We start from the raw sequence: 57,671 nt of genomic DNA on the forward strand, positions 1-57,671 counted from the left end.
TCGTTTTCTAAAACTGAACTAAGTGACTCTATTGCTGTTGATTCTGCAGTTAATGAACAATCAATTCGTGCAGAACAAAAAACAGATAAAGGAACTTTATTGATGGTTTCAAATGGTCGAGAAGAGAAAGGTCATTTACTTGTATCAAGCGTATGGGGACAAGAAGGAGATTACACCTCCCAAAGCAATTATTCAGTTGTATACAGACAAGAAGAAAAAGAGAAGGTTTTATTAGTTCTTCCAGCCTTTCAATATGTTCAACCAACGCAAAAAAATCTTACATTTAAGCATATAAGCTTTCATTCTGCTGATATTTACATTCTTACTCCGCAATACCAAACAGGATATGGAGCAGAAAGTTATTTATTTGCTATTGATAAACAGAGCGGAGATGCATTTCATTTAGAGATTAATAAAAATGGAATAGTTTCTAAAACCCTTATCTATTCTGACACTACATCGCTACCAGCTGTTGAGAAAGAAACACTTGTCATTCATCCATCTGTTAGAGCAGGTACATCAGAACAAGATGCTAAGGATATTCATTACAGACTCGATTTGAAAAATGAGCAATTAATTGCTGAATAAACAGTACTTTGTTATGACAATACCATATTGCATATTGATTTCAGTGAGGGCGATACATAAAATCGGATTTTCTCGAAAACATCCATGCTGACAAAAACAGTACAAGTGCAACTAATATGCCCGACTCACCTGTCCATAAATAGGCATTTTCGCCTTTGGTAGCTGTATCAAATGAATCTTGAATCACAGCGTTCCATGAAGCATGAAGCAAGATCGCTGGCCAGATGCTTCCAGTACTTAAGCGGAGATGGCTAATAATAAAATTGAATGAACTAATCGTAATCATAAACAAGATGATAGATAATACTAATGAAGGGCCAGAGTAATAACTGCCTAATAAAATAGCAGGAAGATGCCAAACGCCCCAAATCAGCCCTCCTGTTAAAATTGGCTTCGGCACGCCTGCTGTTATTAATCGGTTGAGCATATAACCTCTCCAGCCTAACTCTTCACCTGCACTGCTGATCACACCGAGTAATGTCCCTACAAACATCTGATAAACAATACTTACCACCAAAGGCCACATGTATGAGCTGTCAGTATGTACGAAATCAACCAAGCCTGTTATCCATGCCAAACCATACGCTAATGTTCCAATAATCACTGGAAAAAGCAATACAAATGGGATTGATTTAAAAGCTAATTTTCCTCGAAAGCGAAATGAAATATCTGCAAATCCTTCACGTAACAAAAGACGAGTCAAGAAAGAGGACAATCCTGGTGACCACATAAGTAGAAGTCCAAATATAGGTGATACATGAATCGCAAGTACATAGCTAAGGAATGTGAGAGGAACCAGCCATGCGAAAAAAACAAGTAGTCCTTTTCTAGATTTCTGAACGATGCTCGGGTCTTTCTTGTTCGTTACTCTGTCATTGATTCCATAAGATTCCAAACGATTTCACTCCTTTAAAGGATCAGTGTATTTTAATAAAAGTATAGCAGTGGATGGAATTAGGAGGAATAAACCTAAGCCTAGACTCTACTTGGGGCTTTAGGCTAGTACAGAATAGAACCGAAGACCGATTACATCACCTAATGAAGTTTTAAAACAAGTTCATACCGTTCAGGGTAAATTTTTTCTATCATTGGTTAGATTTATTTCTGATTAGAAGTCGTAGGGAGGAAGAGTAAGAAAGTTATTGTACCTTCTTTGAATGAAATGGGGTTTATGTTCGCTTTCTAGGAAGTACCATTGACAGCTTAAAAACGACTATGATATATTTAGCGTGCTAAATATATTTGGCTAGGAGGTTTATCTATGAAGGTTAATATTGACTGTGAAATCCGTGGATCTTTGGATAAGGTTTCCTCCCAGACGCGTCGGGATTATAGTGAAAGTCTTAGAGAACTTAATTTATACGTAGGTCAAGATAATCTACTTGCGCGTTTGTGGTTGGGTGATGGAATAACACAAATGCAACTATGTGAACATTTAAGATGCGAACCGCCTACAGTTACAAATATGGTTAAAACGCTAGAGCAAAATGGTGTCATATACCGTAAACGTGATGAAGAAGACGCGAGAGTTATGCGAATATATCTAACGAGCAAAGGTAAAGAATTAGAAGAGCCAGTTAGATTAAAATGGAAAAGACAACAAGATAAATTACTTCAGTCCATATCAGATGAAGAACGTCTCATACTACGGGATTTATTAAAACGCATGGAAAATAACTTGCACTAAGTTATTTTCTTCGATTTATAAAATGAAAACCTCCTATTTTAGAAGCATGCTGGAATTATTGCTCTTATAGGAGGTTTTATTATGATTTTAGGTGAACTTTAGAAACAATGTGAAGCAGATAAAAAAATTCAACGGTTTAGACCAAATATATTGCGTGAGCCAAAAACAAATAGGTAAGTACCTAAATTAAAAATACTCGCCTCAACTATAAGCAAAGTGGCTGACCGTTTTCCGAAAATCAAAACGAAAACGGTCGGCTCTTGTTACTGTTTATCGTCTAAATCTCTAGTGAATACGCAAGCGCTTGTGACCGTGTCATTGTTGCACCTTTACTCCACAATTGATGCAATTCCTGATCAGAAAAAACATGCTTAAGATCAACAATTACCTTTTCGTGCTCTGCGGGAAAATTAGGTGTATCCTCCCCGCCAGAGTTTTGACGCCCTTTCTCAGCAGCTCCGAGAAGCATTGCAGCTTCGGTAAAAGCTTTCTTGTTACATACCGCAATGGCTAATCCTTCAATACCGCGTGATAAAATCCAAGACCCTCTGTAGATCTGGCTTACAGCGATACATTTTTTAAAATATTCAATAGAAGTCGTAAGCTGCTCAAGCTTTAGAGCGGAATACCCTAGACTTTCGTACGGACCAGATACTTCCCATTGATCCTGAACCACTTCGAAGAAATGTATACTCTCATTCAGAAGTTTAGACGCCTCAAGGTAATTATTTTGTTCTAATCGGAGCTTCCCGTAAGCATGCAATGAAGAAGCTAAATTCCACAAATCATCTGTTTTTCTAGCGATATCAATGCTCATCTGTACCAATGGTTCGGCTTCTTCAAAGTTTTTCTGTTTGATGTGAAGAAATGCGAGCAAACGAAGAGAGGAGGAAAGAAGAGAACGTTCTCCCAAATCACGAGCGAGTTCCACGCTTCTGATTGTCGAATCCATCGCACCTTTAATATCTCCACGAATAAATTGAATGACACCACTTCCATGTAAGGCCTTTGCGAAATCAGTGCTAGACTGTAGTTCTTGTGTTTCGTTATGCAAAAAGCGATCCAGCCAGAACAACCCTTCCTTTAACCTGCCTTCGTGCAACCAGAACCAGTAGAGGTTCGAGACCATATGAAGTCCAAATGAATAGGCGTGGGGATTGGAGTAAGACCATTCCAGAGCAGAACGCAGATTCGCATATTCACGCCGTACTTCTTCAATACACACTTCGCGTTCGTTAGTCCTAAATTTGGGTTCCGCGCGAACCAAATATTGACTATAATAACGTGCATGTCGTTCAAAAAGCGGGTTGCTTGGATGCTTATCAGTGTCATTCTTCAACTTCTCGCCTGCGTATTCTTTGATAGCTTCCAGTAAAAAGTAGCGGATAAAACGATAATCCTCACCGATCTCGATAGATACCAGAGATTTATTCGCCAGACCTGACAACAGGTCGAGCATATCTTTGCTAGTGATGCAATTTTCCCCCTCAGGTATTCTAGAATCATCAATGCAGATTTCTTCTGCTGCCTCCAAAGTAAACCCACCTGTAAATACACTAAGCCGTCTTAATAGTAGACGTTCCTTGCTAGTCAGTAATTCATAACTCCAATCAATTGTAGATTTGAGCGTTTGATGTCGGTTCGCAGCTGTTCGTTTGCCTACTGTCAGCAACGTCAATAGATTTCCCAGACGTTCCTTGATCTGTTCCAGTGTCAGCATATTCATTCGGGCAACGGCTAGCTCAATAGCTAATGGTATTCCTTCCAGCTTCTTGCAAATAGTTCCGACAAGCCTGAGGTTCGGCAATGTATGTGGAAACTGAGGTGCAATCATAAGCGCCCGTTCCAAAAAGAGTTGTACAGCTTCAAAGGCCATAATCTCCTTTTCAGATAGTTGCTCAAGCGAATGCTCATCTGTAGGAAAAGATAACGGAGGCAACCGATAGACAGATTCCCCAGAAATATTGAGTGGTTCTCGACTGGTAACAAGGATCGTCAGTCCCGGAGCGGATGCAAGAAGTGATTCAGCCAAAGATGCACTTGCATCAATAACATGTTCGCAATTATCAAAAATAAAGAGCATTTTCTGATCGGATATGGTCTCTAGTATCGTTTGAAGCTCCGTTCTATTCTCTTGGTTCTGTAGATTTAGTGTGGATAATAGCAACTGACCCAAGTCTTGTGGATCTTTGAGAGAGCCGAATTCAAACATCCATATTCCTTGCAAATCCGGCTCCTCAAGCATCGAAGCCACCTGAACAGCAAGAGATGTTTTGCCTATTCCTCCGGGGCCCACGACAGAGACTAGAGAATGAGTATTCAGTTGTTCTTTCAAATCAGCTATAGCTAAACTTCGTCCAACGAAGAGTGTAGGGATCTTTGGCAGTCGTTGTGCTGCCGCAATTGAAGACCGTGACGCAGCCATTTGGGATTTCGGTGTGATCGCTTCTATATTAGCCAATGTGTCGAACCAGACACTATCGAAATCTGGAAACTCTCTTGAGGTCGCTGATCGTGCTTCCGAGAAGCGTTTTATAGTATTCCAAAGCTCTTCCGCCTCTTGACGCGGATCTGCTTCTAAGAGAATTCCTTCTTCGTAAAACGCTTGGATTATTCGCTTGAGACTGCCTACACTAGGAAGTCGGTCTCCATTTTCCCATTGCTGCACAGTTCGCGGATCCACACCGACCCGCTGTGCCAAGTCCACTTGCCGCATTCGCTTGGACAAACCGTACTTGGAAGGTCTAGAACGAATTTTTTTAATCCATTCATGAGGCCAATCTTTTGACAATTTCTCGTCTTCCATCCTATCACCTGAATTCCATAGTTTCCGTTTCTTTAAACGAACAAACACGAACTTATGTACATTCGTGTTCTGGATTCTAACAGATATAATTAGCCATATCAACAATAAAAGGAGATAACACACATGCCATTAACTCGTATTACCACATTAAAAGGGCGCTTCAGTGAAGAAAAAGCACTTATTGTCGAGGTTGTCTTACAGACGATTGTAGACAAGCTTCACGTTCCCCAGAACGATCGCTTTCTGATTATGGAAGAACTTGATCATGAGAATTTCAACTTTGATCGGAATTTTCTGGATATGGATAGAAGTGATGGTTTTCTTATCGTCCAGATCACTCTAAATGCCGGCCGTTCAGCTGAAGTGAAGAAAGAGTTCTATGAAGCTTTAGCTCAGCAACTACATCAGCAGTGCGATATTAGAATGGAAGATGTATTCATCAATCTGGTTGAAGTCAATAAAGAAAACTGGTCTTATGGTAACGGATTCGCTCCGTTTATTGTATAAAAAATATATTCAATTAAAGGGGAAATTTTAATTATGTCAACTCTACTTTATATTACGGCACATCCTGGTCACCTTAACGCATCTTACAGCCTTTCTGTCGGAGAACAATTCATACAAGCATACAAAGAAACCAATCCAGAAGATGAAGTAGTTCATGTAGACCTGTATCAACGCGATATTCCACAAATTGATGTTGACGTATGGGAAGCATGGGGAATCATTCAGAATGGTGGTTTATTCGATCAATTGTCTGCCGCACAACAACAAAAATTAACTCAGCTCAGTACTTTGCTGGATGAATTCATTGCTGCAGACAAGTATGTGTTTGTAACACCGATGTGAAATTTCTCTTATCCTCCTATAATGAAGGCGTATATTGATTCTTTCTGTGTTAGAGCCCAAACTTTTAAATATACAGAGAATGGTCCAGTGGGTCTGCTTAAAAATAAAAAAGCGTTCCACATCCAAGCTACTGGCGGTATTTACTCGGAAGGACCTGTAGCAGATCGGGAGAATGGTAGCCGTCATTTGAAAACCGTATTGAACTTCGTAGGTATCACCGACTTCGATAATTTGTTTATAGAAGGAGTATCCACTGCAGGAGACCGCGCTTTACAGATTAAAGCTGATGGAGTGGAGAAAGCACGCATAGCCGCCAAAACCTTTTAAGATTACATTGGACAAATTATGGGTAGCTATCCAGCAAAGTAAATGGGTATACCTTAACAGATTTTCCTCTCGCTATGCAGAAATAGCCAATTAATTAAAGGAGAAATACAAATGAAAGTATCCTATCATGGACATTCCGTTGTAAAAATTGAAACAAATGGAATTACTATTCTGATCGATCCATTTATTACAGGCAACACTACTACAGATCTGGATGCAACCACCATACAAGCAGACATCATCTTGTTAACTCACGGTCACGGTGATCATGTAGGCGATACTGTAGATATTGCGAAACGCAACAACGCATTGGTTGTTGCCTCGGCAGAGCTGGCAGATGTGATCGGCTGGGAAGGCGTGAGAACCCATGCTATGAGTATTGGTGGAGCGCACACCTTCGACTTTGGACGAGTAAAACTGACTCAGGCTTTTCATAGTTCTAGTTATATTAACCCGGAGACCCGAACCATCACCTACACAGGAATGCCTACCGGAATTCTGTTCACAGCTGAAGATAAAACGATATACCATGCAGGTGATACAGGCCTTTTCTACGATATGAAAGTGATCGGGGAACGCAACGATATTGATCTAGCTTTTCTCCCGATTGGAGACAACCATACCATGGGACCAGAAGACGCCGCTGTAGCCACAGATTGGCTTCAAGCCAAACAAGTTGTGCCGATTCACTTCAATACATTCCCATTTATTGAACAAGATCCGCAGTGCTTCGCTTCTCTGCTTAAAGAAGGAGTAGGCCTTGTACTTAAACCTGGAGAAATGATCAACCTTTAAGCCAGACATCAATAATCTATCAGCAGAAAGAAATAACGAAAATTGAATCGAGTGGATGGAGACGTTCGACAAAATTGACGTGCCAAAGTTATATTCAGTGGTTACTAGATATAAGAAACCTGAAGATGAAGATACACTCAGAATTATTAACAAGAAATAAAATTACCTCCAAGATTTCAAACGATTTAATGAGATAATGAAAACAGCACAGTAACTCTACCCAAATAAAGTTAATCGAAGTGTACTTTGAAGAGTAGCAAAATAGAGGAATTTAAAAAAAGATATATAATAGAATTCTGTTAATAAAACGTCGAGAGGAGTTACCAAATGATTACAGTTTACAATGATAGATATAAAGAAGAAGTCATTACATTAATATTGCATGTACAAAATGTCGAATATGGAGTGGGTATTAGTGTTGAAGAACAACCAGATATTCTAGATATTCATTCAAATTATATAAATGACGGCGGTAATTTTTGGATAGCCTTAAATGATAAAGAAGAGGTTATCGGTTCAATTGGTTTGCAAAAGAAAAATAAAGAGATTGCTGTATTAAAGAAATTTTTCGTTTATAAAGACTATCGAGGCAAAGAATTTGGGACAGGCAAAAAGCTCTTTGAAGCTTTAATTGATTTTGCTAAAAAACAAGGTTTTTCTAAGATCATTTTAGATACTCCATCTAAAGCGACTAGGTCGCACAGTTTCTATAAAAAGGTGGGCTTTAAAGAGACTGATAAACAGAACTTACCAATTAAATATGATTATCCTGACCGCGATTCAATTATATTTCTATTAGAACTATGACATAAAGAAAGAGAATCTCATTTTTATATCATTTAGCAGTTGGTTTATCTTAGAGGTATTTAATTATGCATTGGCAGGTTAGTTAATCGGCTTTCTAATTTTATTTCTTTGGATAGTAAAGTAATAGTTAACAATAGTGTGAGTTGCAGGATTATTTTATATATTGGTCAATACTTATAACGATTCTAGGATTGAACCAATATATAAAATAATTGCTCACTATTATATACTATCAAAAAGAGTAAGCGATCTAGCCACAATAAGGAGTGTAAATCATCTAAGAAAAAATTACTCAACATAATAGTTTACTCCAATTAATTTATCTAGTAAAAAAACCTGTTACTTTTTTTATTTTGTGGTGCAAATATGAAAGGAGAAGAATATTATATCAAATAACAACACTAATAGATAAAAAAACAGGATCATCTCAATCCTGTATACATATGTACAAAATACGAGTTTTGTGATTATGTATATACTTTTTAAGTATAAATACTAATAAATCAATATCAATCTTAGAATATATTTATCTAATTATGCTAATATTATTATTTGAATGCATACTATTATTTATAATTATTATACAGCATTTGTTAAATACTTTCGGTTCGATGATATGATTCATGCTTAATACATATTTTTTATAATATTTAGTAATTTAATTGATTTTGAATTGAAAAATTACTTTCTTTTATATTCGCTATAAAATTAATGCAATTTAATCATTTTACTAACTGATCTTATATTACACCTCATGATTCGATTAATAATCAATTTATATGTCTGAATTTACAAATTAAACGGATAAAGAATATTTTGTAGTTCTTTTAGAATGTATATTTGAGTCAATGACATGGATATCAACCTCTACTCTTTAAAAAAATGAACCTTTCATCCCTAAGCTAGATGAAAGGTTCATTTTTATATATTCAACTTTGATTTAACCAAAGTTGAATATATTCCACAAATTTTTTAGTGGCTGGTGAATGATTTTTAAAAGAAACAGCAGCGATACCGATAGATCGAAAAAAATCACCTTTTAAGCTACGAATCTGAATCTGCTCAGGTAAACGATATAAAGCCAGTTCAGGCAGAATACTAATCCCTAGTCCATTTTTTACCATAGAAAAGATAGCTTGATCGTCGATTAATTCGAATTTGATATTTGGAACCCTATTATTTTCTTTAAATATTCTTCGGATATCGCTATCACAACCTACCCTAGGCATAATAATTTGTTCTTTTTCAATATGTTCAAAGTCAATTTCATCATACTGAGTAAGAATGTGACTATTCGAAAGAACACAAAACATTGGGTCCTTTTTTAATAAGATGACTTCAAGCGATTTCAACGTGGGTAAAGATAAAAAACCAAAATCCACAACTCCACTTACTATCCATTGAGTAATCTCATTATAATTACCTTCAAATAATTTAATTTCTATAGAAGGATGCTGTTGATGAAAAGAATTCATTATTTCAGGAAGCCATTGAATAGATACACTTGAAAATGTCCCAATACGGATAGTTCCAGTTTCTAATCCATTAATATTAGCAATTTGTTGCATCATTTGCTCATTAGACTTTAACATTTCTCGAATATATTGTAGAGCTAATTCTCCGTTACTTGTTAAATGAACACCCGAACGTCCTCTTGCTAATATAGAAAACCCCCATTCATTTTCAAGACTAGTAAGAGCATGACTTACTGCTGAAGGAGTTAATCCTAATTTTAAAGAAGCTTCGTTTAAACTACCTAGTTCTACAACTGTATTAAAAATTTCAAATTTAGCCAGTGACATATAAATTCTCCTAATATGAATTTTTTTCAGTTTAACAATGAAAAATTATCATTTTTTTAATCTGAAGTTTACATTTATACTAAAGGGAGAGTCATTTTATCTCAAGAAAAAAGATTTAATTAGGAGGACATTTTTGAATAGAAAATTGATATATATTTACACATACTATTAAGCATTATTTGTTCATGCAATGGAGTACCGATATTTGGCAATGATATTATAACTTCTCATAAATCTAGAAAAGCTTTATTCACTTGAAATTTTAGATTTTAGGAACCGAAAGGAATACATGGGTATGAATCATTTAAGTAAAATAGAGAAAAAAAATAAAATTATTCAAACATATCTAAATTCTCCGAAACAGCAAAAAACCTTATATCGGCGAACCCTAATTACCGTCATATTCTCGCAAATTTTTGGGGGTGCAGGTCTTGCAGCAGGAGTCACCGTTGGAGCTTTATTAGCTCAAGATATGATGGGAACTGATAGATTTAGCGGGATACCTACTGCTTTATTCACATTGGGTTCTGCTATTGCTGCTTTATTGGTAGGGCGTTTTTCACAAAAGCTAGGCCGCCGCATAGGTTTGGGAATGGGCTTTATAACAGGTGGTTTAGGAGCTCTAGGTGTAGTAGCAGCAGCTTTTTTTGATAACCTTGTACTGCTTCTCATTTCATTGCTGGTATATGGAGCAGGAACTGCAACAAATCTACAAGCTCGTTACGCAGGTACTGATCTGGCACGTCCTGGACAAAGAGCAACAGCAGCTAGCATGGCTATGGTTTTCACTACTTTAGGTGCTGTTGCAGGTCCTAATTTAGTCAATGTTACAGGAAATATTGCTCTTTCTATAGGTATACCTAGTTTAGCAGGTCCTTTCCTTTTAGCTACTGTAGCCTATCTATTAGCAGGTAGTATACTTTTAATCTTTCTTAATCCAGATCCTTTACTAGTAGCAAATGCTATTGCTGAAAATAATAAAGGATTAACTGACTTTTCAAATGAAACTTTAGGAGAAGTAGCAAAGAAAGGGATTACTCTAGGAGCAATTATTATGATATTGACACAAATCGTAATGGTTGCCATTATGACCATGACACCTGTGCATATGAAGCATCATGGCCATGGTTTAGGTCAAGTAGGCTTAGTCATCGGTTTTCATATCGGTGCTATGTATCTTCCTTCCTTGATTACAGGAATATTAGTCGATAAAATAGGTCGAACAGTAATGGCTATAGTTGCAGGAATAACCTTACTTCTGGCAGGAATAACAGCTGCATTAGCACCAGCTGATTCTATGGTTATGCTCATTATAGCTCTTTGTTTGTTAGGAATAGGTTGGAACTTTGGATTAATTAGTGGAACTGCATTAATTGTAGATTCAACAACTCCAACGAATCGAGCCAAAGTCCAAGGATCTGTAGATGTATTAATTGCTTTAGCGGGTGCTTCAGGTGGAGCTCTTTCCGGTATGATTGTAGCTGGTACAAGTTATGCTACGCTTTCTTATACTGGAGGCTTTCTTGCTTTGCTTCTTATTCCAATCCTGTTTTGGCTAAAGCCAAAAAAATAACTTATTATTCACCCTTAGATTACTTATTATAATGAGCAATCTAAGGGCTTTTTGTTATGGATGTATACATATACTGCTATATATGAATCAAATTAAAATATTCATAATTCTTTGAATTATTCATTTGATTGTATTTGTCATTTCTACAACAAAAGGATAGACGAATGTCTATCCTCTCAACTATTATTGTTTCATACTAATATTTAAAATATTAATTTTCGTCGTATGCGTTAAGAGCATTTACTCCATGAGCCATAGCAGATCCAGCTTTCAATGCTGTTGCTACCATAATAGCTTCTGCCATTTCTTCCTTACTTGCGTCCGCTTTTTTAGCTGCTTTAACGTGTGCTTCAATACAGTACGGACATCCTGTAACATGTGCGATAGCAATAGCGATAAGTTCTTTTTCTTTGACAGAAAGTAACCCTTTTTTCATAGCTTGTATATCAAAAGCAACAAAGGCTTTAAAAGAATCGCTAGCGCTTGCTAAAGTAGAATATTCTTTAAGGCGATTCAAATAAGAAGCTTTATAAAGTTCATCATCTTCAAGCGTTCCATCATAAGCATTTAGAGCGTTAACACCATGAGCCATAGCAGAACCAGCTTTTAATGCTGTTGCTACCATAATGGCTTCTGCCATTTCTTCTTTTGTTATTTCTTTTTTCACTTTATTGACATGGATCTCAATGCAATAAGGACAACCTGTAACATGCGCTACCGCAATAGCAATTAATTCTTTTAATTTACTTGATAATACACCGGCGGCTAAAGCTTTTTGATCAAAAGCAATAAAGGCTTTAAATGCATCACTGGACAATTTTCCATATTCCCCTAAGCGATTGATATTTGATTTTTTATACAAACTACTGTTGTTCATTGGTCAAATCTCCTTTGTATTGTTTTAATAATAAATAGATGATAACAATATTTATAGAATACATTTTTAAATAAACTTATAATGCTTTAAGAATGTGCTTGATTACCAAGATTAATCGAATCTTGCAAAAATTGTTCGATTTCACTGCGTGATTTGCGCATTTTATTTACATAACGGTTCACTTCTAGCCCATTTGAAAAAGCAACAAAACTTGGAATTCCCATAATCTTCTGCTCTTCACTGACTGTACCTACATGATCGACATCCACTTCAATCAAAGTTAAGTTAGATGCAAATTCTTTCTCCACTTCGGGCATGAATGGATCAATAAATTTGCAATCCCCACACCAGTCAGCTTTAAAAAAGGCTACTGTTAATTTCGAAGAATGAATAGCTGTATCAAAGTCAGCTTTTGATGTAATTTTTCTCATTGTATATGCTCCTTATTAATTTTTTATATAGTCTAGGAAATCATCTAAGATTGATTTTTTATATCAATTTGTTCACAGGACTGTTAAAAATATATAATTTGTTAAAACCTCGACGTTTTAAAATTCTGGCTGCCTTCTTACTTTGCAAACAACCATCTGATAAAATAACTACTTCATCATCTGGAATTAACTCTTTTTGCCAAACAAATGGTAGTCTTCCTAATGAAATGTTGATTGAACCTTGAATGTGTGCTTCATTAAAATAAGCCATATCTCGAACATCCAATATTTTTACGTTAGATGGTAAAGTATCCAAACTCTCTGAAAGATTTTGTTTAACACAATTTAAAAAATGGATTGAAGTCCAGTTACGCCATTTCCATAATCCAAGTACTAACAAAATAGCTATAGATGTCCCCCATATCATACATGTACACGCTGGAGAGATTCTATAAATTTTTCACTATCCATTGCAGCCATTGCTCCACTACCAGCAGCTGTAATGGCTTGACGATATATACTATCTTGAACATCGCCACTAGCAAATACACCTGGAATGCTCGTTTCAGTCGAACCCGGTTTGGTAACAATGTAACCATGGTCATCTAACAGTAGTTGATTTTCCAAAAATGTTGTATTCGGACGATGACCAATCGCTACAAAAATACCATGTGCAGACATCCATTCTTGTTCACCAGTGGAAGAGTTATATACGTTAAGCCCTGTTACACCATGTTCATCAGCCATTACTTCTAAAGGACTACGATTTAACGCCCATTCAATTTTGGGATTACTTCGTGCACGATCTTGCATAATTTTAGAAGCCCGAAGTTCATCACGACGATGCACAATAGTAACTTTAGAAGCAAACTTTGTTAGAAACTGTGCTTCTTCCATTGCTGTATCTCCTCCGCCAACTACAATCAGTTCACGATTTTTGAAAAAAAAGCCATCACATGTCGCACATGCACTTACACCACGACCAATATTTTCTTGTTCATTGGGAATTCCAAGATATTTTGCACTGGCACCTGTAGAAATAATAAGTGTCTCAGTTGTCATTTTTCCTTTTCCCTCTATATCTAATATAAAAGGTCGTTTAGATAGATCTACTTTATTAACCCAACCTGTATAGAATTCAGCTCCAAATCGTTCTGCTTGTATTTTTAGCTTATCCATGAGTTCAGGTCCTTGTATGCCTTCTGGAAAACCAGGATAATTTTCAATTTCTGTTGTTGTTGTTAATTGCCCGCCAGGTTCCGGTCCTTCAATGACTAAAGGATTCAGGTTTGCCCGAGCTAAATAAATAGCAGCTGTAAGTCCTGCAGGACCTGTACCGATAATAATAGATTTATTATGCATGATTACGACTCCTTAACATTATATTTCTTAATTTATATATTAATAACGTTACTGATTAGAGATTAGACGAGATACTACTTGATCAGCTGCTCGAAGAGCACCTTCTAAATGTCCGCCATAACTACTATCAGTTTCTGTACCTGTAAATAAAATAGGTAATGTTGTATCTTGTTTAGCAAGGATTGAACCATACATTGGATAATCCCGAAGAGGGGCAGCATCTTCTAATGTAGCTGTCTCAGGGTCAGTAGACCAATCTTTATAAAGTAAAGCAATATTATGTTTTGCAAGAGGACCGAAAAGTCGGATTAATTGTTGTTGTACTGATTCTAGTAAGTTTTCTTTACCAATATCAGATCGCTCTTGTGCAGATATTCCAAAAAATCCAAAAAGTGCACCTGCTCCATTTATAGAAGAAGCATCATGAATTTCCTGTAGCGGTCCTACCCAACTTGTCGCTAATCCGGAAAGTCCTTGGTTTCTCCAAAATGGCGTCTCATATACAGCTACTACTTTTGCCTGTCCAGCCATCCAGGTGGGTTTAGACATTAAGCTATCTGTCACATCTGGTGATAACTCTGGAGAAAAGGTGATTCGACGGGCAGCAACTCTAGGCGGCAAAGCAATAACAACAGCCCCTGCATATATCTGATCTTCTTTACCTTCAATAGTAATCACAAAATGGTCTTTTTGTTGAGATATAGCAGTTACCCGATGTTGAAGTTTGATTTTATTTGTCGGGAGTTGAGCTGCTAGTGCATTTGTTAAAGCCTCTACTCCTCCTGCAAATCGCATCGATAACTCCATTGAATTTCCCTTCAATGTATGTCGCTGAGGCTGTTGGTTTTTGACTTGTTCAAATACCATATCTCCGCTATTAAATTGTGGAAAAGTCTCTAGTTCAAGATCTTTAGCTAGCTTTGTAATATAAGGTTCTGAACGAGGCCAAAACCATGTAGGTCCTACATCAAATGTACCTAACTCTGGATGATCTGATACCTGTTTACTGAATACTCTTCCGCCAATGCGATCTCTTGCTTCTAATATCTGACAAGGAATATGTTGAGCTGAAAGTAGTGCAGCAGTGTGTAATCCGCTTACCCCTGCACCTATGATCACTACCGGCTTTTCTTTAGTTATTGTAAATGTCATCGTTATTCTCCCTGTCATTAAACGCTTTTGGTAGCTTTATATCTTATTGTATATATGAACGATAAACGATTGATTGCACTAGAATAAAAGAAGAATCTAAATTTTTAGATAAATTTATAATTAAATCATACGGATACGTATTTCATGATTTATGGGTACTCAAAAAAGTTCGAATATTCAATAGTTGATACCTAATGTACTTTAAAATAATTTTTTATTTAAAATATAGAAGAGTCAACTATGATAAGTTGGCTCTTCTATGCTATAAAGCTGTTATCTTAAACGAGCTGTTACGCCACCATCAAGAGGCATAATGATACCTGTGATCCAAGATGCTGAGTCACTTGCAAGGAAGAGAATAGCATCTGCAATATCTTTTGGTGCACCATTACGACCCAATGGATGAAAAGCATTGAATCCAGGTAATACTTCAGCTACTTCTTCATCACTGAGGAATGTATTGTAAATTGGAGTTTCTACAACTGCTGGAGCCACAGCATTAACACGAATACCATCAGCTGCAAATTCGATGGCCATATTACGAGTTAACGCATGACGACCAGCCATAGCAGCAGAATAAGCAGAAGATGGAGTAGCTTCAACAGCTTGAGTAGCCCACATAGAACCTGTATTGATGATTGCACCACCACCTCTTTTTTTCATTTCAGGAATGACAGCCTGTGATGGGAAAAAGGTTCCTTTCACAATAGTATTCAAATAAGAATCTAAATCATCAGCAGTATGCTCTAAAAATGGAGTTGGATTAAATTTACCTGTATTATTGACTAAAATATCAATACCGCCGAAAGCTTCTAAAGCAACATCTACTAATTTTTTTGCTGTTTCTTGTAAACTAATATCACCTACAGCAATTCGTACTTTTTGACCAGTTGGGTCAATTTCATGTGCTGTTTGTTGCAATACATCTTCTCTACGACCATTGATGACTACATTAGCACCTTCATCAAAAAAGCGTTGGGCTGTTGCTTTACCAATTCCTGTTCCTCCACCGGTTACGATTACTGTTTTGTTTTCAAATGTCATTGTTAATATCTCCTCATTTTTAATTATACCTACTAGTAGGTAGATATTTTTCAGTTAAATATTTACTAGATTCTATTTTAATATACTTTATGAATACAAAGTATTTAAAATTTACATGAGTACAACTTTTTGATCTATTAGCTGATGGTTTGTAAATAAAAGGAATCTGAGAACATTTTGGATACTTTATTGATTACTGATTTCAATTTGAATGATCAATGTTGATCTGAAGCCTTATCTTCTAAAGTATACATCTTTTTTTAATAGTCTCCTTTATTTATATTTTTTATTCAATATTCAATTGAATAATTGAATATTGACATACTTTTTAAAAGTCGTCAACATTATTTTCTATTTTTATTTAATATTCTATTATTCAATTGAATAAAATATAGAAAGTGATATACTGTATATTAATCTTTAACTAGTATATTTAATGAAATTATATCAATAAAGATTTTAATATTCTTTTATTGGTATAAAAAATAGGAGTTGATTGCATTGGAAGATAATTTTGATTCTGCTAAAACGTTGAAAGATGATTTATATAAACAATTAGCACGTATTGGCAAATGCTTATCTAGTGACAAACGATTAGAAATATTGAATGTACTAGCGAATGGTGCAAAAACTGTAGAAAATATTGCCCTTACCACAGAAATGAATATTGCTAATGTTTCTAGACATCTTCAAATTTTATTAGATGCTAAACTAGTAAAATTCAATAAAAAAGGAACATATGCTATTTATTCTTTAGCTGATCCAGATGTTATCCATTTCCTTTCTTCTTTATGGCGTATCAGTGAAAAGCAATTACCTGATATTAGCAAACTAAAAGAAGATTTTTTAAACAATCTTGATGATGTCAAAACGTTATCGTTAACAGAAGTTATAAATAAACGAAATACATCTTCAATGATACTTATTGATCTACGTCCAAAAAATGAATATGAAGAAGAACATATTCCTGGTGCTATTTCTATTCCTATTGAAGAATTGGACGAATCTATGCGCCAACTACCAAAGGATGCAGAAATTGTAGCGTATTGTCGTGGTCCTGTTTGCGCCTATTCTGCTTTAGCTGCACAAAAACTTCAAGTAGAAGGCTATACAGCTTATCGAATGGATGAAGGTATTATTGAATGGCAAGATTACGCTCTTATGCACTAATGTTTTCAATCTATACAATAAAGAAGCCATACGATATTGTATATCGTATGGCTTCTTTATTGCTATTATTGGGAAGGCATTTTTAAAACAGCACGAAATTGAGTTTGTGCTGTTATCATTTTATGATAAGCTTCTTGAGCTCTTTCTAAAGGAAATACTTCGATTTGTGGTCGTACTTCTGTAAGTACACTAAAACGTATCGCATTTTTAATTTCTTCTGCATAACCTGTAAATGAGCCTTTGATAGTATATGACCCTCTTAAAAAGTCCATTGTAGATAAATCTAATGGTTTTCCAGAACCTGCTACTACAATTAATTCTCCTTTTTTAGTTAAACCATGAATCATAGATGAAATTAAAGCAGGGTTTGGAGCCGTAGCCAAAATTACTTTTGCACCTCCCAATTTTTTCAATTCTTTTGCTGGATCGCTTTGTTCTGAATCAATGTAGTGATGTGCTCCCAATTTTTGTGCAAGTTCTTTTTTATGATTACCTCTAGAAATAGCCACCGTCTCATACCCAGACTTTTTGGCATATTGTAGAGCTAAATGCCCTAACCCACCGATACCTACAACAGCCACAAGATCACCAGAACGTGCTATGCTATTTCGCAATGCACTAAATGTCGTTTCACCTGCGCACATAAGAGGCGCTGCTTCCTCAGATGATAATTCATCTGGAATCTGAACAAGATGATCTTCAGCAATGATCATATATTCTGCATATCCTCCATCTACAGTTAATCCGTTCACATGATTATTTTCAGCATGCCAACCTGTACCTACACGTTGTCCAGGTTTCCAGCGATCCGATTCAGATCCTATCTCTTCAATTACACCAATAACTTCATGACCTGGAATCCGCGGATAATGCGGAGCTGCTCCCTTTATAGTCGTTGAGTCTCCATTACATACACCACAAGCTTCGATACGAACAAGAACTTGATTTTTATTCGGTCTAGGTATAGGTAGTTCTACTAATGTCAGGGGCTCTCCTTTATTACCAACTTGCATTGCTCTCATCATATTCATCATATAAGAACCTCCATCAAAAGAATAAAACTACCTATTAATAGATAGTTTAATATTGAAAAACGATTTTTAATTAAATGTATACTTTACTGTTTTAAATCCTTTATATAGTTACGGACAAGCAAATCATAATAATCAATCTCGCCTGTAGATTTTGCCAACAGCTGTGCACCCTGTACAAAAGCAACTAATATTTTAGCCTGATCATTTGTACGATTGGAAAATCTGAACTCTCCATTATTTTTTCCTTCCTCTAATATAGGATCAAGCCAATTTGCGTTATTTTCAAAAAAAGAATTAATCTGTTGCCGAATTTCAGACGGAAACGAATGAATTTCTGCCGCCATCATAGAACACAAACATAGTTTACTGTTACTTTCCAAAGTTGCTCGATATAATGCAAAATAAGCCTTGATTTTCTCCAAAGGTTTTTGAAACTTTGTATTAATAGCGTTCAGATTCTCACTAAAATCTTTTTGATATCGATTAAGAATTGCTTGAGCTAGATCATTTTTAGTAGCAAAATGATAGTGAATACTGGCTTTTCTAATACCTATAGCTTCAGAGATATCCGCATAACTAAAACCATTATAACCACGTTCTTGTATTAGAGAAAGTCCAATATCCATAATATCTTGTAGTGTATTTTTTTTAGTCATCATAGAACAAAATTTATCATTTTATAATAATACCGTCAAGTAACTCCTACTTAATAGTTTATATTGGCTCTCATTCTGCCCTTTTAAAATAAATACGGAAAACTAAATTAGTTTAAAAGGTATTTCTATAAGAAAATGAGTAACTTAGAATACCTTTCTAAAATAGCTTCAATTTTAAATATTCACACTTTATTAACTATTTATGGCATATCATTAAAAGGAATCTATATTATGATAGTAAGTTAAAATGATTGCTTTACCAGAGCGCATATAATAATGGTTCTTTTCTACAATCACGAGTTTCTAATACTGCTGATCAAGAGAAAACAATCATGCTTTTTAAAGATACCAAATCCTCTATTTAAACGGTTTAAGTATTTCTAAAAATTTGAATATTTTCTTTATAGGTCAGCTATATGTCATGCCATGGATTCGGATTTAGCAACTATACCCATCCAATGTTGAGGTTACCAATCGACTAGACCAATAAAGAAGTACGTCCCCAAAATTCCTTTCGGACATAACGTAAGTCCCTCGTCTTTTTTTGTATGGATACTTTAGACTGCATCCATATCAAGTCAACTTACATTGTAACTGTAAGTTGTATTCTTTATCTTAGTATCGTAAACACCTGAGATTTATTATATTATTTTTTTAATTAATCACTATAGCTTTCCATACACTATCTGGTATATCAGGTAAAATCAACACTTAATACTTTAACCATTTTTAAGATACCTATTTATTAAAATTTATTTTATTATTTCAAATAAAACATGATGTGACACATTATAATTATGTTTATATGTAATAAGTCTAAAAATGATTTTATCATGACTAAAAGAAATACGAGTTTTGTGATTATGTATACAAGATTTGAATTTAGTTATATTTTATATCCATAATTATTACTCATATATTATACATTTAGATAACTTTTATTATTTAATAATTACCAACCTTAATTCTCTTAGCGCCGCTATTTTATACTTTTAATATCTTAATTAAATAAACTCTATGCAATTTACTTTTATAATCACTACATAGGATTTATTTAATTGTATGCGTTAGTACAATTATTATATTTGAATATTTATTCTTTATTTTAATTCGTCTATTGATTCTAGCAAATTACTGATCATTTTTTCGATGACCGCGATCTCTTTATTAGACCTAGATTCTAATAAAAATTGAACGAGATTTAACATGTCTGCCAATTCCTTAGTTTGTTTCTTATCATAGTTTTCAAATAACTGTGAAGGCTTAATTTGTAATACTAGAAATTTTTGTAAAGTACCTAAAGAGATATTACGCTCTCCACGCTCAATTTTGAACCTCTCAATGGACATTACTATTATTCCATCCTGCTCCACATCTAATCCAACATAGTTAGCACCGTATGATTTGGGTAATGCTCGTTAGACTTTGGTGAAGCTTGATATTCAATAATTATGTTCATGATATGAAAAGACCTCTTGTGAGTTCAAAACATGTACAAGAGGTCTCCCAAAAACTTGATTTAACAATTAGCTTATATCATCAAGTATTCAGACTTTGATTTTGCGACCTTTCCAGCTCACGGAACGGAAAACATTTACCCTGATAAAGGAATATACAAAGATGCCTATAAAAAACGCAAACCATATCGGGTAAACAAGAAAAATCGCTTTTTTGAAGTCCCCGACTCTGCTGGCAAACCATCCTGTCTGAATGGCATACAAGACATATAGTATCCCGCTCAACAGGATGGTAGCAGGATTCCATGCTATCAGGGAAGAAACTAGAGCGGATGCAGCAATGAAACTGCCGGATATCCATAAGATGACCATGAACATGACAACCGGATGCGTCGATTTGGAACCGACGGCAAAACTTTTACACCAGCCCTCGATCAGACTGCCAATGCCTTCGGGATACATGCGCAGAGATATAATACCTTTACCCCCCAGGCAGCGTACAGGAAGATTTTGTTCAAGAAACGCCTCTCCTAGTGCCAGATCATCCATGATGGCTCCCTCGATTTTTTTATGCCCTCCAGACAAAAAATAATCATCGCGATTGCATAAAATACACGGACCAAACGAACCGGCCGTTTTAAAACGCGAACCCCAAATGGTAAACAGATTCATTCCGGTTACAACGATAATGTTAAAAATAACAGAAAGATGTTCATACAAGCGCTCTACCGTATGAAAAGGCTGCAATGCTGTAATACCTCTGGCTCCCTTTTCCTGATAAAACTGCAACAGATTGTTTAGCCCCTCTGTGCTTTCGAATTTGGTATCCGCGTCCAAAAATAATAACCAGCTTCCTTTAGCTTGTTCGGCGCCGTGCCAACAGGCTGAGGATTTCCCTACTCCTTCGTTCTGCAACACCTTTGCACCGAAACTTTCCGCTACAACAACGGTCTTGTCCGATGAATCGTCATCCACAACCAGAATTTCGAATGAAGTAAACCGCTGCTCCTTTAGGGACTGCAGCAAAGGCACGATCCTGCTTTCTTCATTTCTAGCAGGAATAATAATAGACAGAAACGGTAGATTGGTTGCCCCTCTGGAGGAGGCACGGGGCACAGGTAGCGACCAGAACATGAGGAAGCCGACTATCAGCGTCCCAAATCCAATCGCCAGTTTAATAATGTCCAAAACCGTTATAACATTCGCCCCCTTTCTTTATTTTACCGAATAATCAAACAGATTGCCTGTATCATCTTGGATCAATTCTTGAGCGGCAATTTTGGCAGATAGAAGTACGATTGGAACGCCAGCGCCGGGATGTGTACTGCTTCCAGTAAAGTACAAATTTTCGCAATCGCTCGCTTTGCTTTGCGGACGGTAGTGGTTGCTTTGTTTTAAAATAGGCTGCAAACCAAACGAAGCACCATTATACGCATTGAACTTGGAACTGAAATCCAGTGGTGTGATATGCGTTTCGGTCACAATCTCATTATCCACATTTTCAAAACCACGAATCTTTTTCAATTCATTTAAGATGTAACTGCGATAATAAGCAACCGTCTCCTCGTCCCACTTATAATTGGATTCGGCTGCATTTGATACAGGCATCAGAATATACAATCCATCTGTTCCTTCAGGAGCCATGGAAGGATCTGCTTTTGACGCGATATACACGTAAAAAGAAGCATTCGTCAGTTTTTTTCCATCAAAAATATCATTGAGATTCTGGTCCAGATCCTCATTGAAAATAAAATTATGCACATGGTCAGTTTCTTCATACTTGCGGTTCATACCGAGGTACAGCAAAAAGCAGGAGCAAGAATATTTCATGCTGTCGACTTTCTCGTCGGTATACTGTCCTTTGGCAGACTTGTCTTGTACCAGATGTTTGATCGCATAAGGAAAGTCTGCGTTGCAAACGACATAATCCGAAGAAATGTTTTGCCCGTCCACGACAATCCCTTCCGCTTTTTGATTTTGAATAGATATCTGCTGTACATCTTGGCCGTAATGAATGATTCCTCCAAGCTCTTTGAAGAGTCTTTCCATCGACAAAGCCATCGTATACATCCCGCCCTTAATAAACCATACTCCATATAAAAATTGAAGCATCGGAATCATTGTATAAAAAGAAGGGCTAGTCAGAGGTGAGATGCCAATATATAACGTTTGAAAGCTGATCATCTGTCTCAGCCTTTTGTTCTTGATATATCGACCGACAAATTTATCCGCGGTATCGTAAGGTTTTAATTTTATTGCCTTTTTCAGCATTGGGAGGTTATAAAAGTCACTCCTTTTACGGAAAGGCCTGGGAAGAATATAATTTTTAGCAATAATGAATTTTTGATAAATCTCATGCAGATACCGAAAAAAGCCTGCTGTATCTTCTTCACTGATCGCTTCGATCGTTTTAGTCAGCTTGGTCATATCGGAGGAAATGTCAAAAGGCTCATCAGGAATATCACTAAAATAAGCCCGATAAATCGGATCTAGTTTTTCCATGGGAATATAATCGTCCGGGTCACGGCCGCACACTTCGAATAGTTCCCGATAGATTTCTGGCATCATCACGATGCTAGGTCCCAAATCGAATTTGTATCCTCCGTCCAGTTCGATCCGGTTCATTTTACCACCGGGTGTCAAACCTTTTTCGTAGATTTCTACTTGGTAGCCAGCAGCCTGAAGCCTGATGGCAGAGGCAAGACCCGCCACCCCACTTCCGATGACTATTACCTTTTTACTCATACAAAATCCTCATTTCCGCATCCTGTTTTCTTTGTTGCGATACTGGTTGTTTACAGAATCCTCTTTCTCAACTTCTTCAAAGCTTTCATGTTTCGTTCCGAATAAGGCGGGAATTTGCCCGAAAAGCGTAGATAATGATACGTTCGAACGCTCGTTTTTTCATAGCTAAAAGCCAGAAACCCGGCTTTGCCATGATAAGCGCCGTATCCGCTTTGGCCAACTCCACCAAACGCAATATGGGGACTCGCCGCATGATGAATTACTTGATTGACACTGATCGTCGAGGAACGCATATATTCGTTAAACTGCTCAATTCGATGTTTATCGGTGCTGAATATGTATCCGGTAAGCGCATCACGCTGCAGACTGCCACTGGATAATAATGAATTCAAATCGGTATAGGGAATGACCGGAAGAACCGGGCCAAAAATTTCTTCTTCCAGGACTGCACTTCCCGGCTCAATATCTGTCAACACAGTTGGAGCGATAAACCGGTCGGCTTGATCATACACACCGCCATACTGAACTGTGCCCTGTTCGATAAAATCTATCACTTTTTGAAAATGGGCTTCGGTACAGATTCGACCATAATCTCTGCTTGTCTGAGGTTGCTCCCCATAGAAATCAGAAAGCACCGTAGAAATTTCAGCCAGCGTTTTTTCGTAAACGGAGCGCTGAACAAAAAGGGTATCCGGCGCAATACAAGTTTGGCCAGCATTGATGAATTTTCCCCACACAATGTCCTTAACAGCAGCAGCCGAAAAGCCCGTTTCGTCAAGGATACACGGGTTTTTCCCGCCGAGTTCCAGAATTACCGGCGTAAGCTGCTTGGCTGCCTGATCCGCCACTCGCTTACCAGTTTGCCCGCTGCCTGTAAAAAAAATCAAATCAAACGGTGCTGCAGTCAGCAGGCTAGCGGTTTGCGAATCTCCTGTTACCACGTGCAGTTGTTCAAGCGGAAAAGCCTGATTGATGATTTCTTTTAGCAGCTCGGCTACTGCCGGTGCATATTCGGACGGCTTGATAATACAAGAGTTCCCTCCGGCAATAGCTCCGATCACAGGCATTAGGGTAAGCTGGACCGGATAATTCCATGAACCGATAACCAGTACGCTTCCGTACGGATGTCTCTTTTTTCGTAGTGATTCGATATAGCCTAATTTCAAGTACCGGGAACCTCGGGTACGATTCCATTTATTGATATGTTTGCAGACGTAATCGATCTCGTTCAACAGAACGGCAATCTCCGATGAAAAAGATTCAAATGCCGGTTTACCCAAATCGGAATAAAGTGCATCCGTTAATTCTTTTTCGCGTTCCACAAGAATACTTTTCAGCTTTAAAAGCTGTTTTCTACGCATCTCATTTGAAGGGCTGCCTTGGCGCAGTAATTCTTCACGCTGCTTTTCAGGCAAGGTCTTCAGAAAATGATTTTCATTGTCCGGCATGTGAAACATCCCTCTGCACAATTTTTTTGCTGACCAGCTGGCCGCTTAACGTAACCATCGGCATTCCGCCGCCCGGGTTTACCGTTCCGCCTACAAAATATAGATTGTTATAGCGTTCGCTTTGTTTGGCATGCTTGAATCCTTTATTTTTTTTACGATTGGATACCGTTCCGTAAATAGCACCGCGGTCAGAGCCATACGTCTTTCTGATATCTTCCGGTGTCCACATATCTCTAGTCACGATGTTGGCTCGCAAATCGTGTAAGCCCATTTTTTCCAATTTGATCAGAACTCGCTCGGCAAATTGCTCATAGTCCTGCTGAGTGAATGGTTTCTGATCCCGTATGTAAGGAATGTGGGGCAATACTTTGATATTTTCATGTCCTTCAGGAGCCTGCGATGGATCGGTTTTATTAACATTAACCAAATAAATAACCGGATCCTCTGGCAGGGTATGTTCATGGAAAATGGATTGCATTTGCTGCTTCATATTTTCCGCAAAAAAGAAATTATGATGGCGAAGCTGAGGGTAGCTTTTTTTCACGCCTAAATGCAAAACAAGACCAGAACTGGCCGGTTCGAATTTTTTCTTTAATTTGCCTACAAAGCGTGTGTCTTCGTCTAGCAACCGTTCGTAAACCGGGATAACCTCCATATTGGAAACGTAATAATCTGCAGTCAGCTTTGTTCCGTCTTCCAAAAAAGCTCCCGTGATTTCTTTGTTGTTTTTTTCGAGTTTGACGATGGGTGTTCCGAGATGGAAATGAACTCCTACTTCTTCAGCCAGCTTTACCAAACCGTTTGCCAGTTTATTCAGTCCACCGGGTACATACCATAATCCCTGATCATGTTGCATGTAAATCATCATATTCAAAACAGCCGGTGCATCGTAAGGCGAAGAACCTACGTATTTGATGAAGTAGGACAGCATATCGCGCAATTGTTTATTGCTGATCCGCTTGTCGATTGCTCCATGAACAGTAGAAAACAAATCGAAATTTTTTAACGCACCAAACAGACTCGTATGCTTCATAATTTCTCTTGTGCTATCTACACCATGCTTAAAATAGGTTTTATCTGTCATGTCGTAGATCTTTTTGGAGTATTCAAGCAGATCCTTATACTCGCGCATGTCTTTTTCACTTAGGGAGTCGTTCTTCTCCTGCATGTCCTGTAGATTTTCATATAAGTCGATGATATTTCCATCAGGGAAAAAGGAACGCCATTGATGATTCAGCTTTTCAATCTGCACATAGTCCTTCATTGATTTGCCGCTGGCAGCAAACAAATTCTCAAACACTTGAGGCATTGTCAGAATAGACGGACCCAAATCAAAACCGAAGCCGTCCTGGTCCAGTCGGTTCAACTTTCCTCCGATGTGATCGTTTTTTTCATATAAAGATACCTCATATCCTGCCTGTGCCAGCGAAATTGCAGCTGACAGTCCTCCAAGTCCGCCTCCGATAACTACTACGTTTTTGTTTGTCATGTTCACTTGTCTTGTTTCTCCTTCCATCAATCAAGAATGGTGTTCATTGTTGCGCCAAGCCAGCATATGCCTTACTTTATTCTGCATACCGCTTATTCGCTGTTTCTCTGATTTTACGTGCAATCATTTTCCAGGCTTCCTCCGCTTTTTCTTTTGGACCCAGGTGGGTAAAAGCGTGCTTGCAGTCTTTGAATACTTTTTCCTCAATATGTACCCCAGCTTCCTTTAATTTCTCTGCATAACATTCCGCTTCCGGTCTGAAAGCATCATGTTCTGCGATGAGAATAAGGGCAGGTGCCAAATGTTTGCTTATGACAGCGCGAACAGGAGAAGCGAGAGGATGTTCTGCTTGACCTTTTTCCGGGACGTAGCACATGTTCAAAAAGTGAGCGACCTGAGGATATCGTGCCCGCCATTTGTCCGTTTCCGGCTTGTTGGCATGTGGAGTCGCAAAATCCAGCATCGGGCATGACAGCACTTGAAGTAGCGGTTGCTTTTCCTTTTTTTCCTCCAAATAGAGACAGAGCGCAGCAGCCAGATTGGCTCCCGAACTTTGTCCGCCAACCATCATTTTTTCCGTGTCGATGTTCAAATCGTCGGCTTTGCTCTGGATCCAGCGAAACACTTCATAGACTTGTTCGAGTGGGTTGGGAAAAGGATACTCCGGCGCTTTTGCGTATTCCACATTCGCAATGATGCATCCTGTCCGGTTAGCCAGGTAACGACAGTACGGATCGTCCATCTCCTTGTCGTGCATGATGAACGCTCCCCCATGAAAATTAATATACAATGGGAGTTTTTTCAGTTTAGATTCTGAGGGATAGTAGAAGGAAATATCCGTGAGTTTTACAGATGTCTCTACTTTCATCTCTTTTTTTTCCTTCACTGGCTCGAAGGGGAGCATGGGCGTCTTTTTCGCCTGATTAGGGAAAAGACGAATTAACCTTGCAGCCATATGGGTGAACATTAGGATAACCTCGCTTTTTTACCATTTAAACTGGAAATGAATCGTTTCTAACATTAGTTCTCTAATGCTATTACCCTTTTTTCCTTTAAATGTACTAACTTTTAAAAAAAAGCGTCAAATACTGATTAATCAGCGTTTGACGTGACAATTTTGTGAAGAATATCTTATATTATATTGCGCATATCTAGAGTTAAAGCGTCATTCGGTTACGTATTCTACCATCCCTATTTACATAATAGTCGCCTTCAACATATTATCATATGGAAATTTCGGGAAATTTATTTTCGCATAAAAAAGGACCTTAAGATGGATGTCTATCTCAAAGTCCTGATTCTAATGAATGCTATGGAAATGATCACGCCGCTATGATTTACGAAAAAATTTCCAACCCTAACAAAACATACACCGTCTATCCCAACTCTACTTATATTCTGACAGTAAGCCCAAACAACAGAACGTTTTCGAAGACACCGCACATTTTCTTACATTAGATTAGAACATGTACTTCACAAAACTCTAAGCTTTACGAAGTATATATCTCTCACTTAGCTTTGCCAGCATATCCTTCGTCATCGCCTTCAAGTCATAGCGGGCATGAAATCCCCATTCTCTTGCAGCTGCTGTTGCATCAATAGAATGCGGCCAACTATCTGCGATCGCTTGTCTCTTCGGGTCCACATCATAATCAAGAACGAAGCCAGGAATCTCCTCTCGAATCGATGCAGCGATTGCCTCTGGATCAACACTCATTGCGGTGACGTTAAATGAGTTCCGATGTACTAACCGACATGAGTCTGCTTCCATTAAATCAATGATAGCGTCCAGCGCATCTGGCATATACATCATGTCCATATTCGAGTCCTTCGCAATATATGATGTATATCTTCCAGCCGTTATGGCTGCATAATATATTTCTACTGCATAATCGGTTGTTCCCCCGCCAGGAGGTGTCATATAAGAAATTAAACCGGGGAAGCGTAGTCCTCTTGTATCTAGCCCATATTTATGAAAATAATAATCACAAAGCAGTTCACCTGATACCTTATTCACACCGTACATCGTATTTGGTCTCTGGATGGTATCCTGTGGGGTATTATCTCTTGGAGTGGAAGGACCAAAAGCTCCGATCGAGCTAGGTGTGAAGAATTGGCAGCCAAGCTCTCTAGATACCTCAAGTGCATTCATCAATCCACCCATATTCAGATTCCAAGCAAGCAGAGGTTTCTCCTCTGCGGTAGCTGACAGCAATGCAGCCAAATGGATGACAGTATCGACTTCATATCGCTTGGCGATTTCGAACATTGCCTTATCATTCGTCACATCCAGCAGCTCGAATGGTCCAGAGCGAGTGATTTCATGGGTGGATGACTTAAGGTCTGTAGCAATGACGTGATCTGCGCCATATAGCTCACGTAACTTCATCACTAACTCTGAACCGATCTGACCGAGTGCTCCCGTTACCAATATCTTTTTCATCAGACATTCCTCCCGAAGTAGACTTCCGTGAATGCGTTTAGATCAGTTTCATTTCCTTACCAACTTTCTCATAGACAGAGATCACCTGATCCAGCATCTCCTTCGTATGGGCAGCGGTAGGCATATTGCGTATTCTGCCAGTTCCTTTAGGTACCGTTGGGAATACGATAGCCTTGGCATAGACACCTTCTTCATGAAGACGTTTGCTGAACTGCTGGGTGGTCAATTCATCGCCAATGATACAAGGAGTGATCGGTGTTTCGCTTTGACCTACATCATATCCAAGCTGACTCAAGCCTCGCTTCAATTCCTTGCTGTTCGCCCATAACTTCTCGATCAGTTCTGTATCATTCATCAAAATATCGATGGATGCGCTACAAGCAGCGATTGCAGCCGGTGGTAGTGAAGTTGAGAACAAGAATGGACGACTTCTCAGCTTCAACCATTCGATCAGTTGTTTCTTACCAGCGACATAACCGCCAACAACACCGATCGCTTTGGACAACGTACCGATTTGAAAATCAATACGGTCAGATAATCCAAAATGCTTAACGGTTCCTGCACCTGCTCCTAGAACCCCCGAACCGTGTGCATCATCCACATACGTAATCAGATCGAATTGTTCAGCTATATTGACAATGTCAGGTAGCTTAGCTATATCGCCATCCATCGAGAACACGCCATCAGTGATGACCATGATTTTATGATATTGTCCTGATTCTATAGCTTCTTTCGCCTTTTGCCTTAGATCATCCATATCTGAATGCTTATATCGAATCACCTTTGCTCTCGATAAGCGGCAGCCATCAATGATCGAAGCATGATTCAACTCATCTGATAGAATCGCATCATGCTGATCCATGACCGCAGATATCGCAGCCATATTGCAGTTAAATCCCGATTGATACACGATAACAGCTTCTGTCTTTTTGAAATGCGCAAGCTTATCTTCAAGCTCAATATGCAGATCCATCGTACCATTTATGGTTCGCACAGCTCCTGCGCCAGCACCGTATGTCTGCGCCGCCTTCACTGAAGCATCAATCAGGCGCTGATCGGTTGCGAGTCCTAAATAGTTATTGGAAGACAAATTGATTAGAGACTTTCCAGCAATCTGAATAACAGGCCCATTAGCACCCTGTAGCGTGTCAATAACGTTATATAGACCGTTCGTCTTTAGACCCTCGATACCCATAGTCAAAAATTGTTGTAATACTTGACTAGACATTTCATTCCCTCCTCATTAAACATATGTCCTCATACAGAAGACATTAAATCTTTAAGTAAACGCTTACAATATAGTCAATATGCTGATTCCAATGTATCATCTTTTTTGTCATTTGTACACACATGAAGGACATATTGTATAAACACCTATTCTATTTACTTTCACTAACTATGCTTTTACTAATATGAATACCTTATCTATACTCTCAACAGAAAAGACATTCTCTCCATCGATTCGGAGAAAATGCCTTTTGATGATCTTTACTTATAGAATGTCTAAATCATGCTAACTTATTGCTTACAATCATGCAACATGATTGATCGAAGAAAGGATCCGATATTAATCTACACAAAAGCAATTACTTCACCAGACTTACATTATCTGCTCCCCAATACGCCTGAAGACGGGTTATTTTTCCTGAGGAATCAAACTGTGCGACGTCGATCGTTTCGATAACGACTTCTTTTCCTTCTACCAAAATGTGTGTATTGATCATCATTGCAGCCGAATTAGCGAAAGATGTACGAATTGGAGCTAACAGGTCTACTTTTTTCACGTTAACGATGCCTTCTCGGATAAAGCTTTCAAAGTTTTCTTTGCCTACTATAGGATTCGTGCCTACAGGATCTTCACCGATGATCTCATCTGCTAGTAGATCAATAACAGCATCTGCATTTTGTTCATTGAAATATTTTAAATAATTTTTTAATGTATTCTTCATGTACTCGTCAGAAAGTAAAGTCGTTCCCTCGCCTTTGGTACTTGTGCTTTGGATAATGTTTTGTAAAAGTTGTTGCACTGGATGTGTCTCTGTCTTTTCTTCTAATCCTTCTTTGGGCAAAAGGATTGGTTTGTATATTTCTCGTTTTAAATTTACAACGACTTGCTTTTCTACATTACCTTTAGCAAAAAGTTCTGTAATTCTTTCGATAAATTGTTCTCTTAATTGAATTGCTACTTGTTTGTCTGCTTGATCCAGAGCAAGGACAAGTTCTTCTTTTGTTAATTCTGTGCAATAGGCTGGAGTGCCGGGCTGATGTCTCCAAGAATCGCTTAAATTCCCACTATCCACCGCATCAAATCCAAGTTCACTCACCATCTTCTCGATAGTTTGCTTTTGCTCCTGGTTGTCTCCGGCAATAGCCATAGCGATACGATATGGAGTCCCTTCCGGTTTGCCATCTTTGTCTAATGTTTCAGTCAATAGGTTGTTAAATGCTTTAATCACTGGGCGACCTAACTGATTTGACACCCATACACTTTCTACCATGCCATTTTCGATTTCTTCTATTCGCTGATCTCTGATTGTTGGAGCATAATTTGACGTATCGACCACAATCACATGTTCTTCAACTTGCTGTATGATACTACGAATATCAGATAATGCAGGCAAAGGAATAGATGTAATTAATATATCAATATTTTTGATTACTTCTTCTATGGTAACAATCTCCCCTACAAGTTCCTTTCCTTCCAGTCGATCAATACCGCGAGCATCTGCAATTTTAACCTCATGTCCGTTATGAACTAACTTTCGTGAAAGAGTGGATCCAATATTTCCTGCACCTATAATTCCAAATCTCATTTGTATTCCTCCTGGATTGTAATGTTTTTAAAGTAATGATCAGCCATTCAATTTCCTATCTCGTCTCGGCAAATTTAATGAACAATCACAGCATAATAGATACAAAAATAAATCCCGACATAACGAGCGACTTTAGCCTATATTTATCAAATAAATATCCGATTGGCGGAGAAAAAATATCGTTGAACTCACTACTCTGCTTGCCTTTATTATCTTATTGAAGTATGTTACTTTAAACAAGTACGATTATTTTTAGAACATACTATCAAATTTAATACTAATGTGATCTGACAGGCTTTTTAAAAGCTTATTATTGATCTAGGGGGAACAAATATGGAGCATACTCATAAATATTCATCTGATTGTGGGATGAACGAAGAGCAAAAATTGAGCAGTGGAAGTTCATCCGAGTGTGGACTGAATAAGGTACAAAAATTAGTCGGCGGTAAATGGAAATTATCTCTATTGTGGTACATGTCCGAAAATAAAAGAAGATTTGGAGAGATCCGACGGGCTTATCCAGATCTTACACAGTCGATGCTTACAAAGCAGTTACGAGAATTAGAAACCGATGGGCTACTGCACCGGGAAGTTTACCGAGAAGTTCCACCGAAAGTTGAATATTGGCTAACCGATCTCGGTAAGAGATTCCTGCCGATCCTGAATAGCATGTATGAATGGGGAGAATCCAATTTAAAATAAATATCACGTTTGATATTTGATACTTGAAGAAAAATGACCGCCCTATGTAAAAGTCACTTTCGTTCAGATCGTTCGCCCCTTTTATTGATAACCTAAAAAGACCGACTTGCTATAGAAGTCGGTTTTTTTAATATACATTCTGAACTAATTGAAATAAGTATCAACTGTTTGGGTCAATAGAATGTAAAAATGCTTTGAATTGACTCTTTGTTCACTATATCGTATTATTCTAATATAACGATATAAGGAGGGTTCATATGGACACTACCGCTTTTGATGTAAAAGATTTAAAACAATTTGATGAGCCTGCTAATCTGTTGAAAGCTTTATCGCATCCTATTCGCTTATGCATCGTGCGTGGACTTATACGCAAACGTAAATGTAACGTTTCATATATGCAAGAATGTCTGGATATTCCACAATCAACGATTTCACAACATCTACAGAAGCTTCGTAGCACAGGGATTGTTATCACTGAACGTAGTGGGCTAGAAGTTAACTATCTTCTCGCTGACCCTCGGATCGAACCGATCGTCCATATTTTGTTTGGAGAGGAAGATTGCGAATCATGAATCAACAACGTCAAAAAGTATTGATTGTCGGTGGTGTGGCTGGAGGTGCATCGGCTGCGGCACGTTTACGCCGACTAGATGAATATGCTGAGATTATTATGTTTGAAAAAGGGCCTCATATTTCTTTTGCTAACTGTGGATTACCTTACTATATTGGGGGTTCTATTACCGACCGTGAACGCTTGCTTGTTCAAACGCCAAAAGGCATGGCGGATCGCTTTCAAATCGACGTGCGTACACAAAGCGAAGTTATAGCTATTCATCCGGATACTCGTACGATCCAGATCCAACATCCTGAACGTGGTCTATATGAAGAAAGTTATGATAAGTTGATCTTATCTCCAGGTGCTCGTCCTTTTATTCCTAACTTGCCTGGCAATGATCATCCACTTATCTTTACTGTACGTAATGTGACTGATATTGAGCTCATCAAAGAACGTGTTACTTCCCAACATACCCGATCAGCCATTGTTGTAGGTGGAGGATTTATCGGTGTAGAAATGGCAGAGAACCTGCGCGAAGCCGGTCTGGACGTAACCCTCATAGAAAGTAATCCTCAGCTACTAGCTCCGTTCGATCCTGAACTGGCGACAGCACTCGCACAAGAAATGGAGCAACATGGCGTGAGGCTGATGTTCAAGCAACGTGTGATCGGCTTTCATTCCTACGAACAAGGTATTGGTGTTGAACTTGAAAATGGTAGTCCACTATCTGCTGATCTGGTCATTCTTGCGATCGGAGTAAGACCTGACACTTCCTTCCTGCAAAGTAGTGGCATTGCTCTTGGATCACGCGGACATATTGTTGTCAATGAATCGCTTGAAACTAATTTACCAGATATCTATGCTGTTGGAGATGCTATTGAGGTGAAAGATTATATTCATGGAAGCCAGACAACGATTCCGCTAGCAGGCCCTGCTAACAAACAAGGTAGGATTGTTGCTGACCGTATCGCTGGATTGAACTCTAGTTATAAAGGAACGATAGGTACGTCTGTGATTAAAGTATTCGATCTCACCGGTGCTTCTACAGGAAGTAGTGAGAAGAAGCTCAAACGTCTGGGTATAGACTACCAGAGTGTGATTGTTCATCCTTCCTCTCATGCCTCTTACTATCCCGGTGCCAGTGCTATTACACTCAAGTTGCTATTTACACCAACAGGTAAAATTTTAGGTGCTCAAGCTGTTGGTTATGAGGGTGTAGATAAGCGAATTGATGATATTGCTACAGCTATTCATTTTGGTGGCTCTATTCATGATCTGGCAGAACTTGAACTTAGCTATGCACCACCGTATTCTTCTGCCAAAGATCCTGTGAATATGGCTGGATATGCAGCAGAGAATATAGTATCTGGACGTGTGCAGGTCTTTACGTATGATGAGCTAGCAGAACGTGACTCTGAGCAATCTATTTTGCTCGATGTGCGTAGTGAACTGGAGCATCACAATGGACATATCACTGGATCACTGTCTATTCCAGTGGACGAACTTCGTCAGCGGTTGAGCGAACTGGATCGTTCCAAAGAAATTTGGGTGTATTGCCAGGTTGGATTACGTGGCTATACCGCTTCTCAAATTTTGCGTCAGCATGGTTTTGAGACTAAAAACTTAAGCGGCGGTTACAAAACATACCGTATGGCTCAATTTCAGACCAGCTCTTTTTCTTCCGAAGAACCAAACGGCAATAACAATGGACAACCTGATCTTTTACCAACCCTTACTGTAGTAGAAAATGGATCGCATATTACCGAACATCCAACTGCTCAACCGATGCATATAGATGTTGAATTGGATGTACGTGGATTAAGCTGTCCCGGCCCTCTTATACAGGTTAAGAAGACAATGGATCAACTATCCAATGGACAGACTTTACATGTGCAAGCGTCTGACCCTGGCTTTTACGAAGATATCAAAGCATGGACAGCAATGTCTAAGTCTACGCTTCTCCAATTAGAGCGTGGTAACGGTGGAGTAATTGAAGCAGTCATTGGCAAAACAATAGCAGAGCAGAACTCGGAGCTTTCGCCTTCCATTTCTACAGAAGCCGATCCTGCTAGTACAATGGTCGTTTTTAGTGGTGATCTAGATAAAGCAATTGCTTCCTTAATTATTGCTAACGGTGCTGCTGCCAGTGGTCGCAAAGTTACTATGTTCTTTACCTTCTGGGGATTAACGATTATTCGCAAACAGTCTCCTCAGCCAATCTCCAAAACAATGATTGGTCGTATGTTTGATATGATGCTCCCTCGTACTAGCCATAAGCTACGCTTATCCCAAATGAATATGTTTGGCGCGGGTCCCAAAATGATTCGTGGTCTTATGAAACATCATAATGTTCCTTCTTTAGAAGAACTTATACAGAGTGCCGTCGATCAAGGTGTAGAAATGGTAGCTTGCCAGATGTCGATGGATCTGATGAATATTCACCTTGACGAATTGATGGATCATGTTAAAAGTGTAGGCGTCGGTTATTATTTAGGACAGGCTTCTCAAGCAAATCATAATCTTTTTGTCTAATTCAAAATGACTGATAATCCACGTAAAAAGGAGTGCCTATAAAATGGCGCTCCTTTTGTATTTGATCAGACTTTAATATCTATAAGGACGAATCTTAATGATTCATTGCATAAATTTTTATTTGGAAGACATCTGCAAAGCTTCTTTCTCATACGATTGAAAAGCATTTTCCAAACCCATGATCACATCTTTGATCTTCATATATCCTTGAGTATATGTCTCGGAGTCACGAATTTCTTCCCACATATAATGGTAATGTTTGAGATCTTCTGTCTCACAGACTACAAAATCAGTATAATCTTTGCCCGGCAAAGCTTCAGCATCAAAAAAACGTACTGTAATCGATGAACGATACTTATTTATAATTTGCTGTAATACTTCTGCATGTTCTCTGCGTTGTTCTCGTGGTAACGCTAACCAGGAAGGATAAAACTCTAGTAAAACGATCATCATTTGTCGCATATGTCTTTCACCTCATCTAAGTAATGGTTGCTATAGGTCTAGTGTAAAGGACATAATCTACAACTGCATTAACATAGGTTAATGATTTTCATGCAAAATGCGGCTCAGGGATACAGGTGAGATGCCGAGGTAAGAAGCAATATGATATTGGGGTATTCTTTGTTCAAGCCCTGGATATTTGAGTAGAAAAGCGTGATAACGCTCCAAAGCAGATAAATATAACAATTCTCGTTCCCTTTCTTCTTTACGGACATACAGTCGTTCTAGAGCTGTGCGAACAAATCGTTCCCATCCATGACTTTGATCCATAAGCATTTGCAACGTAGAATAAGGAATCTCGATAACGGTAGAATCTTCGATCGCCTGAATAGTGTATTTTGATGTTAATCCGGTAATCATAGCTCCGTACGAGGTAGCAAAATCATTTTCTAATGTAAAAGCGACATTATATTCTCGTCCATCTGCTAAAGTATAATACAAGCGAAATAACCCTTGTGTACAGAAATAAGCATGATTTACATGATCTTCAGCTTCAATAATAGTCGCTCCATGTGCAATAGACTTTACTGTTGTTGCATGTACAAACCATTTCCACTCTATAGGTGTTATAGAAGCTTGATAAGCCATAGACTGAAGTGTCTGATAATGATGCTCCATGATGATTGCCTCTCTCCTATTCAATATTGACCTTTTGTGCTAAAGCCATCATACATGTAGTTGAGTATAGTTTCTCTCTTTCGCATTGTTTTGTATACATTTATATGTAATAAAATGATTATATGCTACCTGCTGATGATAAAAAGGTCACTAAAGTAGTGACCCGCCTACCTATAATCACTAATTTATGCCCATACTACAATTTCTTCTAAAGATTGTCTCATTTTAGGACGCTTCGGTTCTTCTTCCCGATAGCCAAAAGCAACCAGACAAGCGACTCCAAACTCATTTTTGTCGATAATTCCTTCATCGTGAAATAGAGAAGCTACTTTTTCTCTGTCGATTCCTTCAATCGGACAAGAATCTATTCCGATCTGAGCTGCTGCTGTCATCATATTCGCCATTGTAATATAACTTTGTTTGCATGCCCATTCATGCATCAATTGAGCATTATTCTCTAATTCAACTTCTGTAAATAACTTATACATATTCGAAACAAATGTCGCTACTCCATCGGGCATCTGCTGAATATTGCTCATCATATGGGTTATATATGCAGAATCAAACGTTAACTCACTCGCTCTTTTAGCTAAAATAAATACCAGATGGCTTGAGGTTGGTATCTGTCTTTGAGCTCCGGCTGCGATAGGTTTTAACTTATCACGAAGTTCTTTTTCTTGCACCACTACAAATTTCCACGGTTCAAAACCAAATGAACTAGGAGATAATCTGGCAGTTTCTAAAATAAATTGAAAATCGTGATCCGCAATTTGTAGATCAGTTTTAAAGTTCTTACAAGCGTGTCTAAATTGATAAGCACTTAAAATCTCATTTTTCTTCTCTTCTGTTGTATTCATAGTATGATTCCTCCATTATTATATTTGTTGATACATCAACGTTGATGTATCAACAAATATACAATAAAATATTATGTACAGCAAGAAGATTTTATTTCCTCTGGATAAATGCAAAAAAAGTCGATCATTATAGACCGACTTTTGGATTACTATCTGCTTGGATAGCAAGTATTTGATTGTTTGATTTGCTTGAGCTTTGAGAGATTTACGTGTTATCTTTCATCTGTTTCACATTTTCATTTAATTGATCTAATACTTTTTTGAGCATATTGAACTCGGTATCACTAATATTATTCAACAGCCCTTTGGCAAATTGTTCTTTTTCTTTTTGAGAATTCTCAATAACTTCTTTACCGTAGTCTGTCAATTGTACTAAAATCATACGGTTATCTCCATCTTTTCTTCTTCGCAATACAATATTGTTATCTTCAAGCTGTTTGAGATGTCTAGCGACAGCCGCTTTATCAATCGTCACTTTTTTTTGTAGATCACTTTGACTAATTTCTGTTTCTTGATATATTAAAGCAAGTATTTCAAAGCGAGATTGGCTGATACTAATATAAGCATCAAATGTCGTATTTATCGCATTGTTTACACGATACATTTGGTATAACAACGCACTCTCTTCTGACCAATCTTTCTTCAAAACCATCCCATCTTTCGTAATCATATTTTGTTACTATAGGTGTACAGCGTATTAGACAATATACAACTTTAATCCTTTTTTTACAAGCAAGTCTGTTCCTTGATCTCGATAATAAACACATTCATATAACTCTCAAAACGGCATAGCACATCATAATAGATGACTATCCTATGTAGTGAAAAAAATCAGTAGTTCTTCTACATGCTAGGCTACTCTATATAGATAAAACCCTCTTTCTATAGATAAGAAAGAGGGCTGGTAACAATTATCATACATATAAAATAGATAACGGTTTATTGATATACAGTCAGAGTACCGTCGTAATTGATCACCTGTCCATTGTGATTCTGATCATCTAATATATAACTTACAATAATTTCAGCAGCTTGCGCAGTAGTTTTTACAAAATCGCCTGTCATATTTCCATTCAGATCAGTAGAGACAGCTCCTGGCATAACTGCAAAAATTTCAACTGGTATATTTTCTTTTTCAAAGCTCATTCCCCATGACTTGGTCATAACGTTCAAAGGAGCTTTTGCAGTCTGATAAGCAAAAGCATTAAAAAATGATAGTGGCTCAATCGGTATGCTGATATTTTGAATTATGCCTTTATTCGCAATCAATAGCGGTAACAACCCTTTAGAAAGAGCGAATGGGCCAATAAAGTCTACTTGGTGAGTGGCTACTAACTCTTCTACATCAAATTCCCAGCCTACTTTATGCATATCTCCAGGGATACCCGCATTATTTACCAACAGACTCAAATCAGTATAGTTTTGCTTGATATGATTGACCGCTTGATCAATACTTTGTAGATCAGCTACGTCGATTAATAGTAACTCTGCATGACCAAATGCTTTAAGTGTATTTACGGCTACTTCTCCACGTTCTTGATCACGTGCTCCTACTAATACATGATATCCTGCTTGCAGTAGATGCTTGGCAATTTCAAATCCAATACCTTTATTTGCTCCTGTCACTAATGCTGTTTTTGTCATGGGTATTCTCCTTAGATTAGCTTTTATTTTCATCAAAAGTAATAACGTTGATAAATCAACTGTTGACATATCAACATTTTAAAATATATTTTCTTTTCATGCAAGTTATTTGTAGAACTATTATTTATATGGACTTATTGCTTGTTTATCAACGGTACTTTCTGACGTAGTATATGATCATACTATCGTTATTATTTTATAAATTTAAAAAGAATATTTTTACAATTTAGGTATATTAATGAAAAAAATATTATATAATTTAGGTGTATTCTCCGCATATATGTATTAAGCGATAAAGGAGGAATGTATTACATACTAACAGCATCTATCGGGAAAAGATTAGCTGTTTATTGAGGTGTTACATGATTCTGTTTTGGCTGTACCTCTATTACACTTATACAGGAGGTTTATAATGAAAAAATTATCTTTTTTATTGTTATCTGCTACTTTATTCGCTTCGATTCTTCCGGTGACTTCTGCTTCAGCATCCGATAGTGACCTATACAATAGTACTTCTACTCCTCTCTCCACAGGAACAACATCTGCTGTGCAATCTTCTACATCGCAAGCATCTGTTAATTATCACAGTATCCGTTTTTCGATTGATTTTATGGATACGATTATGGCAGGCGATAGTGAACCGCGTGGACAATTTTATCGGGCTGTTGAAGATGCGATTGGAGCACCGGTGATTTTTTATGATTTCTGGAGCGACTATATCGTCATCAAAGTAATGGATAAGCAACTATCTCCAGAAGAAGCAGAAGTCGTCAAAAACAAACTTAATAGCTTAAAATGGATCAACGAAACATACGGTATTCCGTTAGATCAGGATATTATCACTGATATTCACTGGTTTGATCGCTGGTCTTAATCTATTCTTCATTTGCAAAACACCTCCAATTCGAAAGCAGATCACTTGCTGCTCTTCCACGTTGGAGGTGTTTTTTATCTATAATTATTTAAGATTTTACTAGTACAAATTATGATTTTCCGACATTAATAATCTTTTTGATCCATGATGGCTCACTTGTTGCTGCTCGAACCAAAGAGTCTGCACAGTCTACAAATGATAGAGGATGAAGTGGCTCAATCCGGGCTAAAGGCCCTGCTGTATATTGGACAGAGTCAGCGGTATGACTAAGCACAGAAGGACGTACAATCACCCAATCCAAGTTACTCGCGATCACTGCCTGCTCAGCGATTGCTTTATCTTTGATCGCTTTGGAGAAAATAAACCGCATCGTACGTACAGCAACCCGATTAAAAGCAGAAAATTCTTTTCCATCACTCAAATTAATGCCACTCTGCATCACCACACGCCCAACTCCTGCTTGCTGACAAGCTGATAAAATATTCGGCATCCCTTCTGACATCACAGTTCCCGGTGAGAAATTGGCTGCAATAACATTCAAAGCTCCTTTTGACATGATATGACCTGATGAAAATGTTTTGGTTGGTCCTATACAACTGATAACCACGTCTGTACCTATCATAGCTTTTATCATAGTGGATGTATCCAATACGTCTCCCTGATAAATATGTAGTTGCTTAGTCGATGTATGAACTTCGGGTCGACGAGATACAGCATGAACTTCATGATCTAATTGAAGTAAACGCTCTATTACTTTCTTACCTGTAGCTCCTGTAGCTCCAATAACAGTAACTTTCATTTTTCTATTTCCTCCCTGGATCATTTCATACATATATTCATATCTAAAAATGCACATTAGTGTATTAAGAAACAACTATGTATAATACTAAATAGAAATACAGCATTTACAATGATTAAAACAACAGGTTTTGTGCAGTAGTTCACGTTCTTCTTCAGACTGTGCATTATTTGGAAGAAAGCAGGTTATAATAACATGTCGCAAATAGATCGAAGAGTACGGAAATCACAAAAAGCGATCAAATTGGCTATTATTGATCTTATGATCGAGAAAAAGTTTGATCAGATTACGATCCAAGATATCGCTGATCAAGCAGATGTTAGCCGAAGAACGATTTACCTTCACTATACAGACAAGTTTGATTTGCTGGATAAGCTTATTCAAGAGCATATTGAAGAAATGAGAGACATTTGCAATTCACAAGACATGAATGATAGTTATGTAGAATCTGGATTGTTGTGGTTCGAATATTTTGAAAGTCAGTATTCATTTTTCTCTGCAATGCTAGCCAGTAAAGGAAGTTCTTTTTTTCGTACACGATTTCTAGCATTTTTTCTTCAAGAGTTAGAACAAGGAATACTGGATCAAAAGAAGCAACCATTAACTGAAGAAGATTATGTAGATATTCAGTTTTTAGGAGCAGCGATTTTAGGAGTAGTCGAATGGTGGATCAAGCATGAGAAACCTCACCCTCCTGCTTTTATGGCTAAGCGATTAGGATTATTGCTTGAACGTCATCTTGAGGTAGATGTATATGATCGTCCCAGTTTATAAAAAGTTTATATTTAATTTAAATCCTGTATAGAAATACTTTGCTTTTGTTTATGTGTAATTTAACTCCTTCCTCTAAGATCAATCTATAAATCAACCTGTACACAGGTGATGAAGATCAGGAGGAACGATAGATGAAGAAATACCCTGCATATCTTGCTCTGTTAGCAGGAATGGTAGCTTTAAGCCAGACTACAAATAATCCCGTATTCGCCGCTCCAACCCATCTGTCTGCAACTCAGATGAATCCCTCGACTAGCGCTTCCTTAACAGCGCTCCCTTCAATCTCACTCCAATCTGGAGTCAGTGTGAAATTAACTGATATTCAATTAGCTAGCAAAAACACAGGTAATATTCTGACATACACCCTTACTTATACCAACACCACTTCCAGTCCATACAAGTTGATGAATAGCTTTTCAAGAGTAAGTACAATACGAACTTCTCCGATCAAAGGAGTACCTGTTCCTGATAACAAAGATCAGATAACGATTTCCCCGAAGTCTACTCAAGCGATTACGTACTATGTAGATATGAAAAAAGAAAATAAACTAGCCAGTAGCAAAATTACGATGTTTGGTTGGGATTTTAATGCCGCTAATTATGAGAAAAAGTTAGGTACATTTACCGTCCCTACGAATTACTCACCTGCTATCGCTCAAGGCAAAAGCAAAAAAGTGACGATTGGTACAACCACCCTCACTTTCAAACCACAACAGTTACAAATGATCCGTTTTAATAATAAATTATATGCTCGTCTAGCTGTACAAGTAAGCAATCTAAGTACTGAAGTGTTAGAGGCTCCTAATTACCATACTTACTTACAGTCTGCTACCGGTTCTTCTTTTGAATTACAACTAGATCATGCTAGTCGTGATTTCTCTATTTCACCCGGAGATACTCAAAGTATAAAGTATATTGCAGCGATCCCAGCTTCTCTGAATGCTACAAATATGACTTTACAAATTACAAGCAATACCGTTGCAACCGATAGCAAAACAGACAGTTCTACAGCAAGTAGTGTTACTAACTTGGAATTACCAGTAATAGCATTCAAATTACCTAAAGTAAGTCCGTCTAGTCTTACTGTTCCTGTCGCATCTTCTCGAAAAATCGCTGTAGATGGAACAATGATTGAGACTCAATTAAAAACAGCAACAATCTCTACCAGTGGAGATAAAGCCGTATGGACGATGCAATTTAGAATAAAAAATATCGGTAATCAAACAGTAGTATTACCTACTTATGAAACATCTATCAAAACATCAGAAGGGTATTCATTCCCGATCACTACCAAAGCATTCACTAATCTAGCACTCAAGCCATTGCAGGAAAAGCAAATTCAATTATCTGCTGAAATTCCAGCTCAATTGAAACAGCAACAACTTCAACTGCAATTGTTAGAATCATCAGCAACGACTCCAAGTAATACAACGACAAATACGCAAGTAGCAGACAATACACAAGCGAAAAGTGCGATTATTTTACCCACTGCTTTTTATATGATTCCCTACAGCCAAGAACAGAATCAATCGGCGCAAACAGAGTATACATTTGATAATAATTACGGCAACTTTGGCGTGACGCTTGAAAGCTTTCAACGTATGCCATGGACTGCTGAAGATATCGTAGTTGCCAAAATTCGTCTGCGTAATGCTGGCACTTCTTCTGTTAACTTGCCTCTACTCGGCGGATGGATCAAAGCGCAAAATAATCGCATCAGTAGCCCGGTACAGATTATAGCGGAACAGACAGATACATCACTGGATGCCGGTCAAAGTCGTGTGTACTATGTGGTCAGTCATTTTGATGCAGATGCAGATTTATCTCAACTCAAAATCGAACTATATCCTAATGTAGATACTGCAAATAACGATTCAACCAGTCCAACTACCAATGCGACAACTTCTACTGGTAATACACTGGATCAAGATAATCCGTTCTTATCGCTACAAGTAGGTCAGATCAATTCTACTGTTGCCAAAATCGCACCAGGATCTTCTTTCCATATTCAGACGATAGGCAAAAAAGCAGAAATCAAAGAACGTCGTACGATTACGTATGAAGGTACAAGTCAAAAAATTGCATATACTGAACTTGAAATGAAGAGCGAAGAAAAACGGACTTCTACACCTGCTCGTCTTATCGCTTATTACAAAACACCAAATAATGAATATTATGAAGCTACTGTTAATCAATCGGACAAAACAGTCGGTCCTGATGGTAAAAACTTAATTACTGTCTGGAGCAAACTCCCTGCGTCAATCAATACATCCGGGCTAACACTTTATATCGGTGAAGCGATTAACGATGGCAAAATGTCTACAGCGACGACTACACCTACAGGTTATATCAATGCCGTTGAACTAGGACTCAATAAACAGACGCCGCCTGTAGTGGCTAGTGTAAGTAGCGATATGGAGCTATTCCCGTACCGATTTGCGATTACAAGTGCTACAGGTTCATTGTCAGAAGGTCAAGAAAGTATTGCTCTGAATATGACTTATAACTTTAGCAAAGACAACACCTATAATATGGGCACGTATGGACATAATCTGGTCATTCAATGGGTAGATCCATCCGGTCAAGTGCAAGAAAAAACTATGGTTCCGGGTACTGACTTAACACTCGGCAAGTCGATTCCGTATTCAACCACTTTAAATAGCAATGTGTACAAAACGATGAAAGGTGGTCGTTTCTTAATCAATGTGTACGATGAATTTGAAGGCGAACGAATCCTTCTAGGTACGCAGAGCTACAGAATTGATTACACCGCCAATATCGTCAATACACCATCTACAACATCACCTGTAGATACACCTACAACGAATCCGGGCACACCTCCGACAACTAATCAACCGGACAAACCAGATTCAACTGATCGCAATAACAAAAATAGCACAACAGATCTATCTGCTAACTAACGGAGGAACCTATGAAAAGTAAAAAACGAATCTGGATCACTATAGCTATTATTGTCGTATTAGCCGCTGCCGGAGCAACTGCCTATGTTCTCTGGCCCAAAGCACAAGATGAATTAGTTGTTGAACCTACCCCCTCTGTTCCTGTGCAAAAAGGAGAAATTACAGTATTGATCAAAGGGGCTGGTTCGATCAAAGCTACGAGCCAGACGCTTGTCTATGCCGATCATGAAGGAAATATTAATCAGGTAAACGGCAAACTAAATACACGTGTTCAAAAAGGACAGGTCTTGTTCAACTATAAAAATAAAGATAATTCCAAAGATATCACTCAACAAACCAACACCCTGAAGCAACAACAAAGCGATCTTCAAGATAAGCAAGAACAATACAAACAGCTAGTTATGAATAATGCGACTCCAACCGAATTAGATACGGCTCGTCTAGCGATAGAAAAAGGTAAAGACGATATCACTGTTACTGAAACAGAAATCGCGCGTTTACAAAAAGATCAAGCAGCTCCTGCTCCGCTGCTCTCTCCAATCAGTGGAACAATCACTAAGATGAGTGTTGCTCCTGGCGGAGCAGTCAGTAGTGGCGCAGAAGCATTTACTATTGTTGATTATCAAGATTTGAGCGCTACAATTCAGGTCGATGAATTAGATGTTCTTAAAATTCACGACGGATTGAAAGCTACACTTCAGCTAGATGCACTACCCGGCAAAACGTATACTGGCAAAGTCTCAATGATCGCAAATGAAGGTTCGATCAAAAATGGTGTTTCTACTTTTGCTGTAACGATTCATTTGGATCAACCGGGCGAGATCAAAGCAGGTATGTCCACACAGGCTACGATTTTGGTTGAACAGAAAAAAAATATTCTTGTAGTACCTATCGAATCGGTTATTCAACAAGGTGATCAATATGTAGTTCAAAAAGCGAGAGTATCTGCGGGCACACAAAATGCGCAACCTGATGCTACGACTGAACAGAAAGTAACGATAGGGATTCATGATGATAGTCAGATTGAGATTAAAAGTGGTCTAAAAGAAGGCGATCTAATCGTGATCCCATCCAGTGATATGAGCGGACTTGGTACTTCTTCACCAGATAGCAGTATGTCTGGTGCAGGTAGCTTAGATGACAGTAGTTCGACGACAGCTTCAGATAGTGGTTCAACAGACAGTAATGCAACAGACAGCAGTACTTCAACAGATAATAGCAATACTACCGATACAAATACGAGTACATCTAGCGATAGCTCCTCTACAGGTGGTGGCACTCCATGAATAAGGAGCCACTTATACAGATCAGTCATATGAATCATGGATATATGATGGCAGGACAGCAGATGCCTATTTTGCAAGATATCTCTATGACGGTGAATCATGGTGAATTTGTAGCGATTATTGGCCCTTCGGGGTCAGGCAAGTCTACTTTGATGAATATGATAGGCTGCTTGGATCTGCCTAATAGCGGAGAGTATATATTGGATGGTCAAAATGTACGCAAAACGTCTGATAATCGCCTTGCCAAAATTCGTAACGAAAAAATCGGTTTTATTTTTCAAAGTTTTAATCTATTGCCCAAATTATCAGCGATCGAAAATGTAGAGCTTCCTTTGATCTATCGTGGATTGTCTTATCGAGAACGTAAAAAAAGAGCAAGTCAGGCGTTAGAACAAGTAGGATTACATGAACGGATGTATCATCGTCCTAATCAATTATCCGGCGGACAACAGCAACGTGTAGCAATAGCACGTGCTCTTGCTGGTGATCCGCCTTTATTGCTGGCAGATGAACCGACAGGTGCTTTGGATACAAATACAGGGAAAGAAGTCATGCAGATGATCAAAAGTCTGAATGAACAAGGACATACGATTATTTTGATTACCCATGATCTGGATATCGCCGATCAAGCCAAACGTGTTATTCGTATTCAAAATGGCATTTTGACAGAAGATCGGAGGAATGAGTAATGATCTTTTTTCAAAGTGTACGTATGGCATTACTTAGTGTAATCAGCAATAAAATCCGCTCTTTTTTGACGATGTTAGGCATTATTATTGGAGTGTCTTCGGTCATTCTAGTTGTCTCTGTGGGTATGAGCTTTAACGGGCAGATTAGTGATCAATTTGGAGATATGGGCACCAATCTACTATCTGTTAATGTGATGGGACGCGGGGTGACCAGTTCACTGACGTATGAGGAAGTCATTGCTTATAACCAGTTAAAAGGTGTATCCGGTGTATCGCCCACCCTTTCAGGCAATGTCACTGCCAAAAATCGCAATAACAATGTCGATGTCTCCTTAGAAGGTGTAACTCCTGCGTATGAGCATGTGAAAGATTTTCATGTACAATCCGGACGATTTGTTCTTAATATGGATAGCCAGTACCGACAAAAGATAGCTGTGATCGGTTCATCTACTGCTACCACTTTATTTGGCACTGAAAATCCAGTCGGGCATGATATCCGTCTTAATGGGGAAACTTTCAAAATTGTAGGTTTGTTACAAAGTAAAGGTTCAAGCTTAATGGGCTCCAATGATGAGAAAATTTTAATCCCACTCGCTACCGCAGAACGCTTTTTACAGACAAAAGGTATTCAGACGTTTGAAGTCAAAACTGTGACCGAACAGGATATCCCTACTGTCAAAGCCCTACTTGCAGCTAGCCTTGAACAGAAATTCAAAGATCCTTCAGCATACGATATATTTGATGCTCAAGAAATGATCAAATCTATGGAAAAAACCAATGCATTGATGTCAGCATCTCTAGCAGGGATTGCAGGTATTTCACTGATTGTAGGTGGAATCGGCATTATGAATATTATGATTGTATCGGTAAATGAACGGACGCGTGAGATCGGTATTCGCAAAGCGATCGGTGCTAAAAAGAGTAATATTTTGATCCAATTTATGATCGAATCGATATTTCTCAGTACACTTGGAGGATTGCTTGGTATCGGGGTAGGACTTGGATTGGTCTGGGTGGCTGGTAAATTCACACCGTTTCCGATTCAATATGCATGGAATATGGTTACGATCTCATTTGCATTTTCATTTGTGATCGGTGTTGTATTCGGAATTATTCCTGCCAATAAAGCTGCACGATTACGACCTATTTATGCGCTTCGTACAGATTAAATGCTACAATACATTCGTAATCATTTATCTATTATCGAAGGAGTACGTGGTATGACTATAAAACAACGCCTGATCATTTCTAACATTTTGATGATTGTCATACCTGTACTAATTTCAGCGATTATTATCGGAGCCGGACAATATTTATCTTACCAGTATTGGAAAACGAAATACGATAATGAAAGCTCTATCTACGATGTACCGGAGAAAATCACTTCTGTTGCGACAGAACTTATTCAACATCCTCAAAAGCAAAAAACAAATGAAAAACAGCAACTAGAAGATTATTTGCAAAAGCATTCAATGAGACTGACAGTGCACGATTATAATACGCGTACACCTCTGTTAAATATGGGGAAACTGACGATCGATGCTAATAATAAAATGATGACAGCGATCTGGTCTTTGAACGGAGAAGGTAGTATCTACCTTGCTGAAGAAGATGTGTATAGCAAAAAAGTAACTGTAAATGATCAGACGTATGTCATTTCGACATTTGATTCGTTTCATGAAAATGCTACAAATGATGATAGTTACTATAGCCGATATCAGATGTTAATTACGCTGTTTATGATCTTATTTGGCATTGGGATTATTGTCACTATCTTTTTTACTAATCGCTTTCTGACTTATTTTGTGTTCAAGCGAATCAGTCAACCGCTCAATACATTGGTAGCAGGTGTTCAGCAGATTCGGGATGGTAACTTAGACACACGTATTCAATATGAGAGCAAAGATGAATTTGCCGCGATCTGTCATGATTTTAATGATATGGCATTACAGTTGAAACAATCGATGCAATTGATTCAGCGTCAAGAAGAAAGCCGTAAAGAACTACTGGCTAGTATCTCACATGATCTACGCTCTCCACTCACTTCGATTCGTGCTTATTCAGAAGGGCTTCTCGATGGAGTGGCTAATACACCGGAAGCTCAACATAAGTACATTACTATGATACAGACCAAAGCAAGAGATATTGACCGGATGGTTGCCAAAATCTTTCTATTTTCCAAAATGGATCTAGGTAATTATCCATACGATCCTGAACTGCTAGATGTGAATTATGAATTAGAATCACTTGTTAAAGCAACAGCTGAAGAATATCGTAGTAAAGGTCTGTATATCACCACGTCATTTTCACATCAGAAAGCTAGAATTTTTGCAGATCAATTGCAGTTAGATAGCGTATTTACCAATATCGTCGAAAATAGCTTAAAGTACAAGCACAAAGAGCGCGGATGGGTTCATATAGAGACCAATGTAGATGATGATCAGATCACTATTTGTATCACCGACGATGGTCCCGGTGTTCCTGATCAATCATTGCCTCAACTGTTTGATTTATTTTATCGTAGTGATCCTTCGCGTAATAATCCTAATAAAGGTAGCGGGCTTGGCTTAGCGATCACTGCCAAAGCTGTGGAACGCATGGGTGGAACGATTCGGGCAATGCATGCACCTTCAGGCGGTTTGCAGATTAAGATTCAGCTTCCATTGATTAATCAGGAGGAAGTACAATGAGAAAAATACTAATTATAGAAGATGATGAAGCAATCGCATCGATTGAGCGGGATTATCTCGAAATTAATCACTTTGCAGTGGAGATAGCTGATAATGGACTTACCGGTGCAGAAAAAGCATTATCTGAACCTTATGATCTGATTTTGCTGGATCTTATGTTACCGGGTGAAGATGGATTTTCTGTATGTCGCCGTTTGCGTGAAAAGCTAGATATTCCTATTCTTATGGTTACTGCCAAGCAAGAAGATATTGATAAGATTCGCGGATTAGGGTTAGGTGCAGATGATTATATTGTCAAACCCTTTTCTCCTAATGAATTAGTAGCGCGAGTAAAGTCCAATCTAGCTCAATATGATCGGATAAAAGGAAAACCTGATCGTCATGGGAATAGTCATATTGAAATAGGTTCTTTTGTGATTAATATGCAAGCTCACCGGGTCTATCTAAACGGCAAAGAACTAGAGTTGAAGAAAAAAGAATTTGATCTGCTCCACTTTCTGATCGTGAATGCTAACAATGTATTCAGTAAAGAAACGTTATATGAGCGTATATGGGGTTTTGAATCGATTGGTGATAATGCGACTGTAGCTGTTCATATCAATCGACTACGCGAAAAAACAGAAGAAGATCCTAGTAATCCTCGCTATATTCAGACAGTATGGGGTGTAGGCTATCGCTTTCAACCTTGAATGTTATCAATCAAATGTAGTGTAGTTCATACCAAAAAGGAGCAGACATCTTCAGTGATGACTGCTCCTTTTTTTAGGTAAGAGATTTAAGATAAGCGATTTGACTTTGCAAAAATCATTATTGATTTTATTAGTAAAATTCGCGCTTCGATTCACACTTTGGATACCCAGCACGTAGACATAGAGTCTTATTTAAAATATTGACGTTCACCTGTTTGTGCAGATTTTTGTATTGCATCGATTAATTGATGTACTTTGACTGCATCTGCAAAATTCGATGTCAATGATGTTCCTTCTTGAAGATCTTGAGCAAATGCACGATACACTTGAGCGATATTTAGCACTGGAGTATCATCTCGCAGAGAATCCGGTACAGAATAATAGTCATCAGGAACTGTTAACTCTTGTAGCTCGGCATCAGCAGAATTGGCTCCTAATAATTCATGTGCTCCAAATTGAATCGTTTTAGGCGCATATAGAACAATCGTCCCTTGATCACCAAAGATTTCAAGAGTCACCCCTTTTTGATGCTTCACTCCTCCTTGAATATGAATACTCGCTGCTGCTCCATTTGTTAATTTTCCGGTAACGAGGATTTGATCATCTGTTGTTTTCTCAATCATTTGTTGAGTATCTACTAACGCTACTTGAGTGTATTGTTGTGCTGTTGTAGCGGAAAGTTCTGCAAAATCGCCAACCATATAAGTAAACGCATCTATATTATGTCCACCCACGATAGTTAGCAAATTTCCGCCAGATTTGCGATCGAACAAATAAGCAGTCGATTGATCAGCTGTACCGCCCATACCCTCCATAGATACTCTCAATTGAGCAGACAACACTTTTCCTACATATCCTTCTTTCAACAAATCTTTAACATACTTAATCGCAGGAGCTTGTCTTGCTTGTAATCCGATTGCAGTTGGAATCTGATGCTCTGCTACCCATTGTTGCATTTCAATAGCTTCTTCTGTAGTTGATCCTAAAGGCCATTCACTATAAATAGGCTTTCCAGAAGGAATACTAGCTTTGACCGCATGATAATGCTCTTTTACATTAATACTGACAACTACCATATCTACATCAGGATGTTGTACTAACTCTTCAATTTGATCAAAACCATGAGTAGCTTTAAAAGCTTCAGCACTTTTGGTTGCACTTTCTTTGTTACTTGTAGCTACGGCTGTTAACTCATACTCTTCCAAATGCTGAACTGCGGGAATATGTGTACTATTTGCCCACCCGTTATTTACTGATCCACCGATAATACCTACTTTGATCTTTTTAGTCATTTTTTCATCGCTCCATTTCGAATCATTGAATTAGTAATACCAACAAAAATAGCTTGAGATAGTATGATCTTTGATGACTTTATTACGCTTTAGAGATTTATGTTCGTATTCATATTAGAAATTATTCATAAAAAAGAGTAACTTTATAATAAGTTACTCTCCATTTGTTTCTCAGATTGTTTTTCAAAACTAATTAGTGGGCTAAATATAACATAGTGGAAATTAATGTGCAAATATAGACTCCTATATATACTGCTTATTACTTTTTAGCGTATCCCATTTTATTCATATAACTCATCATATCAGGCAGAATACTTCGTTGTAGATGATCATGAATATGATCGCTCCATCCTTTGACCGTTTTTACAGTGAAAGGCGCTCTGATCGGACGATCTTCATAGTATTTTTTCATTGTGTTATCATAAGTAGATAGTTCTTCTTTGTCTAATGGTTGGTATTTATTTTCAAATAACACCATAGATTTCGGTAAGCGTGGTTTGAGTTCTGCTTTCTCTTCTGCTGGAACACCAATACACAATCCTACTACTGGAATAACGTATTTAGGTAATTGCAAAGCTTCAGATAATTTCTCAATATTGAGTTTGACACCGCCAATATATACGCCACCAAGTCCCATAGATTCGGCTGCTGTCAACGCATTTTGCGCCATAAGTCCAGCGTCTACTAAACCAATCGTTAGAAATTCAATATATTCTATATCTACTTCAGGAGCTATTTCATGATTCCGATGAAAGTCTGAACAGAAAACCCAAAACTCGGCTGCTTGCCCGATATAAGGCTGATGACCACAAAGTTCCATTGCTTGTTGGCGAAGCTCTGGATCTGTAACCCGAATAATAGAAACAGCCTGTAACAAGCTAAATGACGATGTTTGAATAGTTGCCTGGAAAATAGCATCTAGTTGTTCCTCGGTTAATGGTTGATTAGTGTACGAACGCACCGATGAGTGGTTGTGAAGTAATTCTAATGTTTGATTCAAGTATGTTCTCTCCTTTAATATTTATTCATATGTTAGACTATTGATTAGCTTACTAACTATACCTGTTATAAAGACTCCTATGCGATCATTTGATCTATAACAGTTTGCATAATAAAATAATCATAAAGTGATATCGTGACGTTGCATAGAGGGCAATTTAGATGTACATAGTACACATAGATGTACTTAAGAATGGAGAGAAAGACGATGAGAGTGTGTAAAGACGGATTTCAAAAAGAATTTATCAATGATCAGACAGATATGTATACCATCGCTTTTACCCAAAATATTTTATCTGGACGATGGAAATATTTTATTTTGTGGTATTTAAAAGGACATACGCGCCGGTATTCAGATATCAAAGCGTTTCTAGGTGATCTTTCGCAAGGTTCTTTAAGCAAACAACTACGTGAATTAGAAAAAGATGGCGTAATTAAACGCAAAGTATATCCTGTAGTTCCACCCAAAGTCGAATATTCACTGACTGATAAAGGAACAGCGCTTATGCCTGTACTGGATGCGATGAATAGCTTTGGCAAAACGTTTGGTGAACAAGCAGATATTATACGAGAATAACTATTTTCTAGCCAAACGGTTATGATCTCTTTCTTCTATTCACTGCTCCACTATACTTGTGAAAAATCTGCAAAAATTGGAAAAGAAATAGATTATTGTTATCATAAATAAGCAACGGTTCTATTTCTTATACTATCCAATAGGAGTGATATCGAATGTTACGTATTCTAATTGTTAATTTTCCCGCAGAAGGTCATGTGAATCCAACACTTGGGATCACTCATGCTTTTACATCACGTGGCGATGAGGTTCACTATATTACGACCGAGAAGTTCAGAGATAGATTAGAAGCTGTTGGAGCGATTGTTCATGTTCATACTGATCTGCTTAGAAATGCTTCGATCCGTATAGGTAGTCCCAATGGAATAAATGAATTTTTAAACATTCATATTCAAACTTCGTTACACATTTTAGCGTTAACCGAACAGCTATCACAGACAATGCAATTTGATTTTGTATTTTATGATAAGTTCGGGGCCGGTGAATTAGTTCGAGATTTCCTGAATATTCCGGGTATTTCCTCGTCTCCATCTTTTTTGATATCTAATGATCAGATGACTAAACGAATTTTTCCAAGTCAAATGGACACTACTTCTCAGCTTTCCGAGAGTATTCAAGCTGGACTATCACTAATGAAAGAGAAATACAACGTTATGCCTAAAGAAATGGGTCAATTTATGAATAATAACGGTGATCTAAATATTGTTTATACAAGTAAATACTTTCAACGCAATGGCGATCAGTTTGGCGATGAGCATCTTTTTATTGGGCCTAGTTTTCCAAAACGTACTGAAAATACGTCATTTCCACTTCATTTTCTTAAAGATCAAAAAGTACTATACATTTCAATGGGAACCGTTCTGGATCACACCGAACAATTTTTTAATACTTGTATCGAAGCTTTTACAGACTTTAACGGTATTGTAGTTATTGCTACAGGTGAGAAAGTTGACGTTACGAAGATCAACCCAGCTCCTGAACATATCATGATTTTACCTTATGTTCCTCAGTTAGAGGTGCTACAGCATACCGATGTATTTATTACTCATGGCGGTATGAACAGTGTCAATGAAGGCATCCATTTCAATGTGCCTTTAGTCGTTTTGCCACAAGACAAAGATCAGCCAATGGTCGCTCAGCGCTTAACTGAACTGCAAGCAGGCTATCGTATTACCAAAGATCAGATCAATGTACAATCACTTCAAGAAGCGGTACAAGAAGTGTTGTCTAATCCACAATACAAAAAAGGTGTGCAGGACATTAATGAAAGCTTCCAACACACAGGCGGGCCACAAGAAGCATTAGATCGCATCGATGCTTATCTTCAAAACAGACAATTGTAAATGTCTTTTTAATCAAAAATCTATATCTGACTTAAATTGATTCTATTTAAAATAATGACCATTCTCCATATCAGTAAATAAAGATGGATGATGGTTTGTCCATCCTAATTGTGACTGTGTTAATGCACTTGAAACAACATTATCGACAGATACAAAACCACCTAACCATCCAAAATGGGCACTGGCTTGTTCTTTTTTGATACTTGATACAGGTACATTTAGATAACGACCGATTGCAGTAGCAATCTCACGAAAAGGTATTCCTTCTTCTCCGACCGCATGGAAGGTAGAACCTGCCGTAGCTTGTTCTAAAGCCAATCTAAATAGGCGTGCTACGTCTAATTGATGTACTGCTGGCCATCGATTAGCTCCGTCTTCTACATAAGCTGATACGCCCTTTTTGCGAGCAATGTTAATCAAAGTCGGTAATAAACCACTTTTATCGCCGATGCCGTGTACAAGTGGAGCTATACGAATAACAGAAGAGCGAACTCCTTGGTCTGCGAGTGTTAGCGTTGTTTTCTCTGAAATAATCCGTCCGCCTCCTACTGATTGAGGATCGGACGGATCCTTTTCGGTTGCTACATAACCAGCTTTTAGTGCCATAGTTGGAAACGCCATCACAAGTGATCGATCTTCGCCCGAAAGAGCTTTTCCAAGCGTTTCAATCGCACGTCGATCCGTTTCAGTAGCCATTGCCATAAATCTAGATCCAGCATGACGAGGGTTACCACCTAATACAATCTTTACACGTGTAGATAAGCGAGCATGCGAAAATTTATGAAAAAAAGCGGTATGGATCACTCCATCTGCATGAGCTGCTCCTTTACGTAAATCTTCGATACTCTCTACATTGCCTTGTTGCGCTTTGGCTCCAATCGCTGTAAGTTTGCGAGCGCCTTCTGCAGAACGCACCAGACCTGTTACCTCATGACCGGATTGAATTAACTCTTGAATCACCGCACTTCCTATAAAACCATTCGCTCCTGTGACAAATACTCGCATCCTATATCCTCCTCATATCATCATGTATTAGATTCCATCTCTACCTTGCTCCCCAAAACACACTCTTTCTGCTTTTAAGTTACTTGTAGTATAGATTGGATATCAGTATGACATTTGCCTATTCTGCGTAAATTCTTGCCTGATTCGCCAGAACGTCTCAAGATACAAAAAAACCTGCAAAGCTAATAGCTGCATGCAGGTTGTATACCAGCTTGAAGTGGTAACAAGTTCAGGCTGGTATTGTAATTGAGCTGTATTCATGTTTACTGGTATATGTTAACGCCATCTGTTGCGATCTCTACTAGGTGGACTACCAAAAAAACGACTGTAATCTCGACTAAATTGTGAATCACTAATATACCCGACCATCCGGCAAGCTGTAATCGCATCCATATGACCAGATAACATCAATCGTCTTGCTTCTTGCAGACGCAAAGCTTTTTGATATTGCAAAGGGCTCATAGAAGTTACTGATTTGAAATGTTCACGAAAAGAAGATTGACTCAAATGCACCATGTCTGCTAATTCAGGAATTTTTAAAGGCTGAGCAAAATGTTCATGAAGCCATCGAACCGCTTTAGCAACACGTTGTACATTAGATTCTACAAAAACAGTCTCAGCTACAAATACACCTATAGGGCTACGAAGAAGTCGTATAAAAATCTCATCTACGATAAGTGGAGCTAGCAACTCACTATCACTAGAGCTAGATAAGCAATCCACTAACCGTGCAACTGCATGTATAAATCCTAAATCGCCTGGTAGCATATATCCTGGACTTCTTTGGCTCACTTTAGGTAATCCTTGTGGGAATACTTTGGGCACCAATTCAGCAATTCGTTGCGGATTAAGATATATACCCACACCCAGAAAAGGATCAGAGGGGCTAGCTATAATAGTCTTCATCATTACCGGTAAAGCAACAGGAGCTACAAATATTGTAGAACCTCCGTACTCAAAAATCTCATTTCCAACTTCAATAACCTTTTTACCTTGTGCAGCGATACCCACTGTCGGCCAATACATCGTATGAGTATAATCTGCTTTTTCGACTTTGGAGTAACGATTAAAATATAAACCTGAAATTCGCTCAGATTCATAACTACCATCTTTATTCGCATGTATTGAGAGTAATTCTGCTAAGCGTGATGTCTCTACTTCTAGTAATTCGCGACTCTGCGTTGTAGCGTGAATATCTAACATATCCATCGTATCCAATGTCACTCCCAGATAATATGTATTTACTCAAATAGTATAATACAAAAGAAGTACGTACAAACATTATTAATGTTTATACGTACTTCTTTATTTATGAATATGATCGAAAATCTTTTATTTCGTTGTACCTTGACCTAATGTCACTTTAAAAACATTTCCTGCTTGTCCGCCAAACACAATCAATCCGTTTTCAGGCAGAACAGCAGATTTTTTAGAAGTGATAATAGAAGATTCTACAACGTTGCCTTTGGCATCATAGACAACAAAGCTTGCATTGTTTGGATAATCTACGTTTATTGTTTTGCCTGCTGTATTTTTATTAATTTTGAACCATTTGACATGTCCATTAGAAGCGATCGTGATTGTAGACGATTTGTCTTTGGATAAAGGTGAGATCGCATCTTCTGGGATATATAGTTGTTTGCTTGTTTTTAGATATTCGACCTTATTTTGTTTTACAAATTCAAAATCAAATGTGTCTCTGCCTGTCATAACAGGAATTTGAGCTACATTGACGGCATGATTCTGATCGATAATTTTGTCTCCATTAACATAGCCATTGCTTGCATCTACAGCTAGCGTTTTGGTCAAAATCGATGGCGCTATATAAAAGGCAGAATTAATCTTTTCATCTACCGCATAATAACGTTTACCATCCCGTGCTTTCCATGCTTGTTGTACCGCAGTTGATACTTTATTTTTACTTAATTTTTGGTATTCATAAAAGACCATTGCGGCTTGTCCCAATCCAGGGAAACTTACCGTTGTATTGACTTTAATATACGTTTTTCCATTGGTCTGTTTGTCAAAGCTTATAATAGTACTTCCATCTTTACTGGTAAATTGTTGTTTACCTGTATACACATACGTCTGAGCAGGTATAATTCCACCTAATATATCAGGTAATTCCATTGTTCCATTTTTGAGTTCCAATTGAATTGTTTTGTCTAATGTGCCATACAATCCAGCATATTGTTTCATTTCAGCTGGCATATTTACTTGCACAGCAGGTTTGAATGTTTGATCAGGTAATATCTTTTTAATTTTGCCTTGATCTTTCAATTCTTCTAACAATAATTGCGTTGCTAACTGCGTATTATATAAAGAAGATCCTCCTGCGGACACAACTGCGGCAGACATATCATAGCCGGGCAAAGAAATCAGATCGGCATGATACATTATAGTATCTCCACCTTTAGATAATGCTTTGATACCATAGTCGCTAAAAGGCGCTAAATTGACAGCATCCCAACCCAAGCCATAATTGGTTGTATTTCTTTCTTCAGGCACCCAGATTCCATTGCGATATTCGTCTTTTTGCATCGCTTGAGCAGATTTCTCGGATAAGAGTTCTGGCTTATTGCCCATCAACACATCACCAAATGTCGCTAATTCTTCTGCTGTAGAATAGATACCGCCTGTACCGAGTATATTCGCATTTTCTACAGGCAATGCACTTTCGATTCCTGGAAAGTACGTTTTGGATAGTTGTTTACGATCGAACTGGTCTAACGGTGTATGCGTAGATTTGAATTTCATCGGATCACTAATACGTGTTTTGACAAATTCAGAATAGCTCATTCCGCTAACTCGTTCTACTAACACCTCAAGTAACTGAAAACTATCGTTACTATAGACAGAAAATGCGCCTGGATCGGCTTTGAGATGTTCGGTTTGTAATTCTTTTAGCAAGTTATCATAGTTCTGAGTATCATTATCGTCAAATAAAATACTGTTATGATAATGAGAT

51 protein-coding genes and 2 pseudogenes (2 of these 53 running past the window's edge) are annotated in these 57,671 nt (G+C 38.0%); 21 read left to right on the forward strand and 32 right to left on the reverse strand.

Translation table 11 applies throughout. The features are described 5' to 3' along the window. Nucleotides 1-588: the 3' portion of a hypothetical protein gene (locus PQ460_RS12515; protein ID WP_274169974.1), read on the forward strand. The gene continues 135 nt to the left of window position 1, outside the view; 588 of the gene's 723 nt are visible here — the last part of the coding sequence; its start codon lies beyond the left edge, outside the window; it ends in the stop codon at nt 586-588. A 40-nt stretch (nt 589-628) separates the two neighbouring features. Here PQ460_RS12515 and PQ460_RS12520 read toward each other — a convergent pair whose 3' ends face one another. After that, nucleotides 629-1,483, reverse strand: coding sequence for a CPBP family intramembrane glutamic endopeptidase (locus tag PQ460_RS12520; RefSeq protein ID WP_274169975.1), 855 nt, complete (start codon nt 1,481-1,483; stop codon nt 629-631). Between the two features lie 366 nt (nt 1,484-1,849). On the opposite strand from PQ460_RS12520, the gene PQ460_RS12525 reads away from it, so the two are divergent. Further along, nucleotides 1,850-2,275, forward strand: a complete 426-nt coding sequence (locus PQ460_RS12525) for a MarR family winged helix-turn-helix transcriptional regulator (protein WP_273612349.1) — start codon at nt 1,850-1,852, stop codon at nt 2,273-2,275. A 277-nt stretch (nt 2,276-2,552) separates the two neighbouring features. On the opposite strand, the gene PQ460_RS12530 is transcribed toward PQ460_RS12525, so the two are convergent. After that, entirely contained in the window at nt 2,553-5,081 is a 2,529-nt protein-coding gene (locus PQ460_RS12530; protein ID WP_274169976.1) for a tetratricopeptide repeat protein, read from the reverse strand. 123 nt (nt 5,082-5,204) lie between these two features. On the opposite strand from PQ460_RS12530, the gene PQ460_RS12535 reads away from it, so the two are divergent. The 4 genes and pseudogenes from PQ460_RS12535 to PQ460_RS12550 all read left to right on the forward strand — a co-directional run bounded on the left by PQ460_RS12535 (nt 5,205) and on the right by PQ460_RS12550 (nt 7,859). Further along, a complete protein-coding gene (locus PQ460_RS12535) occupies nt 5,205-5,588 on the forward strand; it encodes a tautomerase family protein (protein ID WP_274169977.1) in 384 nt (127 codons plus the stop codon). A 33-nt stretch (nt 5,589-5,621) separates the two neighbouring features. Next, nucleotides 5,622-6,257: pseudogene (locus PQ460_RS12540) on the forward strand (NAD(P)H-dependent oxidoreductase). A gap of 111 nt (nt 6,258-6,368) precedes the next feature. After that, nucleotides 6,369-7,052: a metal-dependent hydrolase gene (locus PQ460_RS12545; protein WP_274169978.1), complete on the forward strand. Its 684-nt coding sequence runs from the start codon at nt 6,369-6,371 to the stop codon at nt 7,050-7,052. Nucleotides 7,053-7,379: 327 nt separating this feature from the next. Beyond that, nucleotides 7,380-7,859 carry a GNAT family N-acetyltransferase gene (locus tag PQ460_RS12550; RefSeq protein WP_274169979.1) on the forward strand — a complete coding sequence of 160 codons (480 nt, stop codon included), beginning with the start codon at nt 7,380-7,382 and terminating at the stop codon, nt 7,857-7,859. A 929-nt stretch (nt 7,860-8,788) separates the two neighbouring features. On the opposite strand, the gene PQ460_RS12555 is transcribed toward PQ460_RS12550, so the two are convergent. Continuing rightward, entirely contained in the window at nt 8,789-9,661 is an 873-nt protein-coding gene (locus PQ460_RS12555) for a LysR family transcriptional regulator (protein ID WP_274169980.1), read from the reverse strand. 295 nt (nt 9,662-9,956) lie between these two features. Between PQ460_RS12555 and PQ460_RS12560 the strand changes: the two genes are divergently transcribed. Then, on the forward strand, nt 9,957-11,234 hold the full coding sequence (locus PQ460_RS12560) for an MFS transporter (protein ID WP_274169981.1): 1,278 nt from the start codon (nt 9,957-9,959) through the stop codon (nt 11,232-11,234). 211 nt (nt 11,235-11,445) lie between these two features. On the opposite strand, the gene PQ460_RS12565 is transcribed toward PQ460_RS12560, so the two are convergent. From PQ460_RS12565 to PQ460_RS12590, 6 genes are all read right to left on the reverse strand, one after another. Continuing rightward, nucleotides 11,446-12,111 (reverse strand): carboxymuconolactone decarboxylase family protein, encoded by a 666-nt coding sequence (locus PQ460_RS12565; RefSeq protein ID WP_274169982.1) that lies wholly within the window; start codon nt 12,109-12,111, stop codon nt 11,446-11,448. Nucleotides 12,112-12,197: 86 nt separating this feature from the next. After that, nucleotides 12,198-12,542: a thioredoxin family protein gene (locus PQ460_RS12570; RefSeq protein ID WP_274169983.1), complete on the reverse strand. Its 345-nt coding sequence runs from the start codon at nt 12,540-12,542 to the stop codon at nt 12,198-12,200. 58 nt (nt 12,543-12,600) lie between these two features. Then, a complete protein-coding gene (locus tag PQ460_RS12575; protein ID WP_274169984.1) occupies nt 12,601-12,969 on the reverse strand; it encodes a rhodanese-like domain-containing protein in 369 nt (122 codons plus the stop codon). Then, nucleotides 12,966-13,904: a thioredoxin-disulfide reductase gene (trxB, locus tag PQ460_RS12580; protein ID WP_274169985.1), complete on the reverse strand. Its 939-nt coding sequence runs from the start codon at nt 13,902-13,904 to the stop codon at nt 12,966-12,968. The genes PQ460_RS12575 and trxB overlap by 4 nt, the downstream gene beginning before the upstream one ends. Nucleotides 13,905-13,952: 48 nt before the next feature. Continuing rightward, a complete protein-coding gene (locus tag PQ460_RS12585; protein WP_274169986.1) occupies nt 13,953-15,056 on the reverse strand; it encodes a flavin monoamine oxidase family protein in 1,104 nt (367 codons plus the stop codon). Nucleotides 15,057-15,329: 273 nt separating this feature from the next. Further along, entirely contained in the window at nt 15,330-16,100 is a 771-nt protein-coding gene (locus PQ460_RS12590; RefSeq protein ID WP_274169987.1) for an SDR family NAD(P)-dependent oxidoreductase, read from the reverse strand. A gap of 501 nt (nt 16,101-16,601) precedes the next feature. Between PQ460_RS12590 and PQ460_RS12595 the strand changes: the two genes are divergently transcribed. Further along, entirely contained in the window at nt 16,602-17,270 is a 669-nt protein-coding gene (locus PQ460_RS12595; protein WP_274169988.1) for an ArsR/SmtB family transcription factor, read from the forward strand. Nucleotides 17,271-17,335: 65 nt separating this feature from the next. On the opposite strand, the gene PQ460_RS12600 is transcribed toward PQ460_RS12595, so the two are convergent. The 12 genes and pseudogenes from PQ460_RS12600 to PQ460_RS12655 form a co-directional block, all read right to left on the reverse strand. Continuing rightward, nucleotides 17,336-18,304 carry a zinc-binding dehydrogenase gene (locus PQ460_RS12600; RefSeq protein WP_337993915.1) on the reverse strand — a complete coding sequence of 323 codons (969 nt, stop codon included), beginning with the start codon at nt 18,302-18,304 and terminating at the stop codon, nt 17,336-17,338. 83 nt (nt 18,305-18,387) lie between these two features. After that, on the reverse strand, nt 18,388-18,960 hold the full coding sequence (locus PQ460_RS12605) for a TetR/AcrR family transcriptional regulator (RefSeq protein WP_274169989.1): 573 nt from the start codon (nt 18,958-18,960) through the stop codon (nt 18,388-18,390). 1,100 nt (nt 18,961-20,060) lie between these two features. Beyond that, nucleotides 20,061-20,333: a hypothetical protein gene (locus PQ460_RS12610; RefSeq protein WP_274169990.1), complete on the reverse strand. Its 273-nt coding sequence runs from the start codon at nt 20,331-20,333 to the stop codon at nt 20,061-20,063. Between the two features lie 174 nt (nt 20,334-20,507). Beyond that, nucleotides 20,508-21,605 carry a glycosyltransferase family 2 protein gene (locus tag PQ460_RS12615; RefSeq protein WP_274169991.1) on the reverse strand — a complete coding sequence of 366 codons (1,098 nt, stop codon included), beginning with the start codon at nt 21,603-21,605 and terminating at the stop codon, nt 20,508-20,510. Nucleotides 21,606-21,632: 27 nt separating this feature from the next. Then, nucleotides 21,633-23,162, reverse strand: a complete 1,530-nt coding sequence (locus PQ460_RS12620; protein ID WP_274169992.1) for a phytoene desaturase family protein — start codon at nt 23,160-23,162, stop codon at nt 21,633-21,635. Nucleotides 23,163-23,212: 50 nt separating this feature from the next. Then, nucleotides 23,213-24,610, reverse strand: a complete 1,398-nt coding sequence (locus tag PQ460_RS12625) for an aldehyde dehydrogenase family protein (RefSeq protein ID WP_274169993.1) — start codon at nt 24,608-24,610, stop codon at nt 23,213-23,215. Continuing rightward, entirely contained in the window at nt 24,597-26,099 is a 1,503-nt protein-coding gene (locus tag PQ460_RS12630; protein WP_274172930.1) for a phytoene desaturase family protein, read from the reverse strand. Before PQ460_RS12630 ends, PQ460_RS12625 begins: the two co-directional genes overlap by 14 nt. Before the next feature lie 76 nt (nt 26,100-26,175). Beyond that, nucleotides 26,176-27,054, reverse strand: a complete 879-nt coding sequence (locus PQ460_RS12635; RefSeq protein WP_337993916.1) for an alpha/beta hydrolase — start codon at nt 27,052-27,054, stop codon at nt 26,176-26,178. A gap of 528 nt (nt 27,055-27,582) precedes the next feature. Further along, the gene (locus PQ460_RS12640; protein WP_274169994.1) at nt 27,583-28,542 is read right to left on the reverse strand and encodes an L-threonine 3-dehydrogenase; all 960 of its coding nucleotides are present in this window, start codon (nt 28,540-28,542) and stop codon (nt 27,583-27,585) included. Nucleotides 28,543-28,579: 37 nt separating this feature from the next. Continuing rightward, nucleotides 28,580-29,770: a glycine C-acetyltransferase gene (locus tag PQ460_RS12645; RefSeq protein WP_274169995.1), complete on the reverse strand. Its 1,191-nt coding sequence runs from the start codon at nt 29,768-29,770 to the stop codon at nt 28,580-28,582. Between the two features lie 358 nt (nt 29,771-30,128). Then, nucleotides 30,129-30,491 carry a nuclear transport factor 2 family protein gene (locus PQ460_RS12650; protein ID WP_274172932.1) on the reverse strand — a complete coding sequence of 121 codons (363 nt, stop codon included), beginning with the start codon at nt 30,489-30,491 and terminating at the stop codon, nt 30,129-30,131. 132 nt (nt 30,492-30,623) lie between these two features. Further along, a pseudogene (locus PQ460_RS12655) lies at nt 30,624-31,355 on the reverse strand (NADPH-dependent F420 reductase); the annotation flags it as partial. 333 nt (nt 31,356-31,688) lie between these two features. Here PQ460_RS12655 and PQ460_RS12660 point away from each other — a divergent pair. From PQ460_RS12660 to PQ460_RS12670, 3 genes are all read left to right on the forward strand, one after another. Beyond that, a complete protein-coding gene (locus tag PQ460_RS12660) occupies nt 31,689-32,057 on the forward strand; it encodes a winged helix-turn-helix transcriptional regulator (protein ID WP_301262276.1) in 369 nt (122 codons plus the stop codon). A 257-nt stretch (nt 32,058-32,314) separates the two neighbouring features. Continuing rightward, nucleotides 32,315-32,629: an ArsR/SmtB family transcription factor gene (locus PQ460_RS12665; RefSeq protein ID WP_274169996.1), complete on the forward strand. Its 315-nt coding sequence runs from the start codon at nt 32,315-32,317 to the stop codon at nt 32,627-32,629. Beyond that, the gene (locus PQ460_RS12670; RefSeq protein ID WP_274169997.1) at nt 32,626-35,145 is read left to right on the forward strand and encodes an FAD-dependent oxidoreductase; all 2,520 of its coding nucleotides are present in this window, start codon (nt 32,626-32,628) and stop codon (nt 35,143-35,145) included. The genes PQ460_RS12665 and PQ460_RS12670 overlap by 4 nt, the downstream gene beginning before the upstream one ends. A gap of 117 nt (nt 35,146-35,262) precedes the next feature. Here the strand turns inward: PQ460_RS12670 and PQ460_RS12675 are convergent, their stop codons facing one another. The 5 genes from PQ460_RS12675 to PQ460_RS12695 form a co-directional block, all read right to left on the reverse strand. Beyond that, complete coding sequence (locus tag PQ460_RS12675; RefSeq protein ID WP_274169998.1) at nt 35,263-35,607, reverse strand: darcynin family protein; 345 nt, start codon at nt 35,605-35,607, stop codon at nt 35,263-35,265. Between the two features lie 78 nt (nt 35,608-35,685). Beyond that, nucleotides 35,686-36,264 carry a Crp/Fnr family transcriptional regulator gene (locus PQ460_RS12680; RefSeq protein WP_274169999.1) on the reverse strand — a complete coding sequence of 193 codons (579 nt, stop codon included), beginning with the start codon at nt 36,262-36,264 and terminating at the stop codon, nt 35,686-35,688. A gap of 185 nt (nt 36,265-36,449) precedes the next feature. Continuing rightward, nucleotides 36,450-37,121 carry an NAD(P)H-dependent oxidoreductase gene (locus PQ460_RS12685; RefSeq protein WP_274170000.1) on the reverse strand — a complete coding sequence of 224 codons (672 nt, stop codon included), beginning with the start codon at nt 37,119-37,121 and terminating at the stop codon, nt 36,450-36,452. Between the two features lie 205 nt (nt 37,122-37,326). Then, on the reverse strand, nt 37,327-37,791 hold the full coding sequence (locus PQ460_RS12690) for a MarR family winged helix-turn-helix transcriptional regulator (protein ID WP_274170001.1): 465 nt from the start codon (nt 37,789-37,791) through the stop codon (nt 37,327-37,329). A gap of 269 nt (nt 37,792-38,060) precedes the next feature. After that, nucleotides 38,061-38,765, reverse strand: a complete 705-nt coding sequence (locus PQ460_RS12695) for an SDR family NAD(P)-dependent oxidoreductase (protein WP_274170002.1) — start codon at nt 38,763-38,765, stop codon at nt 38,061-38,063. Between the two features lie 412 nt (nt 38,766-39,177). Between PQ460_RS12695 and PQ460_RS12700 the strand changes: the two genes are divergently transcribed. Then, entirely contained in the window at nt 39,178-39,639 is a 462-nt protein-coding gene (locus PQ460_RS12700) for a hypothetical protein (protein WP_274170003.1), read from the forward strand. 109 nt (nt 39,640-39,748) lie between these two features. On the opposite strand, the gene PQ460_RS12705 is transcribed toward PQ460_RS12700, so the two are convergent. Further along, nucleotides 39,749-40,438 (reverse strand): NAD(P)-dependent oxidoreductase, encoded by a 690-nt coding sequence (locus PQ460_RS12705; protein WP_274170004.1) that lies wholly within the window; start codon nt 40,436-40,438, stop codon nt 39,749-39,751. Nucleotides 40,439-40,633: 195 nt separating this feature from the next. Here PQ460_RS12705 and PQ460_RS12710 point away from each other — a divergent pair, with 195 nt between their 5' ends. From PQ460_RS12710 to PQ460_RS12740, 7 genes are all read left to right on the forward strand, one after another. After that, nucleotides 40,634-41,212, forward strand: coding sequence for a TetR/AcrR family transcriptional regulator (locus PQ460_RS12710; protein ID WP_274170005.1), 579 nt, complete (start codon nt 40,634-40,636; stop codon nt 41,210-41,212). 131 nt (nt 41,213-41,343) lie between these two features. Then, the gene (locus tag PQ460_RS12715; RefSeq protein ID WP_274170006.1) at nt 41,344-44,133 is read left to right on the forward strand and encodes a hypothetical protein; all 2,790 of its coding nucleotides are present in this window, start codon (nt 41,344-41,346) and stop codon (nt 44,131-44,133) included. 11 nt (nt 44,134-44,144) lie between these two features. Further along, nucleotides 44,145-45,419, forward strand: a complete 1,275-nt coding sequence (locus PQ460_RS12720) for an efflux RND transporter periplasmic adaptor subunit (RefSeq protein WP_274170007.1) — start codon at nt 44,145-44,147, stop codon at nt 45,417-45,419. Further along, complete coding sequence (locus tag PQ460_RS12725; protein ID WP_274170008.1) at nt 45,416-46,108, forward strand: ABC transporter ATP-binding protein; 693 nt, start codon at nt 45,416-45,418, stop codon at nt 46,106-46,108. The genes PQ460_RS12720 and PQ460_RS12725 overlap by 4 nt, the downstream gene beginning before the upstream one ends. After that, nucleotides 46,108-47,277, forward strand: coding sequence for an ABC transporter permease (locus PQ460_RS12730; protein WP_274170009.1), 1,170 nt, complete (start codon nt 46,108-46,110; stop codon nt 47,275-47,277). Before PQ460_RS12725 ends, PQ460_RS12730 begins: the two co-directional genes overlap by 1 nt. Nucleotides 47,278-47,328: 51 nt before the next feature. Then, the gene (locus tag PQ460_RS12735; RefSeq protein WP_274170010.1) at nt 47,329-48,798 is read left to right on the forward strand and encodes a sensor histidine kinase; all 1,470 of its coding nucleotides are present in this window, start codon (nt 47,329-47,331) and stop codon (nt 48,796-48,798) included. Then, a complete protein-coding gene (locus PQ460_RS12740; protein ID WP_274170011.1) occupies nt 48,795-49,487 on the forward strand; it encodes a response regulator transcription factor in 693 nt (230 codons plus the stop codon). Before PQ460_RS12735 ends, PQ460_RS12740 begins: the two co-directional genes overlap by 4 nt. 188 nt (nt 49,488-49,675) lie before the next feature. Here PQ460_RS12740 and PQ460_RS12745 read toward each other — a convergent pair whose 3' ends face one another. After that, a complete protein-coding gene (locus tag PQ460_RS12745; RefSeq protein WP_274170012.1) occupies nt 49,676-50,779 on the reverse strand; it encodes a Gfo/Idh/MocA family protein in 1,104 nt (367 codons plus the stop codon). A 259-nt stretch (nt 50,780-51,038) separates the two neighbouring features. Beyond that, entirely contained in the window at nt 51,039-51,779 is a 741-nt protein-coding gene (nfsA, locus tag PQ460_RS12750; RefSeq protein WP_273616163.1) for an oxygen-insensitive NADPH nitroreductase, read from the reverse strand. 207 nt (nt 51,780-51,986) lie between these two features. Here nfsA and PQ460_RS12755 point away from each other — a divergent pair, with 207 nt between their 5' ends. Further along, nucleotides 51,987-52,355 (forward strand): winged helix-turn-helix transcriptional regulator, encoded by a 369-nt coding sequence (locus PQ460_RS12755; protein ID WP_274170013.1) that lies wholly within the window; start codon nt 51,987-51,989, stop codon nt 52,353-52,355. A 155-nt stretch (nt 52,356-52,510) separates the two neighbouring features. Continuing rightward, nucleotides 52,511-53,698: a macrolide family glycosyltransferase gene (locus PQ460_RS12760; protein ID WP_274170014.1), complete on the forward strand. Its 1,188-nt coding sequence runs from the start codon at nt 52,511-52,513 to the stop codon at nt 53,696-53,698. Nucleotides 53,699-53,740: 42 nt separating this feature from the next. On the opposite strand, the gene PQ460_RS12765 is transcribed toward PQ460_RS12760, so the two are convergent. The 3 genes from PQ460_RS12765 to PQ460_RS12775 form a co-directional block, all read right to left on the reverse strand. Then, entirely contained in the window at nt 53,741-54,703 is a 963-nt protein-coding gene (locus PQ460_RS12765) for an SDR family oxidoreductase (protein WP_274170015.1), read from the reverse strand. A gap of 276 nt (nt 54,704-54,979) precedes the next feature. Then, entirely contained in the window at nt 54,980-55,912 is a 933-nt protein-coding gene (locus PQ460_RS12770) for an AraC family transcriptional regulator (protein WP_274172934.1), read from the reverse strand. A 123-nt stretch (nt 55,913-56,035) separates the two neighbouring features. Beyond that, nucleotides 56,036-57,671: the 3' portion of a serine hydrolase domain-containing protein gene (locus PQ460_RS12775; RefSeq protein ID WP_274170016.1), read on the reverse strand. The gene runs 434 nt beyond the window's last position; 1,636 of the gene's 2,070 nt are visible here — the last part of the coding sequence; its start codon lies beyond the right edge, outside the window; the stop codon is at nt 56,036-56,038.

Origin of the sequence: Paenibacillus sp. KACC 21273 (genome assembly GCF_028736095.1) — a bacterium.
Taxonomy (GTDB): Bacteria; Bacillota; Bacilli; order Paenibacillales; family Paenibacillaceae; genus Saccharibacillus; species Saccharibacillus kyungheensis.

Excerpts from the sequence above, each read along its gene's own strand:
- PQ460_RS12605 (WP_274169989.1), bottom strand. The coding sequence starts at position 18,960 with ATGACTAAAAAAAATACACTACAAGATATTATGGATATTGGACTTTCT.
- PQ460_RS12740 (WP_274170011.1), top strand. The coding sequence starts at position 48,795 with ATGAGAAAAATACTAATTATAGAAGATGATGAAGCAATCGCATCGATT.
- PQ460_RS12725 (WP_274170008.1), top strand. The coding sequence starts at position 45,416 with ATGAATAAGGAGCCACTTATACAGATCAGTCATATGAATCATGGATAT.
- PQ460_RS12705 (WP_274170004.1), bottom strand. The coding sequence starts at position 40,438 with ATGAAAGTTACTGTTATTGGAGCTACAGGAGCTACAGGTAAGAAAGTA.
- PQ460_RS12570 (WP_274169983.1), bottom strand. The coding sequence starts at position 12,542 with ATGAGAAAAATTACATCAAAAGCTGACTTTGATACAGCTATTCATTCT.
- PQ460_RS12670 (WP_274169997.1), top strand. The coding sequence starts at position 32,626 with ATGAATCAACAACGTCAAAAAGTATTGATTGTCGGTGGTGTGGCTGGA.
- PQ460_RS12650 (WP_274172932.1), bottom strand. The coding sequence starts at position 30,491 with ATGAAGAATACATTAAAAAATTATTTAAAATATTTCAATGAACAAAAT.
- PQ460_RS12680 (WP_274169999.1), bottom strand. The coding sequence starts at position 36,264 with ATGGAGCATCATTATCAGACACTTCAGTCTATGGCTTATCAAGCTTCT.
- PQ460_RS12760 (WP_274170014.1), top strand. The coding sequence starts at position 52,511 with ATGTTACGTATTCTAATTGTTAATTTTCCCGCAGAAGGTCATGTGAAT.
- PQ460_RS12645 (WP_274169995.1), bottom strand. The coding sequence starts at position 29,770 with ATGTCTAGTCAAGTATTACAACAATTTTTGACTATGGGTATCGAGGGT.
- PQ460_RS12575 (WP_274169984.1), bottom strand. The coding sequence starts at position 12,969 with ATGATATGGGGGACATCTATAGCTATTTTGTTAGTACTTGGATTATGG.
- PQ460_RS12565 (WP_274169982.1), bottom strand. The coding sequence starts at position 12,111 with ATGAACAACAGTAGTTTGTATAAAAAATCAAATATCAATCGCTTAGGG.
- PQ460_RS12530 (WP_274169976.1), bottom strand. The coding sequence starts at position 5,081 with ATGGAAGACGAGAAATTGTCAAAAGATTGGCCTCATGAATGGATTAAA.
- PQ460_RS12560 (WP_274169981.1), top strand. The coding sequence starts at position 9,957 with ATGAATCATTTAAGTAAAATAGAGAAAAAAAATAAAATTATTCAAACA.
- PQ460_RS12700 (WP_274170003.1), top strand. The coding sequence starts at position 39,178 with ATGAAAAAATTATCTTTTTTATTGTTATCTGCTACTTTATTCGCTTCG.
- PQ460_RS12620 (WP_274169992.1), bottom strand. The coding sequence starts at position 23,162 with ATGAGTAAAAAGGTAATAGTCATCGGAAGTGGGGTGGCGGGTCTTGCC.
- PQ460_RS12660 (WP_301262276.1), top strand. The coding sequence starts at position 31,689 with ATGGAGCATACTCATAAATATTCATCTGATTGTGGGATGAACGAAGAG.
- PQ460_RS12755 (WP_274170013.1), top strand. The coding sequence starts at position 51,987 with ATGAGAGTGTGTAAAGACGGATTTCAAAAAGAATTTATCAATGATCAG.
- PQ460_RS12745 (WP_274170012.1), bottom strand. The coding sequence starts at position 50,779 with ATGACTAAAAAGATCAAAGTAGGTATTATCGGTGGATCAGTAAATAAC.
- PQ460_RS12765 (WP_274170015.1), bottom strand. The coding sequence starts at position 54,703 with ATGCGAGTATTTGTCACAGGAGCGAATGGTTTTATAGGAAGTGCGGTG.
- PQ460_RS12735 (WP_274170010.1), top strand. The coding sequence starts at position 47,329 with ATGACTATAAAACAACGCCTGATCATTTCTAACATTTTGATGATTGTC.
- PQ460_RS12555 (WP_274169980.1), bottom strand. The coding sequence starts at position 9,661 with ATGTCACTGGCTAAATTTGAAATTTTTAATACAGTTGTAGAACTAGGT.
- PQ460_RS12535 (WP_274169977.1), top strand. The coding sequence starts at position 5,205 with ATGCCATTAACTCGTATTACCACATTAAAAGGGCGCTTCAGTGAAGAA.
- PQ460_RS12665 (WP_274169996.1), top strand. The coding sequence starts at position 32,315 with ATGGACACTACCGCTTTTGATGTAAAAGATTTAAAACAATTTGATGAG.
- PQ460_RS12525 (WP_273612349.1), top strand. The coding sequence starts at position 1,850 with ATGAAGGTTAATATTGACTGTGAAATCCGTGGATCTTTGGATAAGGTT.
- PQ460_RS12600 (WP_337993915.1), bottom strand. The coding sequence starts at position 18,304 with ATGATGAATATGATGAGAGCAATGCAAGTTGGTAATAAAGGAGAGCCC.
- PQ460_RS12585 (WP_274169986.1), bottom strand. The coding sequence starts at position 15,056 with ATGACATTTACAATAACTAAAGAAAAGCCGGTAGTGATCATAGGTGCA.
- PQ460_RS12710 (WP_274170005.1), top strand. The coding sequence starts at position 40,634 with ATGTCGCAAATAGATCGAAGAGTACGGAAATCACAAAAAGCGATCAAA.
- PQ460_RS12630 (WP_274172930.1), bottom strand. The coding sequence starts at position 26,099 with ATGACAAACAAAAACGTAGTAGTTATCGGAGGCGGACTTGGAGGACTG.
- PQ460_RS12545 (WP_274169978.1), top strand. The coding sequence starts at position 6,369 with ATGAAAGTATCCTATCATGGACATTCCGTTGTAAAAATTGAAACAAAT.
- PQ460_RS12720 (WP_274170007.1), top strand. The coding sequence starts at position 44,145 with ATGAAAAGTAAAAAACGAATCTGGATCACTATAGCTATTATTGTCGTA.
- PQ460_RS12730 (WP_274170009.1), top strand. The coding sequence starts at position 46,108 with ATGATCTTTTTTCAAAGTGTACGTATGGCATTACTTAGTGTAATCAGC.
- PQ460_RS12625 (WP_274169993.1), bottom strand. The coding sequence starts at position 24,610 with ATGCCGGACAATGAAAATCATTTTCTGAAGACCTTGCCTGAAAAGCAG.
- PQ460_RS12690 (WP_274170001.1), bottom strand. The coding sequence starts at position 37,791 with ATGATTACGAAAGATGGGATGGTTTTGAAGAAAGATTGGTCAGAAGAG.
- PQ460_RS12550 (WP_274169979.1), top strand. The coding sequence starts at position 7,380 with ATGATTACAGTTTACAATGATAGATATAAAGAAGAAGTCATTACATTA.
- PQ460_RS12590 (WP_274169987.1), bottom strand. The coding sequence starts at position 16,100 with ATGACATTTGAAAACAAAACAGTAATCGTAACCGGTGGAGGAACAGGA.
- PQ460_RS12635 (WP_337993916.1), bottom strand. The coding sequence starts at position 27,054 with ATGGCTGCAAGGTTAATTCGTCTTTTCCCTAATCAGGCGAAAAAGACG.
- PQ460_RS12640 (WP_274169994.1), bottom strand. The coding sequence starts at position 28,542 with ATGAAAAAGATATTGGTAACGGGAGCACTCGGTCAGATCGGTTCAGAG.
- PQ460_RS12675 (WP_274169998.1), bottom strand. The coding sequence starts at position 35,607 with ATGCGACAAATGATGATCGTTTTACTAGAGTTTTATCCTTCCTGGTTA.
- PQ460_RS12715 (WP_274170006.1), top strand. The coding sequence starts at position 41,344 with ATGAAGAAATACCCTGCATATCTTGCTCTGTTAGCAGGAATGGTAGCT.
- PQ460_RS12685 (WP_274170000.1), bottom strand. The coding sequence starts at position 37,121 with ATGAATACAACAGAAGAGAAGAAAAATGAGATTTTAAGTGCTTATCAA.
- trxB (WP_274169985.1), bottom strand. The coding sequence starts at position 13,904 with ATGCATAATAAATCTATTATTATCGGTACAGGTCCTGCAGGACTTACA.
- PQ460_RS12695 (WP_274170002.1), bottom strand. The coding sequence starts at position 38,765 with ATGACAAAAACAGCATTAGTGACAGGAGCAAATAAAGGTATTGGATTT.
- PQ460_RS12770 (WP_274172934.1), bottom strand. The coding sequence starts at position 55,912 with ATGGATATGTTAGATATTCACGCTACAACGCAGAGTCGCGAATTACTA.